At 60.5% G+C, this 55,369-nt stretch carries 59 protein-coding genes (2 of these 59 cut by a window edge); 23 read left to right on the plus strand and 36 right to left on the minus strand.

What is annotated here, in order from left to right:
• The 3 genes from argJ to Q1A85_RS01950 form a co-directional block, all read left to right on the plus strand.
• A protein-coding gene (argJ, locus tag Q1A85_RS01940; RefSeq protein WP_299684495.1) for a bifunctional glutamate N-acetyltransferase/amino-acid acetyltransferase ArgJ crosses the window boundary here: on the plus strand, window positions 1-396 show its final stretch. It extends 831 nt beyond the left edge of the window; the window shows 396 of its 1,227 coding nt (coding positions 832-1,227); the start codon falls outside the window, past its left edge; the stop codon is at window positions 394-396.
• Complete coding sequence (locus tag Q1A85_RS01945; protein WP_299684497.1) at window positions 393-791, plus strand: (deoxy)nucleoside triphosphate pyrophosphohydrolase; 399 nt, start codon at window positions 393-395, stop codon at window positions 789-791. Before argJ ends, Q1A85_RS01945 begins: the two co-directional genes overlap by 4 nt.
• A 119-nt stretch (window positions 792-910) precedes the next feature.
• Window positions 911-1,045 carry a hypothetical protein gene (locus Q1A85_RS01950; protein ID WP_299684499.1) on the plus strand — a complete coding sequence of 45 codons (135 nt, stop codon included), beginning with the start codon at window positions 911-913 and terminating at the stop codon, window positions 1,043-1,045.
• A 75-nt stretch (window positions 1,046-1,120) separates the two neighbouring features.
• Here Q1A85_RS01950 and infB read toward each other — a convergent pair whose 3' ends face one another.
• From infB to pip, 6 genes are all read right to left on the minus strand, one after another.
• A complete protein-coding gene (gene infB / locus Q1A85_RS01955; RefSeq protein ID WP_299684501.1) occupies window positions 1,121-3,592 on the minus strand; it encodes a translation initiation factor IF-2 in 2,472 nt (823 codons plus the stop codon).
• A 9-nt stretch (window positions 3,593-3,601) separates the two neighbouring features.
• On the minus strand, window positions 3,602-4,222 hold the full coding sequence (locus tag Q1A85_RS01960) for an RNA-binding protein (RefSeq protein ID WP_299684503.1): 621 nt from the start codon (window positions 4,220-4,222) through the stop codon (window positions 3,602-3,604).
• A gap of 22 nt (window positions 4,223-4,244) precedes the next feature.
• Entirely contained in the window at window positions 4,245-5,861 is a 1,617-nt protein-coding gene (gene nusA / locus Q1A85_RS01965; protein ID WP_299684505.1) for a transcription termination factor NusA, read from the minus strand.
• Window positions 5,861-6,439: a ribosome maturation factor RimP gene (gene rimP, locus Q1A85_RS01970; RefSeq protein ID WP_299684507.1), complete on the minus strand. Its 579-nt coding sequence runs from the start codon at window positions 6,437-6,439 to the stop codon at window positions 5,861-5,863. The genes nusA and rimP overlap by 1 nt, the downstream gene beginning before the upstream one ends.
• Before the next feature lie 126 nt (window positions 6,440-6,565).
• Complete coding sequence (locus Q1A85_RS01975) at window positions 6,566-7,336, minus strand: ABC transporter substrate-binding protein (RefSeq protein ID WP_299684509.1); 771 nt, start codon at window positions 7,334-7,336, stop codon at window positions 6,566-6,568.
• Window positions 7,333-8,304: a prolyl aminopeptidase gene (gene pip, locus Q1A85_RS01980; protein WP_299684511.1), complete on the minus strand. Its 972-nt coding sequence runs from the start codon at window positions 8,302-8,304 to the stop codon at window positions 7,333-7,335. The genes Q1A85_RS01975 and pip overlap by 4 nt, the downstream gene beginning before the upstream one ends.
• Before the next feature lie 50 nt (window positions 8,305-8,354).
• Between pip and ubiG the strand changes: the two genes are divergently transcribed.
• Window positions 8,355-9,101 carry a bifunctional 2-polyprenyl-6-hydroxyphenol methylase/3-demethylubiquinol 3-O-methyltransferase UbiG gene (ubiG, locus tag Q1A85_RS01985; RefSeq protein WP_299684513.1) on the plus strand — a complete coding sequence of 249 codons (747 nt, stop codon included), beginning with the start codon at window positions 8,355-8,357 and terminating at the stop codon, window positions 9,099-9,101.
• On the opposite strand, the gene Q1A85_RS01990 is transcribed toward ubiG, so the two are convergent.
• From Q1A85_RS01990 to Q1A85_RS02005, 4 genes are read right to left on the minus strand one after another with little or no spacing between them, the layout of a single operon-like run.
• A complete protein-coding gene (locus tag Q1A85_RS01990; protein WP_299684515.1) occupies window positions 9,088-9,540 on the minus strand; it encodes a MarR family transcriptional regulator in 453 nt (150 codons plus the stop codon). The two genes, ubiG and Q1A85_RS01990, sit on opposite strands and share 14 nt — an antisense overlap.
• Before the next feature lie 6 nt (window positions 9,541-9,546).
• A complete protein-coding gene (locus tag Q1A85_RS01995; protein ID WP_299684516.1) occupies window positions 9,547-10,377 on the minus strand; it encodes a carbon-nitrogen hydrolase family protein in 831 nt (276 codons plus the stop codon).
• Window positions 10,378-10,635: a glutaredoxin 3 gene (grxC, locus tag Q1A85_RS02000; RefSeq protein WP_299684518.1), complete on the minus strand. Its 258-nt coding sequence runs from the start codon at window positions 10,633-10,635 to the stop codon at window positions 10,378-10,380.
• Between the two features lie 25 nt (window positions 10,636-10,660).
• Window positions 10,661-11,401, minus strand: a complete 741-nt coding sequence (locus Q1A85_RS02005; protein ID WP_299684520.1) for a double zinc ribbon domain-containing protein — start codon at window positions 11,399-11,401, stop codon at window positions 10,661-10,663.
• 20 nt (window positions 11,402-11,421) lie between these two features.
• Between Q1A85_RS02005 and Q1A85_RS02010 the strand changes: the two genes are divergently transcribed.
• Both Q1A85_RS02010 and hemH read left to right on the plus strand, forming a co-directional pair.
• Window positions 11,422-12,234, plus strand: a complete 813-nt coding sequence (locus tag Q1A85_RS02010) for a methyltransferase domain-containing protein (protein ID WP_299684522.1) — start codon at window positions 11,422-11,424, stop codon at window positions 12,232-12,234.
• Window positions 12,235-12,289: 55 nt separating this feature from the next.
• Entirely contained in the window at window positions 12,290-13,351 is a 1,062-nt protein-coding gene (gene hemH / locus Q1A85_RS02015; protein WP_299686328.1) for a ferrochelatase, read from the plus strand.
• Window positions 13,352-13,423: 72 nt separating this feature from the next.
• Here the strand turns inward: hemH and Q1A85_RS02020 are convergent, their stop codons facing one another.
• Together Q1A85_RS02020 and Q1A85_RS02025 are read right to left on the minus strand one after the other, a co-directional pair.
• Window positions 13,424-13,603: a hypothetical protein gene (locus Q1A85_RS02020; RefSeq protein ID WP_299684524.1), complete on the minus strand. Its 180-nt coding sequence runs from the start codon at window positions 13,601-13,603 to the stop codon at window positions 13,424-13,426.
• A gap of 140 nt (window positions 13,604-13,743) precedes the next feature.
• Entirely contained in the window at window positions 13,744-14,337 is a 594-nt protein-coding gene (locus tag Q1A85_RS02025) for a L,D-transpeptidase (RefSeq protein WP_299684526.1), read from the minus strand.
• A 170-nt stretch (window positions 14,338-14,507) separates the two neighbouring features.
• Between Q1A85_RS02025 and Q1A85_RS02030 the strand changes: the two genes are divergently transcribed.
• The gene (locus Q1A85_RS02030; RefSeq protein ID WP_299684528.1) at window positions 14,508-15,161 is read left to right on the plus strand and encodes a CAP domain-containing protein; all 654 of its coding nucleotides are present in this window, start codon (window positions 14,508-14,510) and stop codon (window positions 15,159-15,161) included.
• On the opposite strand, the gene Q1A85_RS02035 is transcribed toward Q1A85_RS02030, so the two are convergent.
• The 8 genes from Q1A85_RS02035 to Q1A85_RS02070 form a co-directional block, all read right to left on the minus strand.
• Entirely contained in the window at window positions 15,158-15,658 is a 501-nt protein-coding gene (locus Q1A85_RS02035; RefSeq protein WP_299684530.1) for a L,D-transpeptidase family protein, read from the minus strand. The genes Q1A85_RS02030 and Q1A85_RS02035 overlap by 4 nt on opposite strands.
• A 114-nt stretch (window positions 15,659-15,772) precedes the next feature.
• Window positions 15,773-16,549 (minus strand): ion transporter, encoded by a 777-nt coding sequence (locus Q1A85_RS02040; RefSeq protein ID WP_299684532.1) that lies wholly within the window; start codon window positions 16,547-16,549, stop codon window positions 15,773-15,775.
• Between the two features lie 12 nt (window positions 16,550-16,561).
• Complete coding sequence (locus Q1A85_RS02045; protein ID WP_299684534.1) at window positions 16,562-17,791, minus strand: class I SAM-dependent RNA methyltransferase; 1,230 nt, start codon at window positions 17,789-17,791, stop codon at window positions 16,562-16,564.
• A gap of 9 nt (window positions 17,792-17,800) precedes the next feature.
• On the minus strand, window positions 17,801-19,633 hold the full coding sequence (locus Q1A85_RS02050; RefSeq protein WP_299684536.1) for an ABC transporter ATP-binding protein: 1,833 nt from the start codon (window positions 19,631-19,633) through the stop codon (window positions 17,801-17,803).
• Complete coding sequence (locus Q1A85_RS02055) at window positions 19,630-21,471, minus strand: ABC transporter ATP-binding protein (RefSeq protein ID WP_299684538.1); 1,842 nt, start codon at window positions 21,469-21,471, stop codon at window positions 19,630-19,632. The genes Q1A85_RS02050 and Q1A85_RS02055 overlap by 4 nt, the downstream gene beginning before the upstream one ends.
• A 165-nt stretch (window positions 21,472-21,636) precedes the next feature.
• The gene (locus Q1A85_RS02060) at window positions 21,637-22,734 is read right to left on the minus strand and encodes a CCA tRNA nucleotidyltransferase (protein WP_299684540.1); all 1,098 of its coding nucleotides are present in this window, start codon (window positions 22,732-22,734) and stop codon (window positions 21,637-21,639) included.
• Between the two features lie 41 nt (window positions 22,735-22,775).
• Complete coding sequence (locus Q1A85_RS02065; RefSeq protein WP_299684542.1) at window positions 22,776-23,375, minus strand: CoA pyrophosphatase; 600 nt, start codon at window positions 23,373-23,375, stop codon at window positions 22,776-22,778.
• A complete protein-coding gene (locus Q1A85_RS02070) occupies window positions 23,368-24,348 on the minus strand; it encodes an Hsp33 family molecular chaperone HslO (protein ID WP_299684544.1) in 981 nt (326 codons plus the stop codon). Before Q1A85_RS02070 ends, Q1A85_RS02065 begins: the two co-directional genes overlap by 8 nt.
• Window positions 24,349-24,426: 78 nt before the next feature.
• Here Q1A85_RS02070 and Q1A85_RS02075 point away from each other — a divergent pair, with 78 nt between their 5' ends.
• Window positions 24,427-24,873: an NUDIX hydrolase gene (locus Q1A85_RS02075; RefSeq protein ID WP_299684546.1), complete on the plus strand. Its 447-nt coding sequence runs from the start codon at window positions 24,427-24,429 to the stop codon at window positions 24,871-24,873.
• Here the strand turns inward: Q1A85_RS02075 and Q1A85_RS02080 are convergent.
• Window positions 24,849-26,135, minus strand: coding sequence for a fused response regulator/phosphatase (locus Q1A85_RS02080; RefSeq protein WP_299684548.1), 1,287 nt, complete (start codon window positions 26,133-26,135; stop codon window positions 24,849-24,851). The two genes, Q1A85_RS02075 and Q1A85_RS02080, sit on opposite strands and share 25 nt — an antisense overlap.
• Window positions 26,136-26,288: 153 nt before the next feature.
• Between Q1A85_RS02080 and Q1A85_RS02085 the strand changes: the two genes are divergently transcribed.
• Window positions 26,289-26,621: an Hpt domain-containing protein gene (locus Q1A85_RS02085; RefSeq protein ID WP_299684551.1), complete on the plus strand. Its 333-nt coding sequence runs from the start codon at window positions 26,289-26,291 to the stop codon at window positions 26,619-26,621.
• Here Q1A85_RS02085 and ilvA read toward each other — a convergent pair.
• Window positions 26,618-27,838, minus strand: a complete 1,221-nt coding sequence (gene ilvA / locus Q1A85_RS02090; RefSeq protein ID WP_299684553.1) for a threonine ammonia-lyase IlvA — start codon at window positions 27,836-27,838, stop codon at window positions 26,618-26,620. The two genes, Q1A85_RS02085 and ilvA, sit on opposite strands and share 4 nt — an antisense overlap.
• 116 nt (window positions 27,839-27,954) lie before the next feature.
• Between ilvA and Q1A85_RS02095 the strand changes: the two genes are divergently transcribed.
• The gene (locus Q1A85_RS02095) at window positions 27,955-29,172 is read left to right on the plus strand and encodes an argininosuccinate synthase (protein WP_299684555.1); all 1,218 of its coding nucleotides are present in this window, start codon (window positions 27,955-27,957) and stop codon (window positions 29,170-29,172) included.
• Here Q1A85_RS02095 and Q1A85_RS02100 read toward each other — a convergent pair.
• A complete protein-coding gene (locus tag Q1A85_RS02100) occupies window positions 29,165-29,860 on the minus strand; it encodes an HAD family hydrolase (protein ID WP_299684557.1) in 696 nt (231 codons plus the stop codon). The genes Q1A85_RS02095 and Q1A85_RS02100 overlap by 8 nt on opposite strands.
• Before the next feature lie 180 nt (window positions 29,861-30,040).
• On the opposite strand from Q1A85_RS02100, the gene msrA reads away from it, so the two are divergent.
• Window positions 30,041-30,643: a peptide-methionine (S)-S-oxide reductase MsrA gene (msrA, locus tag Q1A85_RS02105; RefSeq protein ID WP_299686330.1), complete on the plus strand. Its 603-nt coding sequence runs from the start codon at window positions 30,041-30,043 to the stop codon at window positions 30,641-30,643.
• Here the strand turns inward: msrA and Q1A85_RS02110 are convergent.
• Window positions 30,640-31,518, minus strand: coding sequence for a ribokinase (locus tag Q1A85_RS02110; RefSeq protein WP_299684559.1), 879 nt, complete (start codon window positions 31,516-31,518; stop codon window positions 30,640-30,642). The two genes, msrA and Q1A85_RS02110, sit on opposite strands and share 4 nt — an antisense overlap.
• The gene (locus Q1A85_RS02115) at window positions 31,515-33,773 is read right to left on the minus strand and encodes an NADP-dependent malic enzyme (protein WP_299684561.1); all 2,259 of its coding nucleotides are present in this window, start codon (window positions 33,771-33,773) and stop codon (window positions 31,515-31,517) included. Before Q1A85_RS02115 ends, Q1A85_RS02110 begins: the two co-directional genes overlap by 4 nt.
• A gap of 114 nt (window positions 33,774-33,887) precedes the next feature.
• Between Q1A85_RS02115 and mutS the strand changes: the two genes are divergently transcribed.
• On the plus strand, window positions 33,888-36,515 hold the full coding sequence (gene mutS / locus Q1A85_RS02120) for a DNA mismatch repair protein MutS (RefSeq protein ID WP_299684563.1): 2,628 nt from the start codon (window positions 33,888-33,890) through the stop codon (window positions 36,513-36,515).
• A 76-nt stretch (window positions 36,516-36,591) separates the two neighbouring features.
• A complete protein-coding gene (locus Q1A85_RS02125; protein WP_299684565.1) occupies window positions 36,592-37,503 on the plus strand; it encodes a hypothetical protein in 912 nt (303 codons plus the stop codon).
• A 10-nt stretch (window positions 37,504-37,513) separates the two neighbouring features.
• Here the strand turns inward: Q1A85_RS02125 and Q1A85_RS02130 are convergent, their stop codons facing one another.
• Window positions 37,514-38,077 carry a nucleotide exchange factor GrpE gene (locus Q1A85_RS02130; protein ID WP_299684567.1) on the minus strand — a complete coding sequence of 188 codons (564 nt, stop codon included), beginning with the start codon at window positions 38,075-38,077 and terminating at the stop codon, window positions 37,514-37,516.
• 3 nt (window positions 38,078-38,080) lie between these two features.
• Complete coding sequence (gene hrcA, locus Q1A85_RS02135) at window positions 38,081-39,151, minus strand: heat-inducible transcriptional repressor HrcA (protein ID WP_299684569.1); 1,071 nt, start codon at window positions 39,149-39,151, stop codon at window positions 38,081-38,083.
• A gap of 99 nt (window positions 39,152-39,250) precedes the next feature.
• Here hrcA and rph point away from each other — a divergent pair, with 99 nt between their 5' ends.
• From rph to hemW, 3 genes are read left to right on the plus strand one after another with little or no spacing between them, the layout of a single operon-like run.
• Window positions 39,251-39,964 (plus strand): ribonuclease PH, encoded by a 714-nt coding sequence (rph, locus tag Q1A85_RS02140; protein WP_299684571.1) that lies wholly within the window; start codon window positions 39,251-39,253, stop codon window positions 39,962-39,964.
• Window positions 39,961-40,572, plus strand: a complete 612-nt coding sequence (gene rdgB / locus Q1A85_RS02145; protein ID WP_299684573.1) for an RdgB/HAM1 family non-canonical purine NTP pyrophosphatase — start codon at window positions 39,961-39,963, stop codon at window positions 40,570-40,572. The genes rph and rdgB overlap by 4 nt, the downstream gene beginning before the upstream one ends.
• Window positions 40,565-41,707 (plus strand): radical SAM family heme chaperone HemW, encoded by a 1,143-nt coding sequence (hemW, locus tag Q1A85_RS02150; RefSeq protein ID WP_299684575.1) that lies wholly within the window; start codon window positions 40,565-40,567, stop codon window positions 41,705-41,707. The genes rdgB and hemW overlap by 8 nt, the downstream gene beginning before the upstream one ends.
• On the opposite strand, the gene Q1A85_RS02155 is transcribed toward hemW, so the two are convergent.
• From Q1A85_RS02155 to hemJ, 7 genes are all read right to left on the minus strand, one after another.
• Window positions 41,704-42,585: a ParB/RepB/Spo0J family partition protein gene (locus tag Q1A85_RS02155; protein WP_299684578.1), complete on the minus strand. Its 882-nt coding sequence runs from the start codon at window positions 42,583-42,585 to the stop codon at window positions 41,704-41,706. The two genes, hemW and Q1A85_RS02155, sit on opposite strands and share 4 nt — an antisense overlap.
• A gap of 2 nt (window positions 42,586-42,587) precedes the next feature.
• On the minus strand, window positions 42,588-43,397 hold the full coding sequence (locus tag Q1A85_RS02160) for a ParA family protein (protein ID WP_299684580.1): 810 nt from the start codon (window positions 43,395-43,397) through the stop codon (window positions 42,588-42,590).
• Window positions 43,390-44,001 carry a 16S rRNA (guanine(527)-N(7))-methyltransferase RsmG gene (gene rsmG / locus Q1A85_RS02165; RefSeq protein ID WP_299684582.1) on the minus strand — a complete coding sequence of 204 codons (612 nt, stop codon included), beginning with the start codon at window positions 43,999-44,001 and terminating at the stop codon, window positions 43,390-43,392. The genes Q1A85_RS02160 and rsmG overlap by 8 nt, the downstream gene beginning before the upstream one ends.
• Window positions 43,998-45,866, minus strand: coding sequence for a tRNA uridine-5-carboxymethylaminomethyl(34) synthesis enzyme MnmG (gene mnmG, locus Q1A85_RS02170; RefSeq protein ID WP_299684584.1), 1,869 nt, complete (start codon window positions 45,864-45,866; stop codon window positions 43,998-44,000). The genes rsmG and mnmG overlap by 4 nt, the downstream gene beginning before the upstream one ends.
• 4 nt (window positions 45,867-45,870) lie before the next feature.
• Window positions 45,871-47,154: a tRNA uridine-5-carboxymethylaminomethyl(34) synthesis GTPase MnmE gene (gene mnmE / locus Q1A85_RS02175; protein ID WP_299684586.1), complete on the minus strand. Its 1,284-nt coding sequence runs from the start codon at window positions 47,152-47,154 to the stop codon at window positions 45,871-45,873.
• 30 nt (window positions 47,155-47,184) lie between these two features.
• Entirely contained in the window at window positions 47,185-48,504 is a 1,320-nt protein-coding gene (gene rho, locus Q1A85_RS02180; RefSeq protein ID WP_299684588.1) for a transcription termination factor Rho, read from the minus strand.
• Between the two features lie 126 nt (window positions 48,505-48,630).
• Window positions 48,631-49,080, minus strand: coding sequence for a protoporphyrinogen oxidase HemJ (gene hemJ, locus Q1A85_RS02185; RefSeq protein ID WP_299684590.1), 450 nt, complete (start codon window positions 49,078-49,080; stop codon window positions 48,631-48,633).
• 403 nt (window positions 49,081-49,483) lie between these two features.
• Between hemJ and Q1A85_RS02190 the strand changes: the two genes are divergently transcribed.
• Genes Q1A85_RS02190 through dnaQ form a run of 4 tightly spaced genes read left to right on the plus strand, consistent with a single transcriptional unit; the run spans window position 49,484 to window position 52,192 of the window.
• Window positions 49,484-50,083: a Maf family nucleotide pyrophosphatase gene (locus tag Q1A85_RS02190; RefSeq protein WP_299684592.1), complete on the plus strand. Its 600-nt coding sequence runs from the start codon at window positions 49,484-49,486 to the stop codon at window positions 50,081-50,083.
• Window positions 50,084-50,095: 12 nt separating this feature from the next.
• Complete coding sequence (locus Q1A85_RS02195; RefSeq protein ID WP_299684594.1) at window positions 50,096-50,926, plus strand: shikimate dehydrogenase; 831 nt, start codon at window positions 50,096-50,098, stop codon at window positions 50,924-50,926.
• A complete protein-coding gene (coaE, locus tag Q1A85_RS02200; protein WP_299684596.1) occupies window positions 50,923-51,516 on the plus strand; it encodes a dephospho-CoA kinase in 594 nt (197 codons plus the stop codon). Before Q1A85_RS02195 ends, coaE begins: the two co-directional genes overlap by 4 nt.
• The gene (dnaQ, locus tag Q1A85_RS02205) at window positions 51,509-52,192 is read left to right on the plus strand and encodes a DNA polymerase III subunit epsilon (RefSeq protein WP_299684598.1); all 684 of its coding nucleotides are present in this window, start codon (window positions 51,509-51,511) and stop codon (window positions 52,190-52,192) included. The genes coaE and dnaQ overlap by 8 nt, the downstream gene beginning before the upstream one ends.
• A gap of 47 nt (window positions 52,193-52,239) precedes the next feature.
• Here the strand turns inward: dnaQ and secB are convergent, their stop codons facing one another.
• On the minus strand, window positions 52,240-52,728 hold the full coding sequence (gene secB, locus Q1A85_RS02210) for a protein-export chaperone SecB (RefSeq protein ID WP_299684600.1): 489 nt from the start codon (window positions 52,726-52,728) through the stop codon (window positions 52,240-52,242).
• A gap of 60 nt (window positions 52,729-52,788) precedes the next feature.
• On the minus strand, window positions 52,789-53,268 hold the full coding sequence (locus Q1A85_RS02215; RefSeq protein WP_299684602.1) for an FxsA family protein: 480 nt from the start codon (window positions 53,266-53,268) through the stop codon (window positions 52,789-52,791).
• A 128-nt stretch (window positions 53,269-53,396) separates the two neighbouring features.
• Here Q1A85_RS02215 and Q1A85_RS02220 point away from each other — a divergent pair, with 128 nt between their 5' ends.
• The 3 genes in view from Q1A85_RS02220 to Q1A85_RS02230 are tightly spaced (at most 38 nt apart) and all read left to right on the plus strand, a layout consistent with a single transcriptional unit that may run on beyond the window.
• Window positions 53,397-54,056, plus strand: a complete 660-nt coding sequence (locus tag Q1A85_RS02220) for a Tim44/TimA family putative adaptor protein (protein WP_299684604.1) — start codon at window positions 53,397-53,399, stop codon at window positions 54,054-54,056.
• 38 nt (window positions 54,057-54,094) lie between these two features.
• Window positions 54,095-55,087 carry an MltA domain-containing protein gene (locus tag Q1A85_RS02225; RefSeq protein ID WP_299684606.1) on the plus strand — a complete coding sequence of 331 codons (993 nt, stop codon included), beginning with the start codon at window positions 54,095-54,097 and terminating at the stop codon, window positions 55,085-55,087.
• Window positions 55,084-55,369, plus strand: the beginning of a protein-coding gene (locus tag Q1A85_RS02230; protein WP_299684608.1) for a Smr/MutS family protein. The gene runs 311 nt beyond the window's last position; 286 of the gene's 597 nt are visible here — the first part of the coding sequence; the start codon lies at window positions 55,084-55,086; its stop codon lies beyond the right edge, outside the window. Before Q1A85_RS02225 ends, Q1A85_RS02230 begins: the two co-directional genes overlap by 4 nt.

The raw sequence follows: 55,369 nt of genomic DNA on the forward strand, positions 1-55,369 counted from the left end.
GATGGTGAAGGGGCGACCAAGTTCGTCGAGATCACCGTAACCGGGGCCGCATCCGACGCGGAGGCTAAGACCCATGGGTTGTCCATTGCCAATTCCCCGCTCGTCAAAACGGCCATTGCGGGCGAAGATCCGAATTGGGGCCGGGTTGTCATGGCGGTGGGTAAATCTGGCGCGGCGGCTGATCGCGATGCTCTGTCGATCCGGTTTGGCGACGTTCTGGTGGCAGATCGCGGCTGGGTCAGCCCCGATTACCGCGAAGAAGACAGCGCCGCACATATGAAAGGTGACTACATCCGCATCAGCGTGGACATTGGCCTTGGCGATGGGGCCGCGACCGTCTGGACCTGCGATCTGACCCACGGCTACATCTCGATCAACGCGGACTACCGGTCGTGAAAGTTGTCCTTGTCTCTGCCGTGGCGCTGATCGACGTCGATGGGCGCGTGTTGCTTGCCCAACGGCCCGAAGGGAAATCCATGGCCGGACTGTGGGAATTTCCCGGTGGCAAAGTCGAATCAGGTGAGACGCCAGAGGCCGCCCTGATCCGCGAGTTGCAGGAAGAATTGGGGATCGATACATGGGCGTCCTGCCTTGCCCCTCTGACCTTTGCCAGCCACAGCTACGAAACCTTTCACCTTTTGATGCCTCTCTTTGCCTGCCGAAAATGGGACGGCACGCCGCAATCGCGCGAGGGCCAAGCGTTGAAATGGGTCAAGCCGTCGAAACTACGCGATTTTCCAATGCCGGATGCGGATATCCCGCTGATCCCGATCCTGCGCGACTGGCTCTGATACACCCGTTCGCCGTTTCCAATCCGCAAACTTTTCCATCAATACGTGCGTTTTGTTGGTGACTTATTAACCAAAGTACATAAGTTTGAGACATATCTTTTCTTTGGGGAGGAAAGCGTATGCTGCGAACCATCGCATTGGGCACATCCATTCTTGTGCAGGGCATCTATGTCCGCACGCTTCCGGACGGTCGCATGACCGTGCGCGTTGATGGATCGACCTATTCCGGCATACCTGTTTCACGCACCGCTTGACGGGCAAACAGGTTGAGAAATGAAAAAGGGACGGCGCCTGCGCCGTCCCCTTTTTTGTCTGTATGACCTGATTGATTAGTCGAGAACGCGCGTGATCTCTTCGCGCTCAAAGATTTCGATCACGTCATCCGGGCGAATGTCGTCATAGTTTTCGAACGCCATGCCGCATTCCTGACCCGACTGTACCTCGGCCACTTCGTCCTTGAAGCGTTTGAGCGTTTTCAGTGTGCCTTCATGGATCACCACGTTGTCCCGCAGCAGACGCACCCCGGCAGACCGGCGCGCGACACCTTCGGTCACGAGACAACCCGCAACCTTACCAACGCCAGAGACCTTAAAGACCTCCTTGATCTGCGCATACCCGATGAAGTTCTCGCGGATCTCTGCGCTCAGCAGACCAGAGGCCGCCGCCTTCACATCGTCCACAAGGTCGTAAATCACCGAATAGTAGCGGATCTCGACACCCTTTTGGTTGGCCGAATTCCGCGCCGACGTGTTGGCACGGACGTTAAAGCCCATGATCGGCGCTTGGCTCGCTTCGGCCAGACCCACATCGGTTTCGGTGATCGCTCCAACGCCCGAGTGCAGCACGCGCACGCGCACCTCGTCGTTGCCGATCTTTTCCATCGCCTGAACGATGGCTTCGGCAGACCCCTGCACATCGGCTTTGACCAGAATGGGCAATTCGCTGACATTCTCGTCGGCCTTGGCATTTGCCATCAGCTGTTCGAGGGTCGTGGCCGCACCGGCGGCTGCGCGTTTATCCTTGGCCGCTTTTTCGCGATATTCAGCGATTTCACGGGCCTGCGCCTCGGTCTCTGTCACGTTCAGAACGTCGCCCGCTTCGGGTGTACCGTTCAGGCCCAGAACCTCAACCGGAACCGACGGACCAGCCTCTTTGACGCGCTCGCCCTTGTCGTTGATCAGCGCACGCACCTTACCGTACTGCTCACCCACAACAAAGATATCGCCCTGACGCAGGGTGCCGTTCTGCACCAGAACGGTGGCCACAGGCCCACGGCCCACGTCCAGCTGCGCCTCGATCACGGCGCCTTGGGCGGCGCGGTCGGGGTTGGCCTTGAGTTCCAGAATTTCGGATTGCAGCGCAATCGCTTCGAGCAGTTCATCAAGACCCTGACCGGTAATGGCAGACACTTCGACATCCTGCACTTCGCCGGACATCTTTTCGACGATGACCTCGTGTTGCAGCAGGTCGGTGCGCACCTTGTCGGGCTGTGCATCGGGTTTGTCGATCTTGTTGATCGCCACGATCATCGGCACTTCGGCAGCTTTGGCGTGGTTGATCGCCTCAATGGTCTGCGGCATCACGGCATCGTCCGCCGCAACAACCAACACCACGATGTCCGTCACCTGCGCACCACGGGACCGCATCGACGTAAAGGCCGCGTGGCCCGGTGTATCAAGGAACGAAAGCGTCACGCCATCGTCGGTCTTTACCTGATAGGCACCGATATGCTGGGTGATCCCGCCCGCCTCTCCTGCGACAACCTTGGCGTCGCGGATCGCGTCCAGCAGGGACGTCTTGCCGTGGTCAACGTGGCCCATGATCGTAATGACCGGGGGACGCGCCTGCAGATCATCCTCGTTGTCGATGACCTCTTTGATGACATCCTCGACATCCGCGTCAGACACACGCTGCACGTTATGGCCAAACTCTTCGATGATCAGTTCGGCGGTGTCGGCATCAATAGTCTGGTTCTGCGTGACCATCATACCGTTGTTCATCAGCGCCTTGACCACGTCGCCCACACGCTCGGCCATACGGTTGGCCAGCTCGGACACCACGATCGCCTCGGGCAGGTTGACGGTGCGCGTGACCTTTTCACGCTCGACCGATCCACCCATCGCCTTTTGACGGGCGCGTTCCTGTTTGCGCTTCATCGCGGCCATGGACCGCTGGCGGCCACCTTCGCCACCAGACAGCGCTTGGTTCAGGGTCAGTTTGCCCGACCGGCGCCCGCCATCGTCGCGGCCACGGTTGTTCGGGCGCTGTTCGCGGTCGCGATCCGTCTTGCGCGGTGTGGCCGCAGGGGTTGCCTGCCGCTGCGCGGGCTTGGCCGCTTCGGCCGGGGCGGCTGCTGCCGCCTGTGCCGCTGCCGCGGCTTCGGCTGCCTTGCGCTTTTCTTCTTCTTCCTTGGCCTTCAGCGCCTCTTCGCGCTCACGCTCTTCGCGCTCCTTGGCCTCGGCCTCCGCACGGCGGCGTTCGCGCTCTTCTTCGCGGGCCTTCTCTTCGGCCTGACGTGTGGCGGCCTCTTCGACCTCCCGCGCCTTGGCGGCCTGCACAGCCTTCAGTCGGCGCTCCATCTCGGCATCAGAGATGCCTGCGGGGCGACGGCTCGGATCACCGGCGGACGCACCACCAGGACCGGAGGCTTTGCCAGCCCCGGGCTTGGGTACGACGACCCGCTTGCGCTTGGTTTCGACGACGACATTCTTGGTCCGCCCGTGGCTGAAGCTTTGCTTCACATTCCCCGGACGTGCGCCGCTGCGCAGACCCAATGTCTTTTTCCCGTCAGTATCGCTCATATAGCTCGTCTATCCTTCCAGGTGGCCCCTGCCACCTTCATTTTCACGCACGCCGCGCAATCGGTTGGCTTCCTCTACAACACGTTGCGTGAGTCCACCAGAGGCGAGCGCGCCATGTATCACAGTTTGGCGGCCAAAGGCCAAACCCAACTCATCCGCCGTCAGCCAGCCGATGTAAGTCCCGAAATGCGGTGTGCTCAGCTTGGACTTGCCACGTCCAGACCCATCAACCGCCTGCATCAGCACCTGCGCCTCTTCAAGCGCAAGCATGTTCTTCACCTTCTCGTAACCGGCAACCGCACGGCCCCCTTTGCGCGACAGCGCGATCAGGTCGACCACACGCCTGGCCAGTTGCCGCTCCACCTCGTCTACAAGGCCGTCGGGCACAATCACCTGCCGCTTTGCCCCGCGCGAGAACAGTTTTTTCTTCACCGCCGTTTCCAGCGCATCCCGATCCGCGGCGACATACATACCACGACCCGGCAGTTTGCCCGCGATATCCGGCACGACCTGTTCGTCCGGGCCAATGACAAAGCGGATCAAACCAAATTTTGGCTGCACCTCACCCGTGGCGAGGCACTTGCGCTCTGGCCCGTCGGACCGATCCTTGGATGCGCCACCGCGACCCATGTGCAAGACCCGAGGCCTGCGATCAGGCCTCGGCCTCCTCGGTTTCTTCGATGCCCTCTTCGGCTTCTTCAGCCTCAAGGTCCGCAGGATCAACCCAGCCCAACAGAATGCGCGCCGTCATAATCAGGTGCTGCGCCTCTTCCAGAGACACGTCAAAGGGCTCAAGTACGCCGTCATCCTTGTGGCGCTCGCCATCCACTGTGGTCCAGCCACCGGCCAGTTCCCAGTCAGCGCATGTTGCGAAATCTTCGAGGGTTTTGACGTCATCCTTGGCCAACGCCTCCACCATTTGGGGTGTCAGGCCGTCAAATTCAATAAGGCTGTCCTCGGCACCCAACGCGCGGGCGTTGTCCAACGCCGCCTTGGCCTGCGCCTCAAGCACATCGCGGGCACGGGCTTGCAATTCCTGTGCCGTACCTTCGTCCACACCGTCGATGACCAACAGTTCGTCCAGTTCGACATAGGCCACTTCTTCGAGGTTGGTGAACCCTTCGGAGACCAGCAGTTGGGCAAAGAATTCATCGAGGTCCAGCGTATCCATGAACAGCTTGGTGCGCTCTTCAAATTCTGCCTGACGACGCGCCGATTCTTCGGCCTCGGTCATAATGTCGATATCGAGGTTGGTCAGTTGCGATGCCAGACGCACGTTCTGACCGCGGCGACCGATGGCGAGGCTCAGTTGTTCTTCGGGCACGACGACTTCGATCTTGCCGGCCTCTTCATCCAGAACCACTTTGCTGACCTCGGCAGGCTGCAACGCGTTCACAAGGAAGGTCGGCTGGTCTTCGTTCCACGGGATGATGTCGATCTTTTCACCCTGAAGCTCGTTCACCACAGCCTGCACGCGGGAACCACGCATACCAACGCAGGCACCGACAGGGTCGATCGAGTTGTCATAGGAGATCACCGCAATCTTGGCGCGGCTGCCGGGGTCACGGGCCACGGCCTTGATCTCGATGATGCCATCGTAAATCTCAGGCACTTCCATCTTGAACAGCTCGGCCATGAATTCCGGCGCAGTGCGGCTCAGGAAAATCTGCGGGCCGCGCTGCTCGCGGCGCACATCCTTGATGTAGCAGCGGATGCGGTCATTCGGGCGATACGATTCGCGGCCAATCTTTTCGTTGCGGCGCAGGATCGCTTCGCCCGCGCCCACATCGACGATGACGTTGCCGTATTCCTCGCGCTTGACCAGCGCGTTGATGATGGTGCCTGCGCGGTCCTTGAACTCTTCGTACTGACGATCCCGCTCGGCTTCGCGGACCTTTTGCAGAATGACCTGCTTGGCCGACTGCGCCGCGATCCGGCCCATTTCGACCGGGGGGACCTCTTCGATCAGCTGTTGGCCGACTTCTGGGTTTTCCATGTACTGCTTGGCCTGTTCGACGGTGAATTCGGCCTGATAGTTCTCAAGCTCTTCGTCCTCGACCACGGTCCGCACGCGGGTAAAGGTTGCGCGGCCCGTCTTGCGGTCGATGCTCACGCGGATGTCCATTTCGGCGCCGTAGCGGGACTTGGCCGCGCGGGCGAGCGATTCTTCCATCGCTTCAATGACCAGCGCAGGGTCGATCATCTTTTCGCGGGCGACCGCCTCGGCGGTTTGCAACAGCTCAAGCTGGTTTGCAGATGTAATGGCCATCAGTTGTCCTCCTCTGACCCTTCGGTCGTCTCAATCTCGTCGAAATCTGTTTCGTTCAGCACGCCTGCCGCTTTGCGTTGGCGCAGCATTTCCTTGATCAGCTCATCCGTCAGCACGAGCTTGGCATCACTCAGCCATTCGAATTTGAGGCCGATCGTGCCCTCGGTCACGTTGATCAGCACTTCGTCATCCTCGATCCCGGCCAGCACACCCTTGAACCGGCGACGTCCGTCGATCAGTTCATCGGTTTCAAGCTTGGCCTCGTATCCTTCGAACGCATCAAAATCCTTGAGCCGCGTCAGCGGGCGGTCAATGCCGGGCGACGACACTTCGAGCGTATAAGCATCGAGGATCGGGTCCTCCACATCCAGCGTCGCGCTGACAGCCGTGGAGATCGCCGCGCAATCATCCACCTCGATCCCGCCATCGGGTTTGTCGGCCATGATCTGCAACGTGGTTTCCTTACCGCTCATCAGCCGCACACGCACCAGCTCATAGCCCAGATCCTCGATCACGGGCGTGATGATCTCGGCGAGCCTGCGGTCAATGGCAGCTTTGGCGATGAGGTCGTTTGACATGGTATCCAAGCACAAAAAAACGGGCGCGCGGCCCGTCGATCTTTCCCGGTGGAGCGTTGGGTGTGGACCCCAGCGCGCCGCTGTTGAGGGGGATATACGCATGTGCCCCCGAGTCTGCAAGGCCCCTCAGCCCATCCACCACCGTTCCGCCATGCGGAAGTTGTCGAGCGGCCAGGCTTTGCCCACGGTCAGGGGCACGGTGACGGCGCGGTTGGCGATGTGTGTGGGTGCGCCAGAGGTGGGCAGCAACTGAAATTCCTGCGGGTCGGCCATGTCATCCAGCGCGATCACATCCACTACATCCACCAACCGTTCGGTCAGCGCCTGACCGCGCACCGCATCCGCGCCAAACTGCACAAAATCTACCGAATCAAACCAGCCCGCGCCGGTTTTCCAATGCCCCGCGACACGCACACCAACAAAGTGGCGACCCGCGTCCAGTTTGCGCACCCGATAAAGGCCGGTGCCGGTCACCCCACGCACTTCATACCCCGGCTGGGCCAGACGGAAGGGCAGATTTGCATCCGGTGTATCAAGGATGACCTCAACCCGGTGATCCCCCACAATGCGCAGGTTCACCGGCAGATCACGCAAGGACGCAGCCGTGAACGCAGTCCCATCGTGAAACTGCACCCCCTCGCGCAAGGCAAAGGTCCAGCGGGTGGCGTCCGCGTTTGCGTGCCAGTCCGTCGCCAGTTCGCCGCGCAATGTGCCGTCCGCGGCAATCTCGGTAAGGTTGTCATAGACCGTCGCGGCCACAGCCCGCTCGAACAGGTCTGGCGACAAGGCCGCCCGCAACCGGCCGCCCCGTTGCGGGGATGCCGACACGCCCGTCGCCGCCAGCAGCGCTGCGGCGGCACCTGTCGCAAACAATGCGCGGCGGTCAAAACGGGTCATTTGCCTGCAATCCTGTCCATGGTGCGCACCAGTTCAGCCGAAATGCCCGGCTCTGACAAGGCATGGCCGGCATTGCGCACCATCTTGAGCTGCCCCGCAGGCCAGGCCTGCGACAGGGCATAAGCGCTGTCGGGTGGGCAAATCATGTCATAGCGGCCCTGCACGATAGTACCCGGAATATGCTTGATGCGGCCCGCGTGGGCGAGGATCTGACCGTCGAACTCCAGAAAACCCGCATTGGTGAAATAGTGATTCTCGAGCCGGGCAAAGGCGCGCGCGTAATCCCCGGGTGCCTCGCCGCCCTGCCCTGCCGAATGGATCGAGGCGAGCGCATTTTCCCACGCCGACCACGCCCGCGCGAACCGCGTCTCAAGCGCCACGTCCCCGGAAAAGAGCCGCCGGTGATACGCTCCGATCAGGTCGCCCCGCTCGTCCTCTGGCACGAGAGCCACAAAACGTGCCCACACCTCGGGCCAGAACTTGCCCGCACCGCCGCCGTAGAACCAATCCAGTTCACCTTGGGTCATCAGGAACACGCCGCGCAGCACCAGTTGGCGGACGTGACCGGGATGTGCTTCGGCATAGATCAGCGCGAGCGTCGCACCCCAGCTGCCGCCGAACACGATCCACGCGTCCACATCCAGCGTCTTGCGGATCAACTCGATGTCATCCACCAGATGCCACGTCGTATTGTTCACCACCGACGCATGGGGCCGCGACCGGCCACAGCCACGCTGATCAAACAGAACAATCCGGTAAACGCTGGGATCAAAATAGCGCCGCATCGCCGGGCTGCACCCGCCACCGGGGCCGCCATGCAACACGATCACCGGAATACCGTCCGGGTTGCCGCATTGCTCAACATAGACGCGGTGCCCGTCGCCCACATCCAGCATCCGCTGATCATAGGGATCAATCGGCGGATACAGATATTGAACTGCGCGCTTTTGGTTACTGTGCTTGTCCATAGACCTGACTACATAGAGCTCAAAGCGCACATGAGCATACGGAGACGGAAATGCAAACGCATCAAACCACGGTCGACCCCTCCGAAATCGCAAAATTCGAGGCGATGGCCGCCGAATGGTGGGACTCGAACGGTAAATTCAAACCCCTGCACATGCTGAACCCGTGCCGGTTGGACTATATCACCAGCCAGATCGCGGCAGAGTTTGACCGCGACCTCAAGGCCCCGGACGCCTTCAAGGGTCTGCGCATCCTCGACATTGGGTGCGGTGGCGGTCTGTTGGCCGAACCGATGGCGCGTCTGGGGGCAGACGTTGTCGGCGCGGATGCCGCAGAACGGAACATTCCCGTGGCGCAGGTACACGCCGAACAGTCGGGGCTCTCCATCGACTATCGCCACACCACCGCCGAAGACATGGCGGCCGCAGGCGAAGAATTCGACGTGGTGCTGAACATGGAGGTGGTCGAACATGTGGCCGATCCGCTTAGCTATCTCACCGCGTGCCGTCAGTTGCTGAAACCCGGCGGGCTGCACATCTGTTCGACGATCAACCGCAATCCCAAATCGTTCATGATGGCGATTGTCGGGGCCGAGCATGTGATGCGCTGGCTGCCCAAAGGCACGCATGAGTGGTCCAAGTTCATCACCCCGGACGAATTGTTTGATCTGATGCGCAATGCGGGCCTCGACCCGGTGGACCGCAAGGGGTTTGTGTTCAACCCGATCACATGGAGCTGGAAGCTGTCGGACCGGGACCTGAGCGTGAACTACGTCACCGCCAGCCTCAATCCGGCTTAGCCTTGTTGCTCAACTCAACCCGCATCTGGCGCAGGATGGGCACGGTGGCTCGCACGCTGTCCTCGCCCAGCTTGTCGATCACATCGCTGACCATGGGGGCAATCGCGCTCAGCGCCTGATCGCGGGCGCGACGGCCCGCCGGGCTGAGGGCAACCATCTTGCGGCGCGCATCGTCCCAATCGGGGCGGATATGCACATAGCCCGCCCATTCCAGCCGGTTCAACGTGTTGGTCATCGCCCCACGTGTCACGTTGAACGTCTCGGCCAGCTGTGCCGGGCTGCGTTCACCGCCATGCCATGCAAGGTGGTTCAGCACCGAGAAATGCGAGATTTCCATGCCCTTGGGCAACACCCGATGCAACCGGTTGCGGATCATCTGATCCGCCGCCAACACCTCACTGAACAGCGAGATAGCAAGACTGTGTTTGTCTTCGCTCATAAACCCCTAAGGGCCGTCGAAAGGGCGCGCATTATCCCGCGATGGGATGCGTCTGCGCGCTTCGGCCACTTTTTCCATGTCCAATTCAAAGACATAAACGCCGGGGGCCTCCCCTGCGTCAAGCGACACATCGCCCCATGGGTCCACCACCAGCGAATGGCCGTAGGTCTGGCGCACCTTGCCGGTCTGGCTGGGATGCGTCCCGGTTTGCGCGGGCGCCAGCACCCAAGCCCCCGCCTCAATCGCGCGGGCGCGCAAAAGGCTGTGCCAATGCGCGGCCCCTGTGACGGGCGAAAAGGCGGACGGATAGGTCAGGATTTGCGCACCAGCGCTCACCAGCGCATCGGCAAGGCGCGGAAAACGCATGTCATAGCACACCGCCATACCGATGGGCGCAAACGGCGGTTTGGCCAGGACAGCCTGTGTGCCGGGCCGATACCCCGCGGATTCGCGGAAGGTCTCGCGGTTGTCGATCTCTACATCGAACATGTGGATTTTGTCGTAGCGTGCGATGATCTCGCCGTCGGGACCGATCAGGAAGGACCGGTTGGCAAAGCGACCATCGCCATCGTCGGTTTTCAGCGCGAGTGAGCCAATCAACAGGTGAACGCCCCGCGCCGCCGCAACGTCCCGCAGCGCGGCAAGCGTCGGATCATCCGCCTCGTGCCGCAAAACACTGCGCTGATGCGCACGATCAAGGCTGACACAGTTTGTGACCTCAGGCGTCAGAACAAATTCTGCACCCATATCCGCAGCCTGCTGCACCATGGCGACAGTCCGGGGCAGGTTCGCCCCCGGATCATCACCGACATTCAGTTGCAGCAGCGCCGCCCTCATTCAGGCCGCCAGCAGCGGATCAAGTTTGCCCGATTGCTCCAGCGCGTAGAGGTCATCACAGCCACCCACATGGGTGTCGCCAACGAAAATCTGCGGCACAGTGCGGCCACCATTGGCGCGCTGGATCATCTCAGACTTGCGGTCAGGATGCTTGAGCACGTCAACTTCGGTGTAATCGACACCCTTTTCGTTCAGCAGCCGTTTCGCCGCGTGGCAAAAGCCGCAAAGGGGCGAGGTATAGATCTCAACACGTTTCACGATCCGGTCCCTTTCACCGTTCGTTTCAGTTGAGAGGGATGTATGGTGCCTTGACCGCGCGCGCCAGTACGGAAATGCACACCCGCGATGCACCTGCCGCACGACACATTTCCGTGCATACGCCCAGCGTCGCCCCGGTCGTCAGAACGTCGTCCACCAAAAGGACAGGCCGTCCGGCAATGCGGTGACGCCGCCGTTTGTTCACCACAATGCTGTCATTCAGGATACCCTGCCGCACGTCACGCGATTTGCCGTCAAGGCTGGGCGTGTATTGCGTCCGCACCAACAGGTCGGGGCACCAGTCGCAACCGGCAAGGTCCGCAAGCGCACGGGCCAGCAAGGCGGACTGATTGTACCGCCTCTTGGCCAGCCGCATCCAGTGCAACGGCACCGGTGCGATCAGAACAGTTTCGTCCAGCATGTCGCGGCAGGTATTGAGCATCCATTGCGCGGCAGGTGTTGCGATCTCCTGCCTGTCTCCATGTTTGAACCCCAGCACCATTTTGCGCGCGATCCCGTCATAGATCAGGGCCGCGCGCCCCTGTGCCCAAGGCTTTGGCGCGCGCATACAGTCGTCGCAATGCAGCACCTCGCCCCGCGCCTGACCGGGCAGCGGCACGCTGCACATGTCGCAGCGCGTGTGACCGACAAACGGTGTCTGTCCCCAACACGTGCCGCACAGGCCAAAGTCACTGTCGACCATGCCACCGCACGCCAGACATCGGGGCGGATAAATTGCCGCCAGCGCCGTTTGTAAAAGCTGCATCTGCCACCTATCCTTGACCCATGACCCAAGCCAGCGCCCTGACCGATCTTGCCGCCCTCGCCCGCAATCGCGCGCGTGCAGACGCAACCGCGCTGTTTCTGCAAGAGGCCGCTCGGGACGAGCTTCAGGATCGCGTCGAGATGGTTAACAAACCGTTTCAGGATGCAGCGATCGTGACAGGTTTTCCGCAGGTGTGGGGCCAGACAGGCGACCATATCGTTGCTGACGCGGACACTTTGGCGATTAAACAGGGCGCACATGATCTGGTGATGCACAGCCTTGGGCTGCACTGGGCAAATGATCCGGTGGGTCAACTGATCCAATGCCGCCGCGCGCTAAGGCCCGATGGGCTGCTGCTGGCGGCAAGCCTTGGCGGCCAAAGCCTGCACGAATTGCGCACCTGCCTCGCCGAAGCGGAAATTGCAGTGACCGGTGGCCTGTCACCACGTGTGGCGCCCATGGCAGAGCTGCGCGATTTGGGAGCATTGTTGCAGCGCACTGGCCTTGCCCTGCCGGTTGCAGACAGCGTGCCATTTACGGTGCAATACCGCGATATGTGGCACCTGATGCGCGACCTGCGGAATATGGGCGAAGGCAACGCGCTGAACACGCGCCTGCGGACACTCACGCGGCGCGCGATCTTTGACCGTGCTGCGGACGTCTACGCGGCAAACTATCCCAGCGATACTGGTGGGATCGTCGCTACATTCGAAATCATCGTTCTGACCGGATGGGCCCCGGATGCCAGCCAGCCGCAACCGCTACGGCCCGGCTCCGCCTCTGCCCGTCTGGCGGACGCGCTGGGGGCGGACGAAACGTCGCTGCCAGATTGACCTTGTGGCAATTCCCGTTATCTGAGGCCTAATGTGAATTATGGACCGGCCCAAGATGCTTGATACCAGCAAGACCGCGACGAAACCCGTGCACGCCGACGCCGACCATCCGGCGATCCCGCCCGCACGGGTCGGCATACTGCTGGCCAATCTCGGCACGCCGGACAATTACGATTACTGGTCCATGCGCCGCTATCTGAACGAATTTCTGTCGGACAAGCGTGTCATCGACTATTCGGCGTGGATCTGGCAGCCGCTGCTGCAACTCATCATCCTGACCAAGCGCCCGTTTTCGTCAGGTGCCGCATACAAATCGATCTGGAACCACGAGGCGGGCGAAAGCCCCCTGATGACCATCACCAAGGATCAGACGGCCAAGATCAAGGCAACGATGGCCGAACGCTACGGCGATCAGGTTATGGTCGATTTCTGTATGCGCTACGGCAACCCGTCAACCAAATCCAAGGTCCGCGAGATGACGCAGGCCGGATGCCAAAAAATCCTGTTTTTCCCGCTCTACCCACACTACGCCGGGGCGACGTCCGCGACCGCCAACGACCAGTTCTTTCGCGCGCTGATGGAGGAAAAGTGGCAGCCGACAACACGCACGGTCGAGCCTTACTTTGCCCATCCCAAATACATCGAGGCGCTCGCACAATCTATCGAACGGGCCTATGCCAACATGGACACCCGCCCCGACATTCTGGTGTGCAGCTACCACGGCGTGCCGATCCGCTACCTGATGGAAGGCGATCCGTACCACTGCCAGTGTCAGAAAACGACGCGCCTGCTCAAAGAGCGGTTGGGCTGGGAAGATACGGATATCAAAACGACCTTCCAATCGAAATTTGGCCCCGAAGAGTGGCTTCAGCCCTACACTGTCGAAGAAGTCGCGCGCCTCGCCGAAGCGGGCAAGAAAAACATCGCTGTCTGTGCCCCAGCCTTCTCGGCTGACTGCATCGAGACGCTCGAAGAGATCAACGAAGAGATTCACGAAAGTTTTGAGGAAGCGGGCGGCGAGACGTTCACCTACATCCCCTGCCTTAACGATGATGATGCGCATATCGACGCGCTCAGCACTGTGATCGAGGAAAATCTCAAAGGCTGGCTGGACTAACCATCAGACCCCGACCAAAGAAAAAGGCGGCGCATTTCTGCGCCGCCTTTTGTGTTTGAAAGTGTCGAAAGCTTAGTCCGAAACGGCAGCCGCAACTGCGATCAGGATCAGCAGGGGCAGGATGATGCCGCCCGAAGAGCTGTTTGCTTCTTCAACGATCACGGGTGCTTCGATGACTGGGTCGGCAGGTGCGCCGGCAAAAGCAGTCGAAGCAGCAGCTGTCAGAGCAGCAGCGAGAACGAGTTTTTTCATGTTAATAACCTCCAGTTTTGCACGCCAGTAATTGCACTGGCGCACACCCAAGACTTACCTCGTGATTTTCTGTAAACAGCAATCGGACACGAATGGAAACCATGTTTGCCGCGCTTCACAGCCAAACCACCGGAATGTCGTCAAATTAGCAACACCTGCGTGCCGACATTCGCCATTTCATACAGCTCTTCGATGTGCTCGTTGTAGAGGCCAATGCAGCCATTTGACGACTTGCGGCCAATCTTGCGCGTGTCGTGGGTGCCGTGGATTCGGTAATATGTCCAGCTAAGGTGCAGCGACCGCGTGCCCAACGGATTCTGCGGGCCGGGGCCGATATAGTCGGGCCACTCCGGGTTGCGCTTTTTCATCGACGGTGTCGGGCGCCAGTCCGGTTTGGGGTCCTTGAGGATCACCTTGGTCCGGCCACGGCGGGTCAGATCATCGGTCAGCGGCACGCTGGACGGATAGAGCTTGTAGACGGTCTGATCTTCGTTCCAGTAGTGCACCGCACGGCTGTCGATATCGACCAGAATCGCACCTTTGCGCAGGTTTTCGAAATAGGGCCGCCAATCCAGCGTCCGAAAGCTGGAGATGTTGCGACGGACGGACAATGCCGGATCGCGCTCCGCCTGTCCGGCAGGCAATTCCTGCGCAACCGCAGGGGCACCGATCAGCGCGGCACTGCCAGCCAGAAACGCACGGCGGCTTGGGGTTACAAACGACGATTTGGACATTTTATGCCTCTCCAAAGGGGTCTTTCCTGCCATTGGCGGCAAAATATGGCGCGAAAGCCGCACTCGCAAATCAAACACTTGTCATCACGCAACATCACGCCGATGTGCGTTTGAAATACAACGGCGGGCCGGATACCAACTGCGTCAAACAATCTGAGTGGTATGCTCCTATGATGCGTCGCGTTTTCATCTTTCTCGCCCTTGGTCTGGCCGTTGCGGCCTGTACCCCCACCGGTCCGTCCGGACCCAGCGTGGGCGCAGATGGGCGTCCGTTGCCCAAACTCTACCGTATTCGCGCCAATGACACCGCCAAATTGCAGTTTCGGATGCTTGATTCGGTCAACGCCCTGCGCAGCGCCCGTGGCGCGGCCCCGGTCGAACTGAACCCGCAACTGAACGCAGCCGCCGCCACGCATTCGCGCGACATGTCCCTGCAAAACCGCCCCTGGCACTTTGGTTCGGACGGATCATCGCCGATCGACCGGTTGGCGCGGGTTGGCTACGCGGGCAGCCTTGTGGGTGAAAACATCTCGGAAACCTACGAGACCGAGCTGGAAACACTCGCCGCGTGGATGGAACAGACCGACACCCGCCGCACCATCCTGTCGCCGCAGGCGCGTGACATGGGTTTTGCGTGGTTTCAGGAATCCAACGGCAAAATCTGGTGGACGATGGTCATGGGCAACCCCGACAACAGCCCGCTGATCCCGTCGGCAAATCCGTCCGCCTCGCGGCTGGTGCCCGACGCTGTTGATGCGCCCGAAGACATTGCAGCCGATAACACCCAAGAAATCGTGGTGATCACCGAAACGCCGCCGACCTAAGGGTTGATCTGGATCGGCGTCCCGTCCCGCACCATCGCATAGACATCTTCCATCTCGCGGTTTGTCACCGCGATGCAGCCCCATGTCCAATCCTCGCGCCGCCGTTTGAACGGACTGGATTCGCCATGGATAAAGATGTCGCCGCCCGGCGGTTTGCCCAAGGCCGCCGCCTCGGCCCGGTCGCGTGCGTTGGGGTATGAAATGCCAAGCGACAGGTGGAACTTGCTGTTGGGATTGCGGCGGTCGATGCGGTAATTGCCCTCGGGCGTGCGCCCGTCCCCCTCAAAGAACTTGTCCCCAATCGGCGCAAAGCCAAGGTCGATCATATAGTCCTTCAGCACCCGGTCGTGATGCAGCAGATACATCTGCCGCGCCTGTTTGTTCACGACGACATAGGTCACCTCGGGGCCGGTATATTGTTTGAACTTGGTCTGCGGCGCGCACGCTCCTAGACCCGCTGCCGCAACACCGCCCATCAACAGATGTCTGCGTTTCATCGAAATCCTGTCCCGTATGGCTTTTTCTTAATTGGGCAGAGGGGTAACACCAACACCCCGCTTCGGCCTAGCATGTTTCGCACCTGATCCGTTCACCACAGCGTGAGGTGTGGCCTAACCGTCGCGGGCGTCCAGCTTGGCCTCGATCGCATCAAGCCGTTTCATCACCTCGTCCCGGTAGCTGTCGGTGGCCGCGTTGCTTTCTTCGGCATGGGCGTCCTGCATCGAATTCACGATCAAACCGACCAGCAAGTTTACCACCGCAAAGGTCGTCACCATGATAAACGGCACAAAGAACAGCCAGGCATAGGGATAAATCTCCATCACCGGGCGCACGATCCCCATGGACCACGATTCAAGCGTCATGATCTGGAACAGGGAATAGGCTGACAGCGGCAAACTGCCGAACCAGTCGGGAAAACTGGCCGCGAACAGTTTGGTCGCCATCACCGCCGCAATGTAAAAGATCAGCGCCATCAGCATGAACACCGACCCCATCCCTGGCAGGGCCGTCACAAACCCTTCGACAACGCGGCGCAGACGCGGCGCCACGGAAATCACGCGCAGCACCCGCAGGATGCGCAACGCCCGCAACACCGACAGACCCCCGGTGCCCGGCAACAGCGCAATACCCACAATGACAAAATCAAACAGGTTCCAGCCATTTCGGAAGAATTTGCCCCGGTAGGCAATCAGCTTGGCAATGATCTCCACCACAAAGATGGTCAGACAAATCCTGTCAATCGCCACGATCAGTCCACCCGCAGCAGCCATTGCCTCGGGCGAGGTTTCAAGCCCCAGCGTGATGGCATTCACAATGATGACGCCGATGATGAAATTCGTAACCTGCGGCTTCTCAAGCCACGCGGTCAGCTGGGCGCGGGTGGGCATGGGGTGTCTCCTTCAGCGCGTGATATGGGAGAGTCGGAAGGCACCCACAAGCTCCACATGGGTAGACCAGCGGAACTGATCCACCGGTTGCACAAAATCCAAGCTATATCCTGCGCCGATCAGCGTTGCGGCATCCCGCGCAAAGGTGGCGGGGTTGCAGGACACATGGGCAATCACGGGCACCTGCGCCTGCGCCAGTTCCGCAATTTGCGCCGCAGCCCCGGCACGGGGCGGGTCAATGACGGCGGCGTCCACCTTGGCCAACTCATCCGGCAAAAGGGGGCGACGAAACAGGTCCCGCGCCTCTGATGTCACCCGCTTGAGGTTGGGCGTATCGCGCCACGCCCTGTCCAGTGCGTCGATCATGGCCTTGTCGCCTTCGACCGCATGAACCTCGGCTGTTGCGGCCAAGGGCAAGGCAAAGGTGCCGCACCCGGCAAAAAGGTCAACGACACGCGCCGCATCACCGACGATCTGTTGCACGGTCTCGGTCAGCGCCTGCTGACCATGCCGCGTCGCTTGCAGAAACGCACCGGGTGGCGGCACAACCTGCGCTGTGCCCATACGCTGCACCGGCGCGTGACGCATCGCGACGACCTCGTCATCCCATGTCAGCCGTGCCAGCGCCTGCGCCTGCGCCACCTCCGCCAAGGTCACGCGCAGCGGGCCATCCAGCGGTTTGCCACCTGTCACGAACACGTCCAGACCCGCGAGGCTGTCCGTCACCGTGACAGACAATTCACCCTTGCGGCTCGCCGCCATGGTGGCCAAGGCCTCTGCCGCGGCAAGCCCCGGCATCAGCGCCGGTTCAACAAGCGTACAGTGCGGCACTGGGATGATCGCGTCCGACCGGCGCGCGTGAAACCCGGCCATCGCACCCTTTTTTGTACGCCGCGCGGAAAACGTCGCGCGGATGCGCGACCGGGCGGGCGAGGTGAGCGTGGGTCGCACATCCGCCGCAATCCCATGCGCCGCCAGCGCGTCGGCCACCTGCGCCTGCTTCCACCGCGCCACCAGTTCGTCGCTGGCGTGCTGCATCTGGCACCCCCCGCAACTGCGGAAATGTGAACAGGGCGCAGACACGCGGTCCGGTGACGGCACTTCGATCCGGACATCATCCAGCATGTCACCATGGCGGCTGCCGCTGACCACTTCGCCCGGCAAGGCCAGCGGCACAAACACAGGGCCAGCAGCGATGCCGTCGCCACGCTGGCCAAGCCGTTCAATCGTATAGGTGGTCATGGGGTGCCCTTATTCCGCCGCCGCCGTGCTGATAAAGCCACCGGATTGCCGCTGCCAGTACTTTGCATAAAGGCCACCCTTGGCCAGCAGCGCCTCGTGCGGACCCTGTTCCACGATGCGACCGGCATCCATGACGACGATCCGGTCCATCTCTGTCAGCGTTGACAGGCGGTGGGCAATGGCCAGTACCGTCTTGCCCTCCATCACGCGGGACAGCGCGTGCTGGATCGACGCCTCTACCTCGGAATCCAGCGCACTTGTCGCCTCGTCCAGCACCAGAATGGGCGCATCCTTGAGGATCGCACGCGCCAAGGCGATCCGCTGCCGCTGTCCGCCCGACAATTTCACGCCCCGCTCGCCCAGATGCGCGTCGTAGCCGGTGCGCCCCTTGTGATCCTGAAGGTCGAGGATGAAGTCATGCGCCTCGGCCTTTCGCGCCGCCGCAATCATCTCGTCTTCGGTGGCGTCGGGCCGACCATAGAGGATGTTGTCACGGGCCGAGCGATTGAACATCGCCGTTTCCTGCGTGACCATGCCGATGGACTGGCGCAGACTGTCCTGCGTGACACTGCGCGTTTCCTGCCCGTCTATCCGGATCTGGCCCTTTTCACTGTCATACAGCCGCAAGAGCAGCGCCACGAGCGTGGATTTCCCGGCCCCTGACGCGCCGACTATCCCAACCTTTTCGCCGGGCCGAATATCCAGCGACAGCGCGTCGATCCCGCCTGCGTCCCGGCCATAGCGGAACTCGACTCCGTCAAACGCGATGCCGCCGTCCGGCACCTGCAACGCCTGCGCCTCCGGCCCATCCTCGACCCGGTTGCGCGGGGTCAGCGTGCGAATGCCGTCCTCGATCTCACCGATGTTGGAATAGATCGCCATAAGCGTAAAGCTGACCCAGCCGGTCATCTGGCTGATCCGCACCGCCACGGCACCGGCCGCCACGATATCGCCCGGCGTCGCCTGTCCCATCTGCCATATCACGATGGTCCCGCCCAGCAGCAGCACCGGCAACAGCCCGGCAAGGCTCATCAACGCAAACCGGAACCCGGCGGACAGGTAGCCAAAGCGCACAGCGGTGTCGCGAAACCCCTGCATCGCGCCCAGCGCTGCCTGATCCTCGTGATCGTCATGGGCAAACAGCTTGACCGTCTTGATATTGGTGATCGTGTCCACGACCTGCCCGGACACCATCGCGCGCGCGCCCGCCCGTGCTGCGGACCGTTTGCGGATGCGCGGCAAATACCAGCGGATCAGCATGAAGTAGAGGCAGAGCCACACCCCAAAGCCAAGCGCCACCCGCCAATCAATCGCAAACAGCAACAGCACCGACCCCGCCAGCGACGCCAGCGCAAAGGCCACAACGTTGATGAATTCCGACACCACGTCCGTCACGGCGCGCGCCGCCTGCATCTGCTTTTGCGCGATACGCCCGGCGAAATCGTCGTCAAAGAACCCAACCGACTGGCCCAGCGTCCAGCGATGCAGGCGCGACAGAACCAGCGGGTTTACATTGGGCTGCACAATGATCGCGTTGGTCGCCGCACTCAGCCCAAACAGCGTCGGGCGGGCAATCAGGAAAAACGCCAGCGCACCCATGAGCAGCCCGATATTGGTCACCGAAAAGAATCCGTCGGGCCCCAGCTGCACCGTTGCGTCAATGACCCGTCCAAGGATCAGGGCCGTACCCGCCTCCAGCACACCGGCCAGCGCGGAACACAGCGCCGCCAGCCACAGCGCGGGCCACGCACCAGACAAACACCAGCGCATAAAGGGCCACAGCGTTTCCGGCGGCGGCCCTTCTGCCCGGTCAAAGGAACGGATCCAGTTCTCGATCTTCACTCGGCAGCCTCGGTCGCGATGAACCCGCCGGATTGGCGCGCCCAGAACTCCGAATATAGGCCGCCTTGGGTCAAAAGCGCGTCGTGGCTTCCGTCTTCGACAATTTTTCCGCCGTCGAGGACAAGGATGCGGTCCATTTCCGCGATGGTGGACAAACGGTGCGCAATGGCGATGACCGTCTTGCCCTCCATCATCTGGTAAAGCGTGTCCTGAATCGCCGCTTCCACCTCGGAATCAAGTGCTGATGTCGCCTCGTCCAACAGCAGGATCGGCGCGTTCTTGAGGATCACACGCGCCAGCGTGATCCGCTGTCGCTGCCCGCCGGACAGTTTCACGCCCCGCTCACCCACCTGGGCGTCATAGCCGGTGCGACCCTCCGGGTCCTGAAGATCAAGAATGAACTCATGCGCCTGCGCCTGACGGGCAGCGGCAAACATCTCTTCTTCGGTCGCATCGGGCCGTCCGTACAGAATGTTGTCGCGCACCGACCGATGCAGCAGTGAACTGTCCTGCTGCACCATCCCGATGTTCAGCCGCAGACTGTCCTGCGTCACCTGCGTGATGTCCTGCCCGTCGATCAGGATACGACCGCCCTCGGGGTCGTAGAACCGCAACAACAGCTTGACCAAGGTCGATTTGCCCGCGCCCGACCGGCCAATAAGTCCGACCTTTTCGCCCGGCCTGATTGTGGTCGAAATCGCGGCCAAACCGCCACTGTCACGTCCATAATGGTGGGTCAGGGCGTCCAGCTCGATCTCGCCCGTTTCGATCTGCAACCGCTTGGCGTCCGGCGCATCCACCAGCGTGATCGGTTGGGCGATTGTCTCCATGCCTTCGGAAATAATGCCGAGGTTCTGAACCAGCGAAGTCATCGCCCACATGATCCAGTAGGTCATGTTGTTGAGCCGCAAGGCGATGGTCAGGGCCGCAGCCACCATCCCCTCGGTCGTGAACCCGCCAATCCAGAGCCAGATGGCCAACGCCCCCATCGACACGATCATGCAGGCGTTCAACACGGTCAGCATCAGATCCATGCGCGTCACGATCCGCATCTCGGTCATAAAGGTCTGGCGCGCATTCTCGATTGCCTCGCGGGCGTAATCGATCTCGCGATCATGGTGGGCAAACATCTTGACCGAATGGATATTGGAGTAACTGTCGACAACACGCCCCGTGATCGCACTGCGCGCGTCCGAACTGGCCTTGGCCGCCGGGCCGGCCCGCTTGATCACCCAACGCATCAGGCCAAGATATCCCACAATCCAGAACAGCAACGGCAGCGCCAGCCACAGATCGAATGTCATCAGAAGGATGACCGCCCCGACCACCGACGTGATAAAAAACGACCCGGCATCCAAAACCTGGAACATCGCCTCGCCTGCGGCGGGCGGGGTCTGCATGATGCGATTGGCAATGCGACCAGCAAAATCATTTTCGAACCAGCCAACGGACTGGCGCAACACGTGCCGATGCGACCGCCAGCGGATCAGCGTCCCAAGGTTGGGCAGCAGCGTGTTGTGCAACAACGCCACATCAATGAATGCAACGCCTGTACGCAACACCAGCACCCAAATGGCAACAAGGACAAACTCAAACCCGTATTCCGGGATGATCAGATCGGGCGTGCCTTGGGCCAACAGGTCAACGATTCTCGCCACGTACCAGATCAGCAGGATCTCGCTAAAGGCGACGACGGTACTGATCACGAAAGTGATTAGGATCAAACCGCGAAACGGCTTTAGATAGGTGCGCAGAAACGGCCACAACCGGTTGGGGGGCACGTCATCTTCGGAGTACGGCGCGTATGGGTCGACCAGCGACTCGAAAAACTTGAACATGGGAGAAACCTGTAGGGAGGTATTGAATCATGGCTGTAACGCGCGCCATCAGGCGCGTGCGTCACAACGGACGGCGTGCGACAATATCAGGTGTCGTTCCAGATCCCGCGAACCATGAGTCCCTCCTTTGGGTTGTCACATGCTTACAACGAGTCGCCCTTGGTGTCACCCGCCCAAAAGCGCTTCTTTTGTCAGCGACAGGTCAGAGGCCAGCCAGTCCTGTTTCAACGCCTTGAGACGTTGGCCCAATGCGGGGCCTTGCAGGTCGGGGAAATCCGCCGCTGTCACTGGAAATTTGGTGTCTGCCCCTGTCGCAATCTCGTCCTGCCAACCACCCGGCAATGGCGTGTGCATCGTCGCCGCCCTGAGGATCGCGGCACCTTGCGCCGCCGCAACTCCGGCGAGGTATCCCAACGCACGAAATCCGCGCGTGCTGCCTGACAAGCTGCGCACCGCGTCCAGCTGTTTCTGCTGATTGCGAGACAGGCGCAATCGGTCCCCCACATCCTGCCCGCCCAACGCCGCAAGCCGCGTGATCGGATCGGCCGGTACGGCGTCGCCCATATGCACAACCGGGCCAATCATTGTGTCATCCGCACCCGGTATCAGACGTGCCAACACTCCGACGCGCGCCATGACCGACACCGCAGGCGCCGGGTTGGGTGCGGACAACAGTTTCAGCGTTTCTGCCCCGACCCGTTCGGCTGACAAAGTGTGCAATCCGTCCAGCGTTTCGGCAATCGCAGCCAGCGCGTCCGCATCCCAGCCCAAATCAGGGTCTGCATACCACGCGCTGAACCGGAAAAATCGCAGCGCGCGCAAGTAATCCTCGCGGATGCGCTGCACCGGATCGTCAATGAACCGCACCCGCCGCGCCTGCGCATCCCGAAGGCCACCCACCGGATCATGCACCCAGCCGTGGCGATCCGCATAAAGCGCGTTCATCGTGAAATCACGGCGCCGCGCGTCGTCGTCCATCCGGGTCGAGAATACGACCACCGCCCGCCGTCCGTCCGTGTCGACGTCGCGGCGAAATGTGGTGACCTCATAGGGTGTACCATCGATCACCAGTGTCACCGTCCCATGATCAAGCCCGGTTGGCACGGCGCGCACTCCGCCCTCTTCCGCGATATGCATCACGTCATCGGGGCTTGCATCCGTCGCGATATCCACATCCGAAGCCGCAACGCCCATCACCGCATTGCGCACGCAGCCGCCGACGAAATACGCGCAATGACCTGCGTCTTCGAGCAAGCCACACACACGTTGTCCGCCCGGATCGGTCAAAAAACCATTTTCAGGGTCTAGTCGGAAGGCAGGCTGTCGGTCCATGTGCGCAGTATACGCGCGGTTGCGCCCCAGATGTAATAGGGCCCATATGGCACCGCGTAATAGGACCGCCGCGCACCACGCCACCGCCGCGATTCCACGACAAAATGGTCAGCGGTCAGAACATGCGCCAGCGGGACAAAAAACACGTCTTCGACCTCGCCCGCTTCAGGGCGAATATCGAACGGCGCGGTCACATGGGCAATTACCGGCGTGACCGTGAATCCCGTCACCGTCTCATGCGGGGCGAAGGTGCCCAGAATTTTCACCCGATCAGGCGGTAGCCCGATCTCTTCGCGCGCTTCGCGCAGCGCTGCTGCCTCAAGCGATGCGTCACCTTCATCCTGCTTACCCCCCGGAAAGGCGATCTGGCCCGGATGGTGCTTGAGTGCCGATGACCGTTTGGTCAGGATCAACTCCAGCCCCCGCGTCGTTTCCATGATCGGGGCAAGCACTGCCGCCGGACGGAGCTTGCGCCCCTCCGGCAAGGTCACATCCGGGTTCAGGTCATAGTCGGACGACGCCGCACCCGGCTGCTCCAAGGCGCGCCGGGTGCGGTCAAGAAGGTCAGGCACTGTCTTCGGCCTCAAACCCGACAGTTGCAGGATCAAGGTCGTAATGCGCCCCGCAGAACTGGCAATCCGCTGTCACGCGCCCCGCATCCGTCGTCATCTTTTCGATGTCGCGGGCCGAGTAGATCGACAGGCTTTGCCGGACACGATCCTCCGAACATGTGCAACCGAAACGAACCGGCTGCGCATCATAGACACGCGGTTCTTCCTCGTGAAACAGACGCAACAGCAGATCATTGGGCTCAAGCTGTGGGCCCATCAGTTCCATCGCCTCCGCTGTGTCCAGCAGGATATTGGCGCGGTTCCAGTTCTCTTCCTCGTCGCCCTGCACCAGATCAGACGCTGTCAGCACATCGCCCGACCCTTCGCCTTGGGCGACAAAGGGTGACGCCTTGGGCATGTGTTGCAACATGATGCCGCCCCCGCGCCAATGCTCCGCCACACCGGGTTCGGTCGACTGACCAAAACTCAGATTGAACCGTGTCGGCAATTGCTCGGACTGGGCAAAATACGCCTCGGCACAGGCCGCAAGAGATCCGCCCGCCAGCGGGGTGATGCCTTGGTACGGCGTCATGCCCTGCCCCTGATCAATCATGATGGCAAAGTACCCCTCGCCCACCTGATCGAACGGCGCGGCATCGGTCAGCCGGTCCGCATCATAGCTGGCATAAGCGCGAATGCGCGCGATCCCGCCTTCTTCCTCCGGGCCATAATAATCGGTGGCAATCATACGCACCGGCCCCTTGGACTGGACCTGCAATTGCAGCTTCCACCGCAGCTTGACCGTTTGACCGATCAAGGCGGTGAGCAACGCCATTTCCGCCACCAGCGCTTCGACCTGTGGCGGGTAGTCGTGCTGTTTCAGGATGCCCTGCAACACCCCGTCCAACCGCGCGAGGCGGCCACGGATGTCCGATGCATCAAGTTGGAAGGGCAGGACGCTGTCGTCCCACGCAATTTGCGAGCCAGTGGTCATTGGGGTTTCCTTACACGCCGGAGGTTGGCATATCGCGACTATATAAGCGCCTTGAGCAAAACTGAAAGGGGCCCGCATTTGATCCCCCGCGTCGGACACACGCCGGAGCGCCGCCGCTATACGCTGCGGCCCGGAGCATATGCGATCCTACCGCGCGGTGGGCGGGTGCTTTTGACCTGTCAGATGGGTGCCCGGCCGGATATCCAACTGCCCGGCGGCGGCATTGACCCCGGTGAAAGCCCGCTTCAGGCGCTGCATCGCGAAGTGATGGAAGAGATCGGCTGGCGTATCGCGCGGCCCCGGCGTTTGGGTGCCTTTCGGCGCTTTGTCTTTATGCCGGAATACGATCTTTGGGCGGAAAAGCTGTGCCATGTCTATGTTGCGCATCCGGTACGGCAAATTGCCGATCCAATCGAACCCGATCACGAAACATTGTGGATGGCGCAGGCCAAGGCGATCCCGGCGCTGGGCAATGACGGGGACCGGCAGTTTCTGTGGCGCTACGTCGAGGCTGGCACGCCCTGAAATTCAAACAGGATGCCCGACACATCGTCGGGAAACGCCTGACCACCGGCGAATTCACCCAACTGCCACAACAGCGCCTCGAACAATGCGGGACCCTTAGTGTCGTGTAGCTGGCGCAGCATGTCCTCAAGCCCGGATTCGTCGAGCATCGTGTCATCCTCTGCCGGGCATTCGATCACACCATCGGACAGCAACAGCAGGCGGTCCCCGGGATGCAAGCGCGTTTCGAACTCTGTAAACGTAATGCCGGACATCAGCCCCACAGGAAACCCGCCCGGGCCGGTCTGTTCGATACGTCCATCGGCGCGTTGAATGACCGGGTGCGGATGGCCGGCCTGTGCCATGCGCACTTCGCCCGTCTTCAGGTTCAGATCGGCCAGCAACAGGGTAAAGTAATGCTCTGTCTCCATCTCGTCCAAGACGAGGTTGTTAAGCGTTTCGATCACCGCGGCGGGGGGCAGAAAATGGTAAGTGTCGTCCTCGCCCTTGCCCAGCGCCACATTCTGATCCGGCGCAGAGGCCGACAGGTAACCCGCCAAACGGGCTGTCATCAGCGCGGAACTGATACCGTGGCCCGACACGTCGATGGAATACAGTCCAAGATGATCCTCCTCCGCCGGGAAAAACCCGACAAGATCACCACCCACGTGGCCGCTGGACCGCAGCATCAGGGACACGTCGCCGGAGGCAAAGGCCTTGTGCCGCACTGGGATAAGCGACTGTTGCAGCTTCTTGGCTTCCAGCAAGTCGTTGTCGAGGGAATCGTAGAGCCGCTGCAATTCGTCCAGCGTTTCCGAAATTAGTCGGTTCTTTTCCGTCAACTCGCGCTGCATCCGCACGATGCGTTCGCCCGCAGTGATGCGGGCGCGCAATTCGTTGGCATCCACGGGCTTGGTCAGGAAATCGTCGGCCCCGGCCTCAAGACCCATGGCCACTTCGTCCTTCTCACTTTTGGACGTGAGCAGGATGAAATAACCGTACCGGTCGCCCGGCAGACTGCGGAATGCGTCGCAAAACTCAAGCCCGTTCATGCCGGGCATCATCCAGTCACTTAGCACCAAGTCGGGCTGCAACTGTGCGCAAAGGTTCAGCGCCTCCTCGCCAGAGGCGGCTTCGTACACTTCGAACCCCCAGCGTTTCACCGAACTGGACAGGATTTTCCGCTGCAACCGGCTGTCATCCACGATCAGCACGCGCTGCACCGGAGACTGTTCCGCATCAGCGGTCGGCTGTTGCCGGTTATCCGAAAGCGCTGTCGACATCGTACCGAATTCTACCCCAAAACATGTTGTGCTTTACATAGGTGCGCCCGGCTTAACGCTGGCTGAATCGGGGCAATTCTTTCGTTAAACTTTTCCGGGTTACGAACGCTTAATCCTCTGGTGTCTACGGTGTTCTTTGAAAGGATTCTGGTGATGATCGACTGGCAACGCGTGTCCGATTTGCGGGATGAAATCGGCGCTGAAGATTTCGAAGAAGTTGTGCCGCTCTTTCTCGAAGAGGTGTCCGGCGTGATCGACGCTCTGAGTGCGGGCCCGGACCTGTCCCGGCTCGAAGAGGACCTGCATTTTCTCAAAGGCAGCGCGCTCAATCTGGGGTTTGAAGCCTTCTCAAACCTGTGCAGCGCCGGGGAAAAGGCGGCTGCCGCAGGACACGCCGCTGCTGTAAATGTGCCCGAAATCCTCGACTGCTTTCACGCCTCCAAAGCGACGTTCGAAGCCGGGTTGTCCCAAGGTGCCGCAGCCTAGATCACGAACTGGGCCAACGTCTCATTCGCGGTGATGTCAGTATAGGTAAACCCGGCCTCATCCAGCGCAGACAGCAACCGGTCGAAATTCTCCGGTTTGGTTGTTTCCAACCCGATCAGAACAGACCCGAAATTGCGCGCGGATTTCTTCAGATATTCGAACCGGGCGATGTCATCCTCTGGTCCCAGAATGCCCAGAAAATCCTTGAGCGCGCCGGGCCTCTGCGGCATCCGCAGGATAAAGTACTTCTTGACCCCGGAATAGCGCTGCGCCCGTTCCTTGACCTCCGGCAACCGCTCAAAATCGAAATTGCCACCCGAGGCAATCGCGACCACACGCTTGCCCTTGATCCGGTCGGCCACTTCGCTCAGCGCTTCGATGGCCAGCGCCCCGGCGGGTTCCAGCACGACACCCTCGACGTTCAACATCTCGATGATCGTTGCACAAATCCGATCCTCATCCAGCGTCAGCACGTCGCTCTGCGCGACACCCGACAGCCGCGCGAACGTCCGTGCGCCGATCTTGGCCACCGCCGCACCATCAACGAAACTGTCGATCGGCGACACATCCCGCGGCGCCCCATGGCGCAGCGCTTCGGCCAAGGACGGCGCGCCGGTCGGTTCGACGAAACTCATAGCGACCTGTGGTCCAAAATAGCTGCGCAACCCCGACGACAGACCACCGCCGCCAACCGGCACCACGATGTGATCGGGATCGCCGCCCAGTTGCTGCGCAATCTCGACGCCCACCGATGCCTGCCCTTCGATCACGTCCTCATCATCAAAGGGCGACAGAAAATGCGCACCCTCGGACGTGCAATAGGCCTGCGCCGCCGCCAACGTATCATCGAAATAGTCGCCAACCAGCCGCACCTCCACCTGATCGCCACCAAACATCTGCGTCTTCATGATCTTTTGCTGTGGCGTCGTCACCGGCATGAACACCACGCCATGCACCCCAAAATGCCGACACATGAACGCGACACCCTGCGCGTGATTGCCCGCGCTCGCACACACATAGACCTGTGCCCGTGCCTTGCGCATCGCATTGAACGCCCCGCGCAGCTTGTAGGATCGCACCGGGCTCAGGTCTTCGCGCTTGAGCCAGATGTCCGCCCCATACCGCTCTGACAGCAGGTCATTGCGCAAAAGCGGCGTGGCGGGAAACACGGCGCGCATCGCGGCCTCGGCGGCTTGCGCGCCCTTCACAAAATCCATGTCGTCCCTCGCCGCAATGATCCGGTTGACCTAGCGCCCGGGCCAAGGCCGGTCAATCTTGCCCCTCTGCGCCAAAAGCGGTATCGGCCCACGACTCTGACACGAAGGAACCCATGATGAGCGCGCCCAAGAAAGTTGTGCTGGCCTATTCCGGTGGCCTCGACACCTCGATCATCCTGAAATGGCTGCAAACCGAATACGGTTGCGAGGTGGTGACATTCACCGCCGATCTGGGTCAGGGCGAAGAGCTGGAGCCAGCGCGCGCCAAGGCCGAGATGATGGGCGCGACCGCCATCTATATCGAAGACCTGCGCGAAGAATTTGTGCGCGATTTCGTGTTCCCGATGTTCCGCGCCAATGCGCTGTACGAAGGGTTGTACCTGTTGGGCACCTCTATCGCGCGTCCCCTGATCTCAAAACGTCTGGTCGAAATTGCCGCCGCCGAGGGTGCGGATGCCGTGGCCCATGGGGCAACAGGCAAGGGCAACGATCAGGTGCGGTTCGAACTGGCCGCCTACGCGCTGAACCCCGACATCAAGGTGATCGCGCCGTGGCGCGAATGGGATCTGTCGAGCCGCACCAAGCTCATCGACTTTGCCGAGAAAAACCAAATCCCGATTGCCAAGGACAAACGCGGCGAGGCCCCGTTCAGTGTGGACGCCAACCTGCTGCACACCTCTTCGGAGGGCAAAGTGCTCGAAGACCCCGCCGAGGACGCGCCCGATTACGTTTACCAGCGCACCGTCGCGCCCGAGGACGCGCCTGACACAGCCGAATATATCGAGGTGGGTTTTGAGAAGGGCGATGCAGTCTCTATCAACGGGGAATCGATGTCTCCGGCCACCGTCCTGACCAAGCTGAACGCATTGGGCGGCAAGCACGGCATTGGCCGCCTCGACCTTGTCGAAGGACGCTTTGTCGGTATGAAATCCCGTGGCATTTACGAGACCCCCGGCGGCACCATTCTGCTTGAGGCGCACCGGGGCATCGAACAGATTACGCTGGACCGGGGTGCCGCGCACCTCAAGGACGAGCTGATGCCACGCTATGCCGAACTGATCTATAACGGCTTCTGGTTCTCGCCCGAGCGCGAGATGCTGCAAGCCCTGATCGACCGCAGTCAGGACCACGTGACCGGCACGGTGCGCCTGAAACTCTACAAAGGTCTCGCGCGCACTGTGGGCCGCTGGTCCGATCACTCGCTTTATTCCGAGGCGCATGTGACATTCGAAGACGACGCCGGTGCCTACGATCAGAAAGACGCCGCAGGCTTCATCCAGTTGAACGCGCTGCGCCTGAAACTGCTGGCCGCGCGGGACAAGCGGCTCAAATAAGGCGGCGGGCGGCCAATGCCTCGTAATGGGGCAGGCCCGCGTCCACCAACGGGTCATCCACATCCGGCAGCGGGCCTTCTGGCCCGTCAAACCCGGTCGACCGGTGAATCGCCCCGTACCAATGGGCCGCCCAGACACCGTCCGCCGGATGCCCGCCCGCAGACCATGACAGCATGTTTTCCGTCCACGGGATCGACAGTGCAGCGCACAGTTTCTGCAACATACCCGCCGGGTCCGCGCGAATGTCCGCCGCGTCCACGATGATCGGATCATCGACCAGTCCCGCGATGCGCGTCTGCTGAACAAAGCCAAGATCATCCAGCGTCGGCGCTTCGCGTTTGCGGCGATAACTCGCCACGACCCGCGCGGGGTGACGGATCAGGATGACGTTCTGCACCTCCTGCATCCAGTCCAGCGACCAGTGATCCAGCATGTGATGCGTCATATGTTTCTGGTAGAAAACAGGCTCTGATACGGACGAAATCAGCGATTTTGCAACCGTATCCGCATCCACGTGCTGCGACGCAAGCACCGCGTCGCGCATGGGATGATCCGCCCCCGTTTCTGCCAGATAGGCGGCATAGAACGGCTCATCCACCACGCGGGCATCTCCCCGCGCGGCAAAGCTGTACATCATGGCGGTCGACAGGTTTCGCGGCCCCGACCACATGGCAATGCGTTTTGTCATCCGGGCCACGCTATCGGGCGTATTACCGGAAAGAAACGCCAATTCACGACCGCGCGACCTCGCGCGCCCGTGAATTGAGGCAAAACAAAACCCGCGCCACACTTCCTGACAGGAGGCACTGCCATGACACAGACCCGCACGTTCAAAACCGTCCTGCTTGGCCTGACCATCGCCATCGGAATGGTTGCCCAGACCAAATCATCCCACGCACAGGACCTTGAGACGCTCACCGTTGCAGGGGGCTGTTTCTGGTGCGTCGAGGCCGATTTCGAGAAAGTCGCGGGCGTGAAGGAGGCTGTTTCCGGCTTTACCGGCGGCGATGTGGAAAACCCGACCTACAAGCAGGTCGTGCGCGGCGGCACCGGCCATGTTGAGGCGGTCCAGATCACATATGATCCGTCCAAGGTGACGACAGAGACGCTTTTGTCTCTGTTTTTCCGCTCCATCGACCCGACGGATGCGGGCGGCCAATTCTGCGACCGCGGCTATACGTACACCACGGCAATTTTCGCGACCCCCGACCAAGCCGCCGCAGCGGAACGCGCCAAGGCCGCAGCACAGGCCGACCTTGGTCAGCCCATTGTGACGCCGATCAACGCAGCGGGCGAGTTTTACCCCGCCGACAGCTATCACCAGGATTACTACAAACAGGACAAGGTGATCCTGACCCGCTTTGGCCCGAAATCCAAGGCCAAGGCGTACACAGCTTACCGGCAAGCCTGCGGGCGCGATGCCCGTGTCAAAGCGCTGTGGGGATCGGCTGCGCCGTTTGCGGGCAGTTAAGCCAGCCGCGCGTCCTCGATATCCTTGAGGTCGGGGATCACGTCCGCCGTTCCATGCCGCGTGACCATGAGGGCCCCCGCTTGCGTGGCGAGACGCAGCGCTTGTTCCATCGGCATCCCACGATCCAGCCCTGCGATCAGATACCCGGTGAACGTGTCGCCCGCGCCGGTGGTATCAACGGGGGTCACGGGCACTGCGGGCACATGGGTTTCCGAACCGCCTGCCACGTCCAACCAACGGCTGCCATCGCCACCCATCGTCACCACCACATTGTCTATGCCCAGTGCGGTGAGGTCCTTGCCCAATGCCGCACGCAACTGCTGCGCTTCGACCTCGTTCAACACCAGAAAATCAGCATATTCCGCAATATCAGAGACTGTTTTTGCGTCGAACGGTGCCGCCGCATAGACCACGCGCAACCCCAGATCACGCGCCATGGCTGCCGCAGCAACTTGCCCATTTGTTTCGTTCTGGATCAGAAGCGTATCCCCCGGCCCAGCCTCGGACAATGCGCCGCCAATCATCGCATCTGTGATCTGCTGATTGGTGCCACCAAAAATCACGATCTGGTTTTCACCGTCATCGGCCACGGCGATGTTTGCATGACCCGTCTGGCCGCCCGCAAGCGTGGCGATATGCCGTGTGTCCACGCCGTATTCCGTCAACCGCTCGACACACCACGCGCCATCGGCGCCAACGGCACCAATGTGGATCGCCCGCGCCGCCGCACGGGCCACGGCCACCGACATGTTGGCCCCCTTGCCCCCCAGTCCGCGCGAAAACTCCGTCGCGGCCAGCGTCTCTCCCGGTGCGGGGATGTGCGGCACGCGATAGAAATTATCCACATTGATCGAGCCAAGGTTGAAGACGCTCATTCCCCCACCTTGCACGCCGCCAGCACCGCCATATTCAGGATGTCATTGGCCGTCGAGACCGCCGAGCAAATCTGGATCGACGATCCGACACCCGTCAGGATCGGTCCAATCACCGTGGCTCCGGCCATTTCCTGCATCAGCTTGACCGAAATACTGGCCGAGTGGCGCGCAGGCACAACAAGGATATTCGCCGGCCCGGTCAGCCGCGAAAACGGATAGGCTGCCTGCGCCTGCGCATTCAGCGCGACGTCCACGGTCATCTCGCCCTCGTATTCGAAATCAACGCCACGGGCGTCCAGCACGCGGGGGGCGGCGTGCATCTTTTCCGCCCGCTCCGACACCGGATAGCCAAAGGTGGAAAAGCTGACAAAGGCCACGCGCGGCTCAAGCCCGAGGTTCCGCGCCACATGCGCGCCCTGTTCCGCGATATCGGCAAGGTCCTCTTCGCTGGGCCATTCATGCACCAGCGTGTCGCCAATGAGCACGATCCGCCCTTTGTGCAGCACCGCCGTCACGCCCGCCGCCTTGGAATTCTCATGCGCGTCGAACACATGGTTCAGCCGCTCCAGCACATGCGCCGACTTGCGCGTCGCCCCGGTGACCAGCCCGTCGCCATGCCCATGCGCCAGCATCAGCGACGCAAAGACGTGACGGTCACGCGCCGCCAACCGGTGAATGTCCTGCCGGTCATGCCCGCGCCGTTGCAGCCGCTGGTACAGATGCTCTTTGTACGCATCCAAATGCGTGGTGTTGGCCGCATTCACCACGTCCAACTCGCGCACCGCGTCGCTCATGCCCGCCTCTTCCAGCTTGGCTTTCACGTCTTCGGCCCGGCCCACGACCAGCGATTTACCAAAACCCGACCGCTGGTACATCACCGCCGCGCGCAACACGCGCGGGTCGTCCCCTTCGGCAAAGATCATGCGCGCCTGTGCGGCACGGGCGCGGGCGTTGATGCCGGTCAGGATGCTCGCCGTCGGGTCCATCCGCGACTTCAGGCTCAGCTCATAAGCCTCCATGTCGATGATGGGCCGCCGTGCAGCACCTGTGTCCATGCCCGCCTTGGCCACAGCAGGCGGAATGCGGTGAATCAGACGCGGGTCAAATGGCGTCGGAATGATGTAATCCCGCCCAAAGGTCAGCGACTTGCCATAGGCCATGGCCACCTCGTCCGGCACGTCCTCGCGTGCCAGCGCGGCAAGCGCTTGGGCACAGGCAATCTTCATCTCGTCATTGATCGCGCGCGCATGGATGTCGAGCGCGCCGCGGAACAGGTACGGAAAGCCCAGCACATTATTGACCTGGTTTGGATAGTCACTGCGCCCCGTGGCCACGATCGCGTCCATGCGCACCTCGTGCGCCTCTTCGGGGGTGATCTCGGGGTCCGGGTTGGCCATGGCAAAGATCACCGGGTTATCTGCCATGCTTTCGACCATCGCAGGTGTCACCGCACCTTTGACGGAGACGCCGAGAAACACGTCCGCACCCTTCATCGCCTCTTCGAGGCTGCGCAGGTCGGTCTTGACCGCATGGGCCGACTTCCACTGGTTCATCCCCTCGGTGCGGCCCTGATAGATCACGCCCTTGGTGTCGCACACAATGCAATTGTCATGCCGCGCACCCATGCTTTTCAGCAATTCGATACACGCAATCCCGGCAGCCCCGGCGCCGTTCAGGACAATCTTCACATCCTCGATTTTCTTGCCCGAAATATGCAGCGCATTGATCAGCCCCGCCGCACAGATCACTGCCGTGCCGTGCTGGTCGTCATGGAAGACGGGGATATCCATCTCTTCCTTCAGGCGCTGTTCGATGATGAAACATTCCGGTGCCTTGATATCCTCAAGGTTGATGCCACCAAATGTCGGCCCCATCAGCTTGACCGCATTGCAGAACGCATCCGGGTCTTCGGTGTCCAACTCGATGTCGATGGAGTTCACGTCGGCGAACCGCTTGAACAGGACCGCTTTGCCTTCCATCACCGGTTTCGACCCCAGCGCACCAAGGTTGCCAAGGCCCAGCACCGCCGTCCCGTTGGAAATCACCGCGACAAGGTTGCCCTTGTTCGTATAGTCATACGCCGTCTCGGGGTTCTCCGCGATGGCTTCGCAGGGCACCGCGACACCGGGCGAATAGGCAAGGCTCAGATCCCGCTGCGTGGTCATCGGCACGGTGGCCTGCACCTCAAACTTGCCGGGTGTCGGCTCCATGTGGAACGCCAGCGCGTCCTCCGCGGTCACCTTGGTCTTGCTCATAATTGTCCTCCTGCGTCGCGTGTTCTTAGCCCAGCGCCGGGGACGTCTCAATCCGACTTTGGGTTTCGCTTGGCAGCAGCGCTTTGTAAGGTCGCGCGAAACGGGGGGTCGGGCATGTCTGTGACGCCGATGATGGCGCAATATCTCGAGATCAAGGCGGCGCACGAAGGGGCGCTCCTGTTCTATCGCATGGGCGATTTCTACGAGATGTTCTTTGACGACGCTGTCGCCGCGGCCGAGGCGCTGGATATCGCGCTGACCAAACGTGGCAAGCACGACGGCGCGGATATTCCCATGTGCGGCGTCCCGGTCCACGCAGCCGAAGGGTATTTTCTGACGCTGATCCGCAAAGGGTTCCGCGTGGCCGTCTGCGAACAATTGGAAAGCCCGGCAGAGGCGAAAAAGCGTGGCTACAAGGCCGTTGTCAAACGTGACGTCGTGCGGCTGGTCACGCCCGGCACACTGACCGAGGATTCGTTGCTTGAGGCGCGGCGGCACAATTTCCTCGCCGCCTATGCGCAGGTGCGTGGGACAGGCGGGCTGGCATGGGTCGATATCTCGACCGGGGCATTTCACGTCATGGCGGTCGAATTGGCCCTGTTAGGGCCTGAACTGGCCCGGCTGGCGCCTTCGGAACTCATCGTGTCCGACAGCGCCGAGGCCGAGATGCGCGAGCTCACCGACGATTTTGGCGTCGCTCTCACGCCGCTGGGGCGTGCGTCCTTTGACAGTGCTGCGGGAGAGGACCGCGTGGCCGCGCTGTTCAAAACGGCGACTCTGGACGCCTTCGGGTCATTTTCGCGGGCCGAGGTGGGCGCGATGGGCGCGCTGGTCGCTTATCTGGAGATCACGCAAAAGGGCAAACTGCCGCTGCTGCGTCCCCCGCAACAGGAAAGTGTGTCGCGCACCGTACAGATCGACGCCGCGACGCGGCGCAATCTGGAACTGACCCAAGCCCTGTCCGGGGGTCGTGCCGGATCACTGCTGGCTGTGATCGACCGGACAGTGACCGCCGCGGGCGCGCGCCTGCTGGAACGCCGGGTTTCATCTCCTTCCCGCGATTTAGAGACTGTTTCAACCCGCCTCGACGCCGTCGCGCACCATGTCAACGACGGCGCCGCGCGCGAGGTTGTCCGCAAAGCGCTGCAACCCGTGCCTGACATTGACCGCGCCCTGTCGCGCCTTGCGCTGGATCGGGGCGGGCCGCGTGACCTTGCCGCGATCCGCGCCGGGCTGACACAGGCGCAACAACTACACCAAGGCGCGCAGCCCGACCTCCCCGCGCTGCTGCACTCTGCGATCAACGATCTGGCGGGCCACGACGATCTGATTGACACGCTGGACCAACAGCTGGTGGCCGAACCCCCGCTGCTGGCGCGCGACGGTGGATTTATCGCGCAAGGGTGCGACCCGGAACTGGACGAAGCCCGCACACTGCGGGACGAAGGGCGCAGCGTCATCGCGCAACTGCAACAGACCTACGCCGAACAGACCGGCGTCAATTCGCTCAAGGTCAAGCACAACAACGTGCTGGGCTACTTTATCGAAGTCACCGCGACCCATGCGGCCAAGATGATGTCGGAACCGCTGAATGAAACATTTATCCACCGGCAGACCACGGCCAATCAGGTGCGGTTCACAACCGTTGAATTGTCCGAGTTAGAGACGAAAATTCTCAATGCCGGTGGTCAGGCGTTGGAGATTGAAAAACGCCTGTTCGAGGCGTTGCGCGCTCAGGTCCTCGCCGCCGCTCCGCAGATCAGCCAGACAACCCGCGCGCTGGCCGAACTGGACGTATGCACCGCGCTGGCCCACCTCGCCGTGACCGAGGACTGGTGCAAGCCGATCCTCGACACCAGCCGCGCGTTCGAAATCACCGGCGGGCGGCACCCCGTTGTTGAGGCCGCGCTGAAACAGACCGGCGCGCCGTTCATCGCCAATGATTGCGCACTGACGGCGGAGGACAGTGCCGCCATCTGGCTGCTGACTGGACCGAACATGGCGGGTAAATCAACCTTTCTCCGGCAAAACGCGCTGATTGCCATCCTCGCGCAAATGGGCAGCTACGTGTCTGCAACCGCCGCCCATATCGGTCTCGTCAGCCAAGTGTTCAGCCGTGTGGGCGCGTCGGATGATCTGGCGCGGGGCCGGTCGACATTCATGGTCGAGATGGTGGAAACCGCCGCGATCCTGAACCAAGCCGATGACCGGGCGCTGGTGATCCTTGATGAGATCGGGCGCGGCACAGCGACCTATGATGGGCTCAGCATCGCATGGGCCACGCTGGAACATCTGCACGACGTCAATCAATCCCGCGCCCTGTTTGCCACGCACTACCACGAGATGACGGCCCTCGCTGCCAAACTCGACGGCGTCGACAACGCCACCGTAGCGGTCAAGGAATGGGACGGCGATGTCGTCTTTCTCCACGAGGTGCACAAAGGTGCCGCTGACCGCAGCTATGGTGTGCAGGTCGCGCAATTGGCGGGCCTGCCCCCCGCCGTCATCGCCCGCGCCCGCGTCGTTCTGGACGCGCTGGAAAAGGGCGAACGCGAAGGCGGCAACCAAAAAGCGATCATCGACGACCTGCCGCTGTTCGCCGCCGCACCACCGCCGCAACAGATCGCACCGCAATCCTCCCCGGCGCTCGACCTGCTGAAAGGTATCCATCCGGATGAGATGACCCCACGCGACGCACTTGATGCGCTGTACCGGCTGAAGGACGCCGCAAAAACGGACTAGGTCAGGAATTCCTTACCGAATAAAATCGGTCTCCCATGCCTTTTCCTCGTGCAGATAGCGAGCGAGGGACAGACCAATGACACTGATTTGCTGCGGCAAAGATATGCCGGAAACAATTGACGATCTACTTGATGACAAAACAGAAATTCATACGACGTTCCGGCAATTTGCAAAACACCGCGCGGCTGGTGGAGAAATTGAGTTTCTCTTGGATGTCGCGCGGCACCGGAACATCAAGGCCATTTATGACACGTACATCGCCCGCGAGGATTTGGGTGGCGCAGCGTGTGGTGGGTTTGATTTTGGTTTTGACCCAGATCTTGATGAAGAAGCCTTCTATCAGGCGTACCCACAACTGAGACCGAAAAAGCCGATGGCGACCAAACCAAAGCCAAAAGCGAGATTCACGCTGGTAAACAGAGTTTTCAGCAAAACGAAAAAAGCCAAGAAAAAAGCTGCGATACCCACACCACCCGCACCGATTGCCCCAGCAGCGCCCCCGGCTGTGAAAAAAACGCTTAACGGACAGGCTTTTGGACGGAACGGGGAAGTTGACGAAATGCTTGATTTGGGGCGTGCCAACAACTTCAGCGAGACGGACTGGCGCCCACTGCTGGATGACGCCTCTACAAAAGTGAAGCTGTTTCTGGACAGGGATATGTTGACCGGCGGAAATGGATTTTTTGCATCCGAGCAGTTCGGCAAAGCGCTTGGTGCTGTGGTCGAACGCCTGATCCGGTTCAATGCGTCCGCGATCGTGAAGCAACTCGGAATTTCATCCAGCAACGGCGCCCCGTCATCCGATGATTTCATACTGATCGCGGCGCTCGTGGAAACAAAACTGGGGCTTTTGTTCGAAAGCTATAATTCCTACCGGTTGAAGGAAAGAAGTATGCGCTCTGGTGAGAAGTACTTCAACTCGTTGAAGTCAACCTGGGGCTTTGAGATGGAATTCTGGACGTTCCGCAATTACCTGAACCGATTTTGACCCAAGACATTTAGCTCGCCGGTGTGGACGATACCCCGACCTGCGCCGGTCGAAGCAGGCGATCATGCAGCATAAATCCCTCTGCGCTGACCTGTATGATCTCACCTGCCTTGGTCCCCGGCACCGGAGCCTCGAACATGGCTTGATGGTGCTGGGGATCAAACATTTCCCCAACCTCCGGCGAAATCCGTTCGATCCCGTGTTTCTTGAACACGTTCAGCAGCTCACGCATTGTCAGCTCCACCCCTTCGAGCAGGGCACCGGACACTTCGCGTTGTTCATCCGTCGCCGCCTCAAGCGCGCGCTTCATGTTGTCGTAAACGGGCAGCATATCGCGGGCCAGCTTTGACCCGCCGTAATTCTCGGCCTCGCGGCGGTCTTTTTCGGACCGCTTGCGCGCATTCTCAGCATCCGCCAGCGCACGCATGAATCGGTCCTTCAGCTCATCCCGTTCCGCCCGAAGCTGGTCAAGCTCAAGCGCCTCGTCGTCAATCTCGGCCATTTCTTCGGCGTAGACTTCTTCTTCGGCCATATCGATATCATCGAGAAAGTCTTCGTTCTTCGGCTCAGCCATTTGTCACCTTTCACCGCGGTCCGACAGCATCCGCCCGACCAACTGCGCTGTGTAATCCACGATCGGCACGATCCGCCCATAATTGAGCCGCGTGGGTCCGATGACCCCAACCGCACCGATGATCTTTCGATCCGCGTTCATATATGGGGAAACCACCAAAGAGGAACCCGAAAGTGAGAAAAGTTTGTTCTCAGACCCGATAAAAATGCGCACGCCATCGCCGTCCTGCGCCAGATCGAGGAACTCGGCAATGTCGCGTTTGCGTTCAAGGTCGTCAAACAGGCTCCGCACACGCTCCAGCTCTTCGGCTTCGGTCGAATCGCTCAGCAGGTTGGACCGGCCCCGGACGATCAGCCGTTCGGGCGTATCCCCTTCGCCCTCCCATGTGGCAAGGCCACTTTCCACCATGGCGCGGGACAGTGCGTCCAGTTCCTGACGCCGGGCGGCAATCTGCGCCTGGACGGTGGTTTTGACTTCCGACAGGGTGCGCCCTTCGATCATCGCGTTCAGGAAATTCGCCGCCTCGCGCATGGAGCTGGGCGTTTGTCCGGCAGGTGGCTGGAACAACCGATTTTCCACGTGCCCGTCAGCAAAGACAATCACAACCAACGCCTGTTCCGCGCCAATCTGCACAAACTCCAGATGCTTGATCGGCGCTTCCTGCTTGGGCGTCAGCACCAGCGACGCACCTTGCGTGACCCCGGACAAAGCCGATCCAACGCGGTCCAACAGGCCCGTCACATCCCCTTCATTTGTGCCCAGCGTCGCTTCGATCTTTTCCCGGTCGCCATCGTCGGGGACGCCAACCTCAAGCAACCCGTCCACAAACATTCGCAGACCTAACTGCGTCGGGATACGGCCCGCACTGATATGCGGACTGTCCAGCAATCCCATGAACTCAAGATCCTGCATCACGTTGCGGATCGTCGCGGCGCTCACCTTTTCGCTGAAATCGCGGGTCAGGGTCCGCGACCCTACCGGGTCGCCACTGTCCAGATACCCTTCGACCACGCGGCGGAACACCTCGCGCGAGCGATCGTTCATTTCATCCAGCAATGTGCGCGCATCTGTCATCTCACACTCAATAAAGGTCGTGGAAATCAAAGGTCAATCGGGGTTGCGCAACGGGGGGTGCGGGGGCTAGGTCGTGGGCGTCAGAAAAAGGAATGGAATATGCGCCCCTCGGGAAGAGAGTTGAACGAAATGCGGTCCGTCGTGATCGAGACCGGTTTTACCAAACATGCCGAGGGGTCCGTGCTGATCAAAATGGGGGACACGCATGTGCTGTGTACCGCCACCATCGAAGACCGAGTGCCCCCGTTCATCAAAGGGTCCGGCCTGGGCTGGGTGACAGCGGAATACGGCATGTTGCCCCGCGCGACCAACACCCGGATGCGGCGCGAGGCGGCGTCGGGCAAGCAGGGCGGGCGTACCGTGGAAATTCAGCGGCTCATTGGCCGTGCCCTGCGCGCCGGTGTGGACCGGGTCGCCTTGGGTGAACGTCAGATCACCGTGGACTGCGACGTGTTGCAGGCCGATGGCGGCACCCGCTGTGCGTCGATCACCGGGGGTTGGGTCGCGCTGCGTCTGGCCGTGAACAAACTGATGAAAGTGGGCGATGTCATCACCGATCCGCTGATCTCTCCGGTCGCTGCAATTAGCTGCGGCATCTATGCGGGCCAGCCCGTGCTCGACCTTGATTACCCCGAGGACAGCGAAGCGGGCGTGGACGGCAACTTTATCATGACCGGCGACAAACAATTGATCGAAGTACAGATGAGCGCCGAAGGCTCGACCTATTCCCGCGACCAGATGAACGCCCTTATGGACCTAGCTGAAAAAGGCGTGGGTGAATTGGCCGCCGCACAATTGGCCGCAAGCGCATGACGCGCCGGTTCGAAGGCGACCGCATTCTGATCGCAACCCACAACGCGGGCAAGCTCGAAGAGATGGCGCAGCTGTTCGCCCCATTCGGCGTGCAGGTCGTGGGCGCGGCAGAAATGCAGCTGCCCGAACCGGACGAAACCGAAGACACCTTTGTCGGCAATGCCCGGATCAAGGCGCACGCGGCGGTCAAGGCGACCGGGATGCCAGCGCTTGCAGACGATTCCGGCATTCAAGTCGACGGCCTCGACGGGGCGCCGGGTGTCTACACCGCCGACTGGGCCGAGACACCCAATGGCCGCGATTTCATCATGGCGATGCAACGCACCCACGATGAGCTAAAGGCGAAGAGTGCGCCCCGGCCCTGGACTGCACGGTTCTGCTCCACCCTCGTCCTCGCTTGGCCTGACGGCCATGACGAAGTGTTCGAGGGCACCGCCGAAGGCACGCTGGTCTGGCCGATGCGGGGCAAACAGGGTCACGGCTATGACCCGATGTTCCAGCCCATCGGTGAGACACGCACCTTTGCCGAGATGACCTTTGACGAGAAAAACGCGATTTCCCACCGCGCGGATTCGTTCAAAAAACTGATCGCGGGCTGCTTTGGCTGAGGATTGGGAGGCCGGGGGCTTTGGCCTCTATATCCATTGGCCCTTTTGCGCAGCCAAGTGCCCGTACTGCGACTTCAACAGTCATGTATCGCGGTCCATTGACCATGATGCGTGGTGCGCCGCGTATCTTTCGGAAATCGAACGTCTGGGCGCAGAAACCACGGGGCGCGTGCTGCGCTCTGTCTTTTTTGGCGGCGGTACACCCAGCCTGATGGAGCCGCGCGTGGTGGGTGCCATCCTTGATGCAGTTCACCGCACATGGCCCATCGCCAATGACATGGAAATCACGCTAGAAGCGAACCCAACTTCTGTCGAGGCGGCCCGCTTTGCCGATTTTCGCGCAGCGGGCGTCAACCGGGTGTCCATGGGCATCCAAGCCCTGAATGATCCTGACCTGCACGCTTTGGGTCGGCTCCATACGGCTGCGGAGGGTCTGGCCGCATTTGATATCGCGCGGGACACCTTTGACCGGGTGAGCTTTGACCTGATGTACGGGCGGCAAAACCAATCGCTCCGGGATTGGGAGGCCGAATTGTCGCGCGCGCTTTCCCTCGATCTCAACCACCTGTCTCTTTACCAACTGACGATCGAACCGGGGACCGCTTTTGGCGACCGCTATGATGCGGGCAAGCTGGCGGGATTGCCAAACGACGATTTGTCAGCCGACCTCTACGCTCTGACACAGGATTTGACGGCCGCCGCAGGGCTGCGCCGCTACGAGGTGTCGAACCACGCCCGCGACGGCGCGGACTCCCGGCACAATCTGGTATACTGGCGTTACGGCGATTACATCGGGATCGGACCCGGCGCGCATGGGCGATTGACCTTGGATGGAAACCGCTGGTCCACCGAACAGGTGCGGATGCCCAAGGCGTGGCTTGACGGTGACACTCGTGAAACACGCACCACGCTGACGCCGTCAGATGCCGCGACGGAATATATGTTGATGGGTCTGCGCCTTGCCGAAGGTGTGGACCTTGACCGCTATGCCGCGCTGTCCGGCATAGACCCGTCCAAGGATGTGTTGGATGATTTGATCGAAAACCGCTTTATCACTGTCCAAAACCGCAGATTAATCGTTCAAGATCAAGGGGTTATGATCCTGAACGAGATCCTGCGCCAGCTTTTGACCTAAGGCGCGCTCAACTTGCGACATAGCTCGTCCAATTGGTCCAAGCTATTGTAGCTCAACACCAATTGGCCGCCATCACCCTTGTGGTTCAGCGACACTTTCACACCTGTCGCCGCTGACAGATCGTCTTCCAGCGCCCGCGTGTCCGCATCCTTTGTCGGTTTACTTGGCGCGTCACCTTTGAAGATGTTGGTATCCTCACCCGACGCCGCTTTCTTGACCAAGGCTTCGGTTGCCCGCACAGACAAGCCCTTGGCCACCACCTGCTTAGCCAGCGCCTCCGGATCATCCGAAGTGATCAGCGCGCGCGCATGACCTGCGCTCAAACGGCCATCCACCACATAGGCCTGCACACCCGCGGGCAATTGCAAGAGGCGCAACAGGTTCGCGATATGGCTGCGGCTCTTGCCCAGCGCATCCGCCATTTTTTCCTGCGTGTGACCAAACCGGTCCATCAACTGCTTGTACCCTGCCGCCTCCTCGATCGCGTTCAGGTCCGCACGCTGGATGTTTTCGATGATCGCGACTTCCAGCACTTCCTCATCGGTGAAGTCGCGCACAAGGACGGGCAGTTCATGCAACTGTGCCGCTTGTGCTGCCCGCCATCGCCGCTCACCCGCGACAATCTCGTATGCGCCATCCACCCGGCGGACGATCAGCGGCTGCAAGACACCCTTTTCCTTGATAGAGGCCACAAGATCGTCAAGCTGCGCCTGATTAAACTGTTTGCGTGGCTGATCCGGGTTTGGCCGAATTTGCTCAATCGGGATCAACTGATCGGGCGTCCGGCCCACTGCCGTTTGCGCTTCGGGCTCCGCGACATCCGCCATCAAGGCCGACAGTCCGCGCCCCAGTCCCCGCTTTTTATCTTTGCTCGCCATCTCTACCCCTCACGTGCCGCATTGTTCTGGATCAGTTCCTGGGCCAGCGCGCGATACGCGGCGGCACCTTTTGAATTCGTATCATATTGCAAAACGGGCATCGCAAAAGACGGTGCCTCGCTCACCCGCACATTCCGCGGGATGCGCGTTTCAAAGACAACGTCCCCCAAATTGCTGCGCGCGTCCTGTTCCACAAGCTGCGACAGGTTGTTCCGTGCATCGAACATCGTCAATACAACCCCTTCCAGCCGTAATTCAGGATTGCCGGTCTGTCGCACCTCCCGAATGGTCAGCATTAACTGCGACAACCCTTCGAGGGCAAAAAACTCGCTTTGCAGCGGGACAAGAACGGAATGCGACGCAATCAGCGCGTTCACGGTCAGCAGGTTCAGCGATGGTGGGCAATCGATCAACACGTAGTCGAACCCAAAGCGGTCCATTGCCGTCTGCCGCAATGCATCATGCAACAGAAAACTGCGCTTTTCATTTGAAACCAACTCAATATCGGCAGAGCTCAGGTCCACTGTCGCGGGAATAATATGCAGCCCGTCCTGCTGCGTCGGCAGAATAACATCGTCCAGATCAATATCTTCGAGCAGAAGTTCGTATGTTGTGTACTCCCGATCCTCCATCTCGATCCCAAGGCCGGTTGACGCGTTGCCTTGCGGGTCCAGATCAACAACCAGCACCTTGCGCCCCGCTTCGGCCAATGCTGCGGCGAGGTTTATGGCCGTTGTCGTTTTCCCCACACCACCCTTTTGGTTGGTGACCGAGATAATCTTGGCACCCGGCGGGCGCGTTGGGTCAGACACGTTCAATGTCCCTTATTTCAAGTATTGCTGCTTCGGGGTTTGTTTTACTGGGTTTTGCAGCACAAGAGAACCGCCAAGCCTGCTCTGCCTGCGCAATTTCCTCACGCCACCGCGCACCCTTAAGCAAAACACACGCCGCGTCCGGGGCCATATGCCTGTGTGCCAGCAGAATAAGGTCCGTCAGGTTGATCAACGCCCGCGCAGAAATGACATGCGCGCCCGCCGGGTCAGCCATTTCAATCCGTTCCGCCACAACCGCGGCATTCAGATCAAAGCTGCGCACACAGGTCCGCAGGAAGGTCGCCTTGCGCTGATCACTTTCAATCAGAATGGTCTGGTCATTCGACCCTTCGCCCTTGCGCAAAATAGCAATGACAATGCCCGGCAAGCCTCCGCCGCTGCCCAGATCCGCCCAGATGCCCTGTTGGCCGCCATAAATCTGCGCACTGTCCCAGATGTGCCGATCCATGATATCCGGGATCGTGCTGGGCGAGATCAGATTGATCTTGCGCGTCCATTTCTCAATCAGCGCGGCGTATTCGGCCAGCGCTTCGGATGTTTCACGTGAAACATCCCGCGTATACCAGCGCGGCGGACCGCTCATGCCTGTTTCTTTTCAAGGTACCGCAAACGCCCAAGGATCAACGCCAGCGCCGCAGGTGTCATCCCATCAATCCGCCCAGCCTGAGCAAGGTCGTGCGGCCGCACATGTTCCAGCTTGGACCGCAGCTCGTTCGAAAGTCCGTTCACAGCGGCAAAATCAAAATCGGCAGGGATTGCGTGTTTCTCATCCTTTCGCAGCCGGTCCACATCCTGCCGTTGTCGATCAACGTAGTTCGCATACAACGCATCACGCTCCAACTGCGCCCGGATGTCACCATCTACAGCCTCAAGAGCGGCCGACAAAGGGATGAGATTGTCAAAGGATACATCCGGAAATGCGAGCAACTGAAACAGGGTCCGTTTCGTTCCATCCTGATTCACGCGGATGTTTGCGCCTTGAATTTGCCTGGGTGTAAAAAGGTCTTGCTCCAACAACGCCTTGGCCGCGGTAAGCGCATCCATCTTTGCACCAAACGCGACCGCGCGTTTTTCACCCACACACCCAATCTCCGACCCCAGTCCCGTCAGTCGCTGATCGGCGTTGTCCGCGCGCAAAGACAGTCGAAACTCCGCCCGCGACGTAAACATGCGATAGGGTTCCGTGACACCGCGCGTCGTCAGGTCGTCAATCATCACACCGATATAGCTTTGATCCCGACGGAAATGGACAGGCTCCGCGCCCTTGACGTGTAGGGCGGCATTCAGGCCTGCCACCAATCCTTGGGCCGCCGCCTCTTCATACCCGGTTGTACCGTTGATTTGCCCGGCAAAATACAGCCCCGGCACCTGCGGCACGCTCAAATCAGCATTCAGGGCGCGCGGGTCAACGTAGTCATACTCAATGGCGTAACCCGGCTGGAGAATCTCCACATTTTCAAGCCCTTTGATCGAGCGAACATAGGCCTCTTGCACGTCTTCCGGAAGTGACGTCGATATCCCGTTTGGGTAAACAGTGTGGCTGTGCAACCCTTCTGGTTCGAGAAATATCTGATGCGAATCCTTGTCTGCAAACCGAACGATCTTGTCTTCGATCGACGGGCAATAGCGCGGGCCGACGCCGTCGATGTGCCCGCCATACATCGCGGAGCGGCTCAGATTATCCCGAATGATATCATGCGTTTTGCTGTTCGTGTGGGTGATACCGCAGGATATCTGGGGCAAAGCTGCACGTTCCGACAGGAATGAAAACAACGACGGATCCTCATCCGCCTCTTGTTGATCCAGCCCGTCCCAGTGGATCGTGCGACTGTCGAGGCGCGGTGGCGTACCTGTTTTGAGCCGTCCAAGTGGCAGGCCAAAGCTGTCGATCCGCTCCGCCAATCGAGTCGCCGCATTGTCACCCATCCGACCACCGGCATAGCTATTGTCGCCAATATGGATCACGCCACGCAGGAACGTGCCGCTTGTCAGCACCACCGCTTGCGCTGCAATCTCTATGCCAGATTTCAGTTTAATGCCCGTCACACGCTCGCCGCGCATGGTGAAATCAACGACTTCGCCTTCGATCAGGGTCAGGTTTGCCTGCCCCTCAATCTCGGCTTGCATCGCTTTTTGGTAGGCATCCCGGTCGATTTGCGCCCGCGGGCCTTGTACTGCTGGCCCTTTACGACGGTTCAACAGCCGGAACTGGATCCCCGATGCATCCGCAGCGCGGCCCATCACTCCGTCAAGCGCGTCAATCTCGCGAACGAGATGCCCCTTACCCAATCCACCGATGGCGGGATTGCACGACATAACGCCCAGATCCGACGCCTTCATCGTGGCAAGCGCAGTACGCACACCCGTACGTGCCGCCGCATGAGCGGCCTCGCACCCGGCATGTCCGCCGCCAATCACAAGAACGTCGAATTGTTTCACGTGAAACACTCCATCATTTTCCCAAGCAAAAACTTGAAAACACTTCGTCCAACAGATGCTCAACATCCACACGGCCGATCAGAATCGCCAAAACGCGAGTCGCCGTGCGAATATCTTCCGCTGCTATATCGTACAGGTCAGGACCTTTTTCCACCTTCTCCATCGCCGCAGACAGGTCTTCGATAGCGGATTGCAGCGCCACGCGGTGACGTTCCTGCGTGGCGAGGCCCGCGCCCGATGCGCGATCGGACAATGTGGCTGACAGCCGTTCAACGAGATTCTGAACACCCTCACCCGTTGTTCCAGAAATGGATGGCGCCCCGTCCGTCCGCAAATCGGCCTTGGGGGCCAAGACGATGTCGTCAGGCAAAGGCGACAAAGGCAAAGGTTCGGACTGCTCTGCCAGAAACACACGGATATCCGCTGCCTGCGCACGGGACATTGCGCGGGCAACCCCCTCGGCCTCTACCTCATCATCGGTATCGCGCAATCCAGCGGTGTCCAGCAATGTTACGGCGACACCGCCAAGATCCATCTGAACCTCGATCACATCGCGTGTTGTACCGGCATGTTGAGAGGTGATGGCGGCGTCACGCCGCGCCAATGCATTCAAAAGTGTGGATTTGCCCGCGTTCGGAGGGCCGACGATGGCCACTTCGAACCCGATGCGCACACGCTCTGCCGCTGCAAAGCCAGACAGATCGGCCTGAATGCCCTGCTGGACGCCCTGCAACAACTGGCTCACTTCTGGCGATACGTCGACCGGCACGTCCTCATCTGCAAAGTCAATTGTCGCCTCGATCAAGGCCGCAGCGCGGATCAAATCCATGCGCCACCCGTCAATGCGTGCGGTGAACGCGCCATCATAACCACGCATCGCTTGTCGTCGCTGCGCTTCGGTCTCGGCAGAGATCAGGTCCCCCAGCGCCTCGACCTGAAGCAAATCCATTTTGTCGTTCTCAAGCGCGCGGCGCGTGAACTCGCCCGGTTCGGCCAGTCGGGCGTCTAACGCGCTCAGCCGGTGCAGGACGGCACGGTTGATGGCTGGGCTACCGTGCAAATGCAGTTCAACCACGTCTTCCCCGGTAAAACTCGCAGGACCGGAAAAGGCCAGCACCAGCGCTTCGTCCATGACGGTGCCGTCCGCATCGCGGACCTTGCGCAGGCTGGCCAACCGTGGCGGGGGAATGTCGCCGACAAGCTGATGGGTGACATCAAAGGCGGACGGGCCAGAAATGCGGATCACCGCAACACCGGCGCGCCCCTGAGCTGTGGCGAGGGCAAAGATCGTATCCATGCGGCAACCCCCGCCCCGTCATAACCGGTGTCAGGTGTTCATCGAGTCGAAGAATTCGCCGTTGGTCTTGGTCTGCTTGAGCTTGGAAATCAGGAACTCGATGGCGTCGGTTGTCCCCATCGGGTTCAGGATACGACGCAGCACAAAGGTCTTGGCGAGGTCATTCTTGTCGACCAGCAGGTCTTCTTTCCGGGTGCCGGATTTGAGAATGTCGATGGCCGGGAACACGCGTTTGTCCGCGATCTTGCGATCCAGCACAATCTCGGAGTTGCCCGTGCCTTTGAATTCTTCAAAGATCACCTCGTCCATCCGGCTGCCCGTGTCGATCAGCGCGGTCGCGATGATGGTGAGCGATCCACCCTCTTCGATATTCCGGGCCGCACCAAAGAACCGTTTGGGCCGTTGCAGGGCGTTTGCATCGACACCACCGGTGAGAACCTTGCCCGAAGATGGGACCACGGTATTGAAAGCCCTACCAAGTCTTGTGATAGAGTCGAGCAGAATCACAACATCTCGTTTATGTTCCACCAAACGCTTGGCTTTTTCGATGACCATTTCGGACACGGCCACGTGGCGGGTCGCGGGTTCGTCAAAGGTTGAACTGACCACCTCGCCTTTGACGGAACGCTGCATGTCCGTCACCTCTTCGGGACGTTCATCGATCAGCAGGACAATCAGATAGCATTCGGGATGGTTCTTTTCGATGCTCGACGCGATGTTCTGCAAGAGAACGGTCTTACCCGTCCGCGGTGGGGCGACGATCAGCGACCGCTGGCCTTTCCCGATGGGCGACACGAGGTCGATGATCCGGGCCGATCGATCCTTGGTTGCGGGATCATCGGTTTCCATCGTCAGACGTTCATCCGGGTAAAGCGGTGTGAGGTTATCGAACGCAATCTTATGGCGCGCCTTTTCCGGCTCTTCAAAGTTGATGCGGGTGGCCGCCGTCAGGGCAAAGTAACGCTCGGCGTCATCGGGGGCTTTGATGCGCCCTTCGATTGTGTCGCCGGTGCGCAGGGAAAACTGGCGGATCATCTCGGGCGAGACATAGATATCATCGGGACCCGGCAGATAGTTCGCCTCGGGCGAGCGCAGAAATCCAAAGCCGTCCTGCAACACTTCGAGCACACCGTCGCCAAAGACTTCCCAGCCTTCGTCGGCACGCTCGCGCAGGATCTGGAACATCATCTCGCCCTTGCGCATGGTCGAGGCGTTTTCGATCTCAAGCTCTTCGGCCATGGCCAGAAGGTCTTTGGGGCTTTGGGCCTTGAGGTCAGACAGGGCAAGCTGTTCCTGCTCTTGCGGCTGTTCTTGCTCGATCTCTTGGGTGGGGTCTTGGTCAAGTGTCATGGAATACTCACGTCCCGCGGCGAAACGCTCTGCGGGATACGGGTTTGAGGAATGTCATAGCTGTCGCTATCCCGGAACCGGGTGCACCCGCGGACATAAGGGGCGCGCGGCCACGAGTCAACGGCTTCAGAATTTGACGACCACCGACAGGACGATCAACACCATCAAAAGCGTCGGCACCTCGTTCATCATCCGGTATTGTCGGCCCGACAAGATCGCGCCACCGGCGGCGAACACTTTGCGTTGCTTGGACAGCCACCCGTGAAAGCCGGACATGGCCAGAATCCCCACCAGCTTGGTCCAGGGCCACACGGCCCCCCAATCAATCACGCCGGGGATCAGAGCAAGGCAGAGGCCAAAGACCCACGTGGCGATCATCGCCGGGTTCATGATCACCTTGAGCAGCTTCAGTTCCATGGTTTGAAACAAAGCGTGTGTTTCACCGGTCAATCCAACCTGCTCACTGTGATAGACATAAAGCCGGGGCAGATAGAACAGGGCAGCCATCCATGCGATCACGGACATGATATGAAAAGCCTTGATCCACGGATACAGGTTGGCCAGCAGGTCAGTCATCTTGGTGCTCCCTTTCCGGGGGGACCTAATAATAAAATAAAGAAAAGAAAAAGGATGATGATTTTGTAGGGGGACGGATTTCTGGGGATTATCCAGTTTCGCCCACGGTTTTCCACGGTGGGGACAGGACACCGACGCTTGCGTATACCTTTCGTTAATAAATCGATTATCGTAATGAAAACAGTTTGTTACGGGGAAGGTCCTCGCAAAAATTCTGGGACGTTCTGTGGATAAACATGTATATCGTTTGTTATGCACACGCGTGCACTTATCCTTGCCCCGGGTGGATGAAACATTGGCAAATCACCGAGATTGAGGGGATGTCCCCCACTTGAACGCGGCGGCGACTTTGCCCAGACATCTGGCCACAGACCACTCGCAGCTTGCACACAAGGTTATCCCTATGGATGTCCCCATCATTCTGGCCTCCGGCTCGTCCATCCGCGCGACATTGCTGCGCAACGCAGGTGTTCCGTTCGAGGTTGAAAAACCCCGCGTGGACGAAGACGCGATCAAGGCATCGTTGCAGGCAGAGGGCGCCAGCCCCCGCGATATCGCCGATGTGCTGGCCGAAGCCAAGGCGCGCAAAGTTCACGACAAACGTCCCGATGCGATGGTGATCGGATGTGATCAGGTGTTGGTACTGGACAAGTCGCTGATGTCAAAACCAGAGACGCCGGCGGCTGCGATGGAACAATTGCGGGCGTTGCGCGGGCAGCAGCACAGCCTGCTGTCGGCGGCGGTGATCTATCATGACGGTCGGCCCATCTGGCGGCATGTGGGGCAGGTCCGGCTGCGGATGCGCGATTTTTCCGATGCGTATCTGGCGGAATATGTGGACCGGAACTGGACCGACATTCAGCATAGCGTGGGTGCCTACCAGCTTGAATCCGAAGGTGTGCGGCTGTTTCATTCCGTGCAGGGGGATTACTTTCACGTGCTGGGTATGCCACTTTTGGAGATATTGGCGTTTCTGACGCTCCGGGGCGTGATCAAAGGGTAACACGGCAAGACTATGACGATACGGATTCCGCTGGCTGGGGTTATCGGCTCTCCGATTGGGCACAGCAAATCACCGCAAATTCACAAACACTGGCTCAAGACGATGGGCTTGCCCGGTGACTATGTTCCGATGGAGGTTGAACTGTCGGACCTGCGGCAGGTGCTGGAAACGCTGCCAAAGGCGGGGTTTGTCGGCGTGAATGTCACCATCCCTCACAAGGAAGCGGTGTTGGAAATTGCGGACCTGATCACGGATCGGGCGACGTTGATCGGCGCGGCCAATACGCTGATCTTTCGCAAGGATGGCAAGATTCATGCCGATAACACGGACGGCTATGGGTTTATCGAAAACCTGAAGGCGGGCGCGCCGCACTGGACTCCCGCCGCTGGGCCCGCTGCGGTTCTGGGCGCGGGCGGCGCGGCGCGGGCGGTGGTGGCATCGCTGGCCGATGCGGGCGTGCCCGAGATTTTTCTGACCAACCGCACCCGTGTCCGCGCCGAAAAGCTGGCCGAAGATTTCGGGATGCGGATCACCGTTGTGGATTGGGTGCAGGCGGGCAATATCCTTGAGGATTCCAATCTTGTGGTGAATACGACATCACTGGGCATGATTGGAAAACAAGAGATGCGCGTGCCGCTGGATGGGTTGCGGGCGGGGACAACTGTGACCGATCTGGTCTATGCGCCCTTGCGCACACATCTGCTGGCCGAGGCCGAGGCAGCAGGATGCGTCACCGTCGACGGTTTGGGGATGTTGCTGCATCAGGCGGTGCCCGCATTCGAACGCTGGTTCGGCAAGCGCCCGGAGGTGGACAGCGCCACCCGCGCCGCGGCTTTGAGATGACATTCAAGCTGGGCCTGACCGGGTCCATTGGCATGGGCAAATCCACAACGGCGCAGATGTTTGCCGATGCGGGTTGTGCCGTTTGGGACGCCGATGCCGCCGTACACCGGCTGTACGCCAAAGGCGGTGCCGCGGTTGAGCCGATGCGTGACCTGCTGCCGGATGCGATTGTGGACGGAGCAGTATCGCGCGCCGTGCTGAAGGACGCGATTGGCAAACGGCCCGCGCTGCTGCAAGAGATCGAGGCGATTGTGCATCCGCTCGTCGCCGCTGACCGTGCGGAGTTTATCGAAACGGTGGACGCGGATATTCTGGTGTTCGACATCCCCCTGCTGTTCGAGACCGGCGGCGACGCGGCCATGGACGCGACGGTCTGTGTGTCGATCCCCACCGAAGAACAAGAGGCGCGCGTGATGGCGCGTGGCACTATGACCCGCGCACAGTTCGAAGCAATCCGGGCCAAGCAGATGCCCAACGCCGAAAAATGCGCCCACGCCGATTACGTGATCGTCACGGACACGCTTGAACACGCCCGCGCGCAGGTCCATTCTGTGATCTCTCAGATCAGGGGTGAACTAGGCGATGCGTGAGATTGTGCTGGACACGGAAACCACCGGTTTCGACCCCGAAGGCGGTGATCGTATCGTCGAGATCGGCGCGATCGAGTTGATTGGCCATGTGCCCACCAGCAAGCAGTTTCACGTCTATATCGACCCCAAGCGCGCGATGCCCCAAGAGGCGTTCGAAGTGCACGGGCTGGGTGATGATTTCCTGCGCGGCAAACCGGAATTCAAGGAGGTCGGCCAACCCTTCCTTGATTTCATCGGTGACGCGAAACTGGTGATCCACAACGCCGCCTTTGACATGAAATTCCTGAATGCCGAGCTGAAATGGATGGGTCTGCCGCAGATCCCGTATGACCGCGCCGTCGACACGCTTGAAATTGCGCGGCGTAGGTTTCCCGGCTCGCCCGCGTCACTGGACGCGCTGTGCCGTCGGTTTGGCATCGACAATTCAGCGCGGACGCTGCACGGCGCCCTGCTCGATAGTGAAATTCTGGCTGAAGTCTATCTGGAACTGATCGGTGGGCGGCAGCCGGACTTTGCCCTTGCCACGTCGACGGGCGGTGGTGCGGGCGCGTCGGATGATACCGCGTGGACCCCGCCGTCCCGTCCTCGCCCCTTGGGGCAACGCATTTCGGATGAGGAACGCGCCGCCCACGACGCCTTTGTCGAAAAACTGGGCGCGGACAGTCTCTGGAACTGAAAAAGCCCGGCGCGATGCACCGGGCTTGAACACAATATCACGTTGGATCAGGCGTCCAGCTTTTGGCCATCCTGTTTCCGGCGTGCGATTTCGTTGCGGTAGAGCGCGACAAAGTCGATGTTTTCGAGGTTCATCGGTGGGAAGCCACCGTCACGCGTGATGTCACTGACCACACGGCGCAGGAACGGGAAGATCATGCGCGGGCATTCGATGAGAAGGAAGGGATGCAGCTGATCTTCGGGGACGCCATCAATGAAGAACACGCCGACATAATCAATCTCGAGCACAAAGAGGACTGTTTCGCTCTCTTTGTCCTTTGATGTCACGTTCAGCTTGATCGACGCTTCGAACTGGTTGTCTGCGCCGCGCTTTTTCGCGTCGAGGTTCACCTGAACCTGAACATCGGGCTGCATGTCGGGCGAGCCGCCTTTTTGGGCCACGATATTTTCGAACGACATGTCCCGGATAAACTGGCCCAGCACGCGCATCTGCGGTTGTTTCGGCTGTTCAGCGGCTTTTTCTTCTTCTTCGGCCATTGTGGCGCTCTCCTGCAAGCAATCGGATTTGCGCCGTGGTAACAGCTTGGGCGGTGGGCCTCAATGCTTGGTCCAGCCGGACGGGCCGCCGATGTCCTTCTGATTTTCGGGAACTTCGGAATATTCGCCGTCAATGATATCGGATTGGCCGTGCGGCGGACGATTGGCTGCGCCATGTACGCTGAAACTTGCAACCTTCACCTTGGTCCGGGCCCATCTGAACATTGCGAGCCGGACGGCGGGCACCAGCAGGGCAAAACCCACCGCGTCGGTGAAAAATCCGGGCGTGAGCAGCAAGGCACCAGAGAACAGGATCATCGCGCCATGGGCCAAAGCCTCACTTGGGTCTTTCAACTGATTGAACGAATTTTGCACCTGTCGCAGCGCCTGAAGCCCCTGTTGCCGCACCAGATAGGTGCCCAACACCGCTGTGATCACAACAATCAGCAAGGTCCAGCCGAGGCCAATTGCCCCACCAATTTGGATAAACAGTGCGATCTCAATGAGCGGCACAGCAAGAAAAGCAACAAACAGCCACATATGCGACATCCTTTCGGCCTGACCCAGCGCGGGCCGCGGTGGACTTGGCCCACCCCCTCACCTACATAAGGACCCTGACAGGCAATCGCCACCCGCGCGCCGCACGCGCATATCGTATTGAGGTTTGAATGAACTCTCCGCTGATCCAGCTATTGGTCCTTGCCGGCATTGCCGTTTTTCTGATCCTGCGTCTGAAAAACGTGCTTGGCACCCGTGACGGATTTGAACAGCCCCCGTTGCCGCGTCAGGACAGCGGCCCCAGCCCGCGCCCCGATCTCGAAGTGATCGAAGGCGGTCCCGACCTCGACATCACGGATCACGTGGACGAAGGAAGCGACGCCGCCGAAGCGCTGGCCGGGATGAAGCGACTTGAGCCGTCATTCCACGTGGCTGATTTCCTTCAGGGTGCGCGCGGTGCCTACGAGATGATCGTCATGGGGTACGAAAACGGCGAACTGTCGGATATTCAGCCCATTCTGGCCGAGGACATCTATGAAAGTTTCGTGGATGGCGTGGCCGCCCGCGAAGATCAGGGCCTGACCATCGAGGCAGAGTTTATCGGCGTGCGCGAGATGAAGTTGGTGAACGCCACGCTCGACGAAGACACGAACGAGGCCGAAATCACGATCCGTTTCGTGGCTGAACTGACATCTGCCGTCCGCGACAATGGCGGCGACATCATCGAAGGCAGCCTCACGGAAGTGAAACGCCAAAAGGACACGTGGTCCTTTGCGCGCATCATGGGGGCGGACGACCCGAATTGGTTGTTGGTGTCCACAGACGCGTAATCCATGTCGCTGCGGCGCTTTTGGCTTGGGCCTGTGCGATGACCGCGCAGGCCGAAGGCGATTTGCGCTACACCGTCATGGACTTTGCCAGTCTCGACGGTTGGGCAGAGGATGATCACGCCGCCGCCCTGACCACTTTTCGCGACACCTGCCGTGACATGGATGATCCCGATTGGCGCAATCTATGTGCCTTGGCCGGTGACATTCCCGATGCGCGCGCCTTCTTTGAATTGTTCTTTCGCCCGGTTCTGATCGAAGACGGTCAGCCAGCGCTGTTTACCGGCTATTTCGAACCTGAATTGGATGGCAGCCTGCGCCGGTCCACCCGCTACCGCTTTCCGGTCTACAAGATGCCGCCCGAGGCCAAGAAAATCCGCCCGTGGCTGACCCGGCGGGCGATCCTCGAAGGGGATGCGATGGACGGGCGCGGCCTTGAGATTGCGTGGGTCGACGATTCGGTTGAATTGTTTTTCCTACAGGTGCAGGGATCGGGCCGCATCCGTCTGTCCGGCGGTCGGACGATCCGCGTGGGCTATGGCGGGTTCAACGGGCATCCCTATCGGTCTATTGGGCAGGAACTGGTACGGCGCGGCACCTACCAGTCCCATCAGGTCAGCGCGCAGGTCATCAAGAACTGGGTAAACCGCAACCCGGATGCGGGGCGCGAACTGCTATATCATAACCCGTCTTACGTCTTTTTTCGCGAGGTGAGCGAAGTGCCTGCGGACAAGGGCCCGCTGGGCGCGATGAACCGGTCGATCACCACCATGCGGACGGTAGCGGTTGACCCTGCCTTTGTCCCGCTGGGCGCGCCGGTCTGGGTCGAAAAGGACGGCAAGGACCCGCTGCGCCGGTTGATGATCGCACAGGACACCGGCTCTGCTATCAAGGGCGCGCAACGGGCGGATGTGTTTTTTGGCACCGGCGACAAGGCGGGCCGACGGGCGGGGCGGCTGCGTGATCCGGGGCGGATGATGGTGTTGATGCCGATCCAGCGCGCCTATGCCCTGCTGCCCGAAGGTGCGTCATGACCCGTCGTCGCCGCGTGCGGCCCGACGAGGAAGCGCTGTGGCGCAAAGTGGCCGACCAGACGGAGCGGTTGCACGCACATAAACCGCTCAGCCCCGAGGATTTCGTGGAAACGCCACCCCCGGCGACGCCACGCACGCCGATGACGTTCGAAGCGATCCGGGTGCCCCAGATCACACCACGGCCCGAGCCCGCCACACGGATCGACATGGCCCCGGCGGTTGCGGATCAGGTGCACGGCAGCACGGTGCAGATGGACAAGAAATCCTTTGCCCAGATGAAGC

This window comes from uncultured Tateyamaria sp. (assembly GCF_947503385.1).
In the GTDB taxonomy this organism is placed as follows: domain Bacteria; phylum Pseudomonadota; class Alphaproteobacteria; order Rhodobacterales; family Rhodobacteraceae; genus Tateyamaria.

What these genes read in the sequence shown, in the direction of transcription:
- Q1A85_RS02225 (WP_299684606.1), top strand. Translation starts at nt 54,095, where the DNA reads ATGACCGCGCAGGCCGAAGGCGATTTGCGCTACACCGTCATGGACTTT.
- Q1A85_RS02085 (WP_299684551.1), top strand. Translation starts at nt 26,289, where the DNA reads ATGATCGACTGGCAACGCGTGTCCGATTTGCGGGATGAAATCGGCGCT.
- Q1A85_RS01960 (WP_299684503.1), bottom strand. Translation starts at nt 4,222, where the DNA reads ATGGGTCGCGGTGGCGCATCCAAGGATCGGTCCGACGGGCCAGAGCGC.
- dnaQ (WP_299684598.1), top strand. Translation starts at nt 51,509, where the DNA reads ATGCGTGAGATTGTGCTGGACACGGAAACCACCGGTTTCGACCCCGAA.
- Q1A85_RS02055 (WP_299684538.1), bottom strand. Translation starts at nt 21,471, where the DNA reads ATGTTCAAGTTTTTCGAGTCGCTGGTCGACCCATACGCGCCGTACTCC.
- rdgB (WP_299684573.1), top strand. Translation starts at nt 39,961, where the DNA reads ATGACGCGCCGGTTCGAAGGCGACCGCATTCTGATCGCAACCCACAAC.
- Q1A85_RS02190 (WP_299684592.1), top strand. Translation starts at nt 49,484, where the DNA reads ATGGATGTCCCCATCATTCTGGCCTCCGGCTCGTCCATCCGCGCGACA.
- Q1A85_RS02125 (WP_299684565.1), top strand. Translation starts at nt 36,592, where the DNA reads ATGACACTGATTTGCTGCGGCAAAGATATGCCGGAAACAATTGACGAT.
- Q1A85_RS02035 (WP_299684530.1), bottom strand. Translation starts at nt 15,658, where the DNA reads ATGAAACGCAGACATCTGTTGATGGGCGGTGTTGCGGCAGCGGGTCTA.
- rimP (WP_299684507.1), bottom strand. Translation starts at nt 6,439, where the DNA reads ATGTCAAACGACCTCATCGCCAAAGCTGCCATTGACCGCAGGCTCGCC.
- Q1A85_RS02110 (WP_299684559.1), bottom strand. Translation starts at nt 31,518, where the DNA reads ATGAGCGTCTTCAACCTTGGCTCGATCAATGTGGATAATTTCTATCGC.
- hemJ (WP_299684590.1), bottom strand. Translation starts at nt 49,080, where the DNA reads ATGACTGACCTGCTGGCCAACCTGTATCCGTGGATCAAGGCTTTTCAT.
- Q1A85_RS02215 (WP_299684602.1), bottom strand. Translation starts at nt 53,268, where the DNA reads ATGTGGCTGTTTGTTGCTTTTCTTGCTGTGCCGCTCATTGAGATCGCA.
- Q1A85_RS02010 (WP_299684522.1), top strand. Translation starts at nt 11,422, where the DNA reads ATGACCCAAGCCAGCGCCCTGACCGATCTTGCCGCCCTCGCCCGCAAT.
- Q1A85_RS02005 (WP_299684520.1), bottom strand. Translation starts at nt 11,401, where the DNA reads ATGCAGCTTTTACAAACGGCGCTGGCGGCAATTTATCCGCCCCGATGT.
- Q1A85_RS02095 (WP_299684555.1), top strand. Translation starts at nt 27,955, where the DNA reads ATGAGCGCGCCCAAGAAAGTTGTGCTGGCCTATTCCGGTGGCCTCGAC.
- Q1A85_RS01975 (WP_299684509.1), bottom strand. Translation starts at nt 7,336, where the DNA reads ATGACCCGTTTTGACCGCCGCGCATTGTTTGCGACAGGTGCCGCCGCA.
- pip (WP_299684511.1), bottom strand. Translation starts at nt 8,304, where the DNA reads ATGGACAAGCACAGTAACCAAAAGCGCGCAGTTCAATATCTGTATCCG.
- Q1A85_RS02020 (WP_299684524.1), bottom strand. Translation starts at nt 13,603, where the DNA reads ATGAAAAAACTCGTTCTCGCTGCTGCTCTGACAGCTGCTGCTTCGACT.
- hemH (WP_299686328.1), top strand. Translation starts at nt 12,290, where the DNA reads ATGCTTGATACCAGCAAGACCGCGACGAAACCCGTGCACGCCGACGCC.
- mutS (WP_299684563.1), top strand. Translation starts at nt 33,888, where the DNA reads ATGTCTGTGACGCCGATGATGGCGCAATATCTCGAGATCAAGGCGGCG.
- msrA (WP_299686330.1), top strand. Translation starts at nt 30,041, where the DNA reads ATGGTTGCCCAGACCAAATCATCCCACGCACAGGACCTTGAGACGCTC.
- Q1A85_RS02155 (WP_299684578.1), bottom strand. Translation starts at nt 42,585, where the DNA reads ATGGCGAGCAAAGATAAAAAGCGGGGACTGGGGCGCGGACTGTCGGCC.
- Q1A85_RS02040 (WP_299684532.1), bottom strand. Translation starts at nt 16,549, where the DNA reads ATGCCCACCCGCGCCCAGCTGACCGCGTGGCTTGAGAAGCCGCAGGTT.
- Q1A85_RS02070 (WP_299684544.1), bottom strand. Translation starts at nt 24,348, where the DNA reads ATGACCACTGGCTCGCAAATTGCGTGGGACGACAGCGTCCTGCCCTTC.
- Q1A85_RS02025 (WP_299684526.1), bottom strand. Translation starts at nt 14,337, where the DNA reads ATGTCCAAATCGTCGTTTGTAACCCCAAGCCGCCGTGCGTTTCTGGCT.
- Q1A85_RS02100 (WP_299684557.1), bottom strand. Translation starts at nt 29,860, where the DNA reads ATGACAAAACGCATTGCCATGTGGTCGGGGCCGCGAAACCTGTCGACC.
- ubiG (WP_299684513.1), top strand. Translation starts at nt 8,355, where the DNA reads ATGCAAACGCATCAAACCACGGTCGACCCCTCCGAAATCGCAAAATTC.
- infB (WP_299684501.1), bottom strand. Translation starts at nt 3,592, where the DNA reads ATGAGCGATACTGACGGGAAAAAGACATTGGGTCTGCGCAGCGGCGCA.
- mnmE (WP_299684586.1), bottom strand. Translation starts at nt 47,154, where the DNA reads ATGGATACGATCTTTGCCCTCGCCACAGCTCAGGGGCGCGCCGGTGTT.
- Q1A85_RS01995 (WP_299684516.1), bottom strand. Translation starts at nt 10,377, where the DNA reads ATGAGGGCGGCGCTGCTGCAACTGAATGTCGGTGATGATCCGGGGGCG.
- rsmG (WP_299684582.1), bottom strand. Translation starts at nt 44,001, where the DNA reads ATGAGCGGTCCGCCGCGCTGGTATACGCGGGATGTTTCACGTGAAACA.
- ilvA (WP_299684553.1), bottom strand. Translation starts at nt 27,838, where the DNA reads ATGGATTTTGTGAAGGGCGCGCAAGCCGCCGAGGCCGCGATGCGCGCC.
- coaE (WP_299684596.1), top strand. Translation starts at nt 50,923, where the DNA reads ATGACATTCAAGCTGGGCCTGACCGGGTCCATTGGCATGGGCAAATCC.
- rho (WP_299684588.1), bottom strand. Translation starts at nt 48,504, where the DNA reads ATGACACTTGACCAAGACCCCACCCAAGAGATCGAGCAAGAACAGCCG.
- Q1A85_RS02220 (WP_299684604.1), top strand. Translation starts at nt 53,397, where the DNA reads ATGAACTCTCCGCTGATCCAGCTATTGGTCCTTGCCGGCATTGCCGTT.
- Q1A85_RS01990 (WP_299684515.1), bottom strand. Translation starts at nt 9,540, where the DNA reads ATGAGCGAAGACAAACACAGTCTTGCTATCTCGCTGTTCAGTGAGGTG.
- rph (WP_299684571.1), top strand. Translation starts at nt 39,251, where the DNA reads ATGCGCCCCTCGGGAAGAGAGTTGAACGAAATGCGGTCCGTCGTGATC.
- Q1A85_RS02045 (WP_299684534.1), bottom strand. Translation starts at nt 17,791, where the DNA reads ATGACCACCTATACGATTGAACGGCTTGGCCAGCGTGGCGACGGCATC.
- hrcA (WP_299684569.1), bottom strand. Translation starts at nt 39,151, where the DNA reads ATGACAGATGCGCGCACATTGCTGGATGAAATGAACGATCGCTCGCGC.
- secB (WP_299684600.1), bottom strand. Translation starts at nt 52,728, where the DNA reads ATGGCCGAAGAAGAAGAAAAAGCCGCTGAACAGCCGAAACAACCGCAG.
- Q1A85_RS02130 (WP_299684567.1), bottom strand. Translation starts at nt 38,077, where the DNA reads ATGGCTGAGCCGAAGAACGAAGACTTTCTCGATGATATCGATATGGCC.
- Q1A85_RS01950 (WP_299684499.1), top strand. Translation starts at nt 911, where the DNA reads ATGCTGCGAACCATCGCATTGGGCACATCCATTCTTGTGCAGGGCATC.
- Q1A85_RS02030 (WP_299684528.1), top strand. Translation starts at nt 14,508, where the DNA reads ATGATGCGTCGCGTTTTCATCTTTCTCGCCCTTGGTCTGGCCGTTGCG.
- Q1A85_RS02115 (WP_299684561.1), bottom strand. Translation starts at nt 33,773, where the DNA reads ATGAGCAAGACCAAGGTGACCGCGGAGGACGCGCTGGCGTTCCACATG.
- Q1A85_RS02080 (WP_299684548.1), bottom strand. Translation starts at nt 26,135, where the DNA reads ATGTCGACAGCGCTTTCGGATAACCGGCAACAGCCGACCGCTGATGCG.
- nusA (WP_299684505.1), bottom strand. Translation starts at nt 5,861, where the DNA reads ATGGCCATTACATCTGCAAACCAGCTTGAGCTGTTGCAAACCGCCGAG.
- Q1A85_RS02195 (WP_299684594.1), top strand. Translation starts at nt 50,096, where the DNA reads ATGACGATACGGATTCCGCTGGCTGGGGTTATCGGCTCTCCGATTGGG.